This is a genomic window from Sphingomonas sp. SP4, from assembly GCF_058313375.1.
In genome coordinates this window covers 870,700-925,672 of the sequence record NZ_JBZFLE010000002.1, presented here as the reverse complement: position 1 = coordinate 925,672, position 54,973 = coordinate 870,700, and the positions used below count along the sequence as shown (strand labels likewise).

Sequence of the window (54,973 nt, the reverse complement as noted above, 5' to 3'; positions counted from 1 at the left end):
CGAAAAGGACGTGAGGCGGCTTCGGTTCATCCGCGCCGCTCAGACCGCGGGCTTCACCCTCAATGAGATCGGCGAATTGCTCGAAGTCAGCGCATCGGACGATCGCGCTCGTGCGCGCAAGCTGGCCGAAGATCGCGTCGCAGCCCTGGACGAAAAGATCGCCGAGCTGCAGGAAGCGCGTGATGCGCTCGCAGGGCTGGCCGATACCTGTGCGAAGAAGCGCGGCGGCCCCTGCCCCATCCTGAGCGCATTCGAGCCGCAATAGCGAAAACCGCCGCCTGGTTTCCCAAGCGGCGGCTTTGCCTTCCTCTCGCTGGAATGTGTTAGGCGAGCTCACGCTCCTGTTCTTCGACCATCGTCTCCGGCAGGCCGGCGTCCGGATCGACCGGCTCCGCCCTACCGGCCGCGACTTCACGCTCGCGCTTGTCGAAGAAGGCGGCGCGCTTCAGCCGGTTTCTCAGGGACGCAGAGGGGTTCGCCGGCGACGGGCCGCGATAGGCGCGGTCGACCCAGCTTTCACCAGGGCGGCGGTCGGAGCCATCGTCCTCATCCGCATGCTTCGCCACGGGCTGCGAATTGCCCCACGCGAAGGCCGACGGGCCGACGATGAGCGGCTGCTCCAGAACAACCGGGTCGTGCCTCGGCATCGGCGCAAGTTCAGCAGCCACTGCCACGGGTTCTGCAACCGGCTGGGGCTCAACGGTCTCAGCCATCTCAGGCTCGTACACCTCTTCGTGCATCACTTCGTCCTCGTGGCGACGACGACGCGCAACAGCGAATGCGCCAGCTCCAAGGGCGAGAAGCGCGAGGGCGCCACCGCCGATTTCCATCGCCGTCTCGTTATTGCTGCTACTGCTAGCCTTGGCCGGGGCAGGCGCAGCTTCCGCCGCCTGTGGCGACGTGTCGACGATGGGGGTGACGTGGTTGGTCTTCGGGGCCGCAGCCTCGGTCGGCGCCGCGCTGGCAGCCGGAACGGCAGGCGCCGGGGCAGATGCTCGCGTGGTTCGGCTTGCTACCGTGGGTGCGGCAACGGCAACTGGAGCCGCCTTGGCTGCGTGCACCGGCCGTTTTGGCTTCGCTGGGGCGGGCACAGTTGAAGTGTCTTCGGCGGGAACGGCCGTAGTGTCCGTCGCCTCAGGCGCCGGGGCGACCTCCGGTGTCACCACCGGCGGCGGGGGCGTAAGGACGGGGACCGGCTCCGAACTCTGCGGGACTTCCTGGCCAAGGGCCATGGTTGAAGAAAGCGCCAAGGCCGCGGCAATCGCGGTGGCGCCGGCTCGTGCGTAAAGCGTGCTGTTGGTCTTCATCATGCCGAAACAACGGCGCGAGCCCCGTTTCGGTGGCACAATTATCGCCGACTCGAAAGAGTCGGACGTCGAACAGATTCGCGTTTAACGCCCTGAAATTTATGCCAAACTGATGGAACTTCCGAGGAGAGGCTCGACGTCTTGACGTTAACTTCGCGCCTCGTTTCGCGACTCTCGGCTGTCGAATGCCTTTAGCGCTTGAGAAATCCCTCAAGTTGGTTGCGTAGATCATCGACGGAGAGGCGATTCCACGCCTCGTCCCAAGGCGACCCATCTTCTGCGTCATCTTGCAGATAGTCGGGCCGCAGCCAACGCGTTGGCGTGACGGTCGGCTTGGCGTCCGTAAGGCGCTGCATGTCGAACGGCTGGTCGAACTTCAAACCGACGTGGTCGCCGACGACCCAGCTGACACTCGCAAACAGAGCGCCAGCTTTGTCCAGCTCCAGAATCACTTCCGAGTCGGGGCGGAGCGCGCCCGGGCAATCGAGCAGCGCGCCGGTCGCCGAGATATTGCGCAGCCGTACATGCCAGCTGTTGGTTCCGTGATGAAGCTCGCCCGACCAGATCAATGGGTGGCGCTTTGCGTCCCGTAGATCTTCGAACTGCGGCTCCGGTGACTCGGTGGCGGCTTCAGCTGGGGCTTCGTTTGCGAATTTTTCGTCGGGGAAAGCACTCTGGATAACCCCGCGAAGGACGGCGGAGCGCTGGTCATCCGAGCATTGCAGACGGGTTTCATGCGCGAACTCGAGACCGAGGCGTCCGCCCTTGATCCAGCGCACGGCGCATTCGAGCGCCCCGCCCTCACCCAGATGTAAGTCGATGCACTCACCGATCTGCGGCAGCAGGGCGGCGGCGATCATCGCTCCTCCCCCAGAAAGGTTGACGACCTCTGCATCATAGTCCGCGCCGCGATAGGTCACGCGGAAGACCTTTCCGTTCAACCGGTAACGATCCTTGTTGCGGCTATTGCTGCGGCGGATTTCTTCACGGGTGATGGGAACAGCCGTGAGGCCCTCGGCGGCCTTCAGTTTCGGCTGCTTTTCCTTCAGCAAGCGCCTTTCGGCCCGGCCACCGCCAAAGATTTCCGCGCGAATACTCATTGCCCACCCATGACTGAGAAGCCCACGCACGGTTTAAACAACGAGGGTTACTGATTTGTTGAGTGAGCAGCTTTCGGGCGACGCGACCTGCTTAAACATTGTCGCCGATCGGGAAGCGGCCAAGACCGACATCGAGTAAATGGACCCTTCGGGCGGCCGTTTGCCCCTTTTCGGCCGTTGGAGGGGAGTACGCATCTGGCGGAGGTTCGCTTGCGAGAGAGCGAGCCTCCGCCATTCTCTTATGCGCGTGAGCTCCTCGGCTCCTCGCCCTCTATGTCTGGCCGCGCAGCCGCTTCGGTGAATAGCGCCTTGTAAGCGGCACCTCCAATCATTCCGCCAAGCAACGGCGCGACCCAGAACATCCACAATTGCTGCAGCGCTATTCCTCCGACGAACAATGCGGGTCCGGTGCTGCGCGCGGGATTCACAGACGTATTGGTCACCGGAATGCTGATCAGGTGGATCAGCGTAAGCGCAAGGCCGATCGCGATCGGCGCAAACCCCGCCGGAGCTCGAGTATCTGTCGAACCGAGGATCACGAGCAGGAACCCAGCGGTCAGAACGACTTCGCAGACGAACCCGGCCGCAAGCGAATATTGCCCGGGCGATGCTGGACCGTAGCCGTTGGTCGCCAGCCCATTGGTCGCAATGTCATAGACGGGACCACCGCTGGCGATAAACAGCAGGACTCCCGCAGCGACCACGGCGCCACCAACCTGAGCGATCCAATAAGGCACCACTTCCCTGACCGGAAAGCGGCCTCCAGCGCATAATCCCAGCGTCACCGCCGGATTGAAGTGAGCGCCGGAAATGTGGCCGACCGAATAAGCCATCGTCAGGACCGTGAGGCCGAACGCGAGCGACACGCCGACAAGGCCTATCCCGACCTCGGGAAATGTAGCGGCCAGTACCGCGCTTCCGCACCCACCAAACACGAGCCAGAACGTACCGATGAATTCAGCTGCCAGCTTTCTCATGATGCGGCCCTCACTCCGGGTTACAACCGAACTGCCGTAACTCAGCGTGCGGATGCCGCCATCAGGGCAAATCCGGAGCAGATTGCGCCACTGCGCCGAGCGGCAGTAATGTCGCCCGATGAAGCACTTCCTCCTCTTCTACGAAGGTGCGCCCGACTATCTCGAGCGACGCCCGCAGTTCCGAAATGAGCATCTGTCCTATGCTTGGGCGGCCTACGAACGCGGAGAACTCGTCGTCGCCGGCGCGCTCGCCGATCCGGTGGACGGCGCAGTGCTGATGTTTGCGGGCGAGGACAAGTCCGTCGCGGAAGACTTCGCGAGAGGCGACCCTTACGTGCGCAACGGCCTGGTCGCGGATTGGCGGGTACGAGAATGGACCACTGTCATCGGCGATCTCGCGTCTCAGCCGGTGCGCTCGGCTGACTGAAGCGCACAGGGCGTCCGCAGGTGCGGGCGCCCCACGCGGCGTGTGCTCTACGCCGTATTAAAGGGCGTTGGTCGAGCTATTCCCCGACATGTTGTTCGTCGAGTTCATGTCCATATTGCCGCCGGCATTCATGTCCATGTTGCCCGACGCATTCACGTCGGTTCCGGCGTTCATGTCGGTGGCATTCATGTCCGTCGTTGCGTTCAAATCGGTCATGCCCGCATTGAGATCGGCGTTCATATCAGCACTGTTGTTCGCACTATTGTTACCGCCGCACGCGGCAAGCGCCGCGAACGCACTCACGATCGCAAGCTTGCTGGTCATCTTCATCTGGCTTCCCTCCAAGGTCGCTGCGCCGGACGCAGAGCGATTGGGGAACCAAAGTGTTCCTACGGCTGATGACATGCTGACCGCCCCTCGGTAAGCGATCTGCACCGTTCCACTTGCCGGCATTTCATGCAGATCAATCCGAACCTAGACGTCGACGCCCTCGCCGCAGAACTCGCCCGCAACCGTCGCTTGCAGGTCAAGGACTTCCTCGCGCCGCAAGACGCTGAAGAGGTCCATGAGATTCTCGCCCGGCAGACGCCTTGGTGGCTGGTCTACAATGTCGGCGGCCGCGTCGAGCAGCTGTCGCCGGACACGCTTTCCCGAATGCCGCACGGACAGATCGAGCAGATCCTCGGCGAGGTGGTCGAGCGCGCGCAGAGGCAATATCAGTTCGTGTATGCGTCGTTCCCGATCATCGGGAATTACTTCACGCCCGGTGAGCCCAGGATGCCGATCACCAGGATGTTGGAATTCCTCAACGCTCCGCCGGTGCTCGCCTGGTTTCGTAGGCTCATCGGCCGCGACGATGTGCAGTGGATCGATGCGCAAGCGACGCTCTACCAGTCGGGGCATTTCCTGAAGTCGCACTCGGACCTCGATGACGCCAATACGCGCATAGCGGCTTACGTGCTCAACTTCACCAAACTGTGGGAGCGGGACTGGGGCGGATATCTGCAGTTCTTCAACGAGGACCACGACATCGAGCTGGCGCTTAGGCCGATCTTCAATGCAATGAACATCTTCCTCGTGCCGACCGACCATAGCGTCGGGATCGTATCGCCCTTCGCCTACGGCGACCGGTTCTCCGTGACAGGCTGGCTGCGGTCGGACTCGCCGCCCGGACCGATCAGCTCCCCGAAATAACCGCAGGAAAAAGGGCGCCCGAAACGCAGGCGCCCTTCCTTCCGCGTGCTCTCGCGTGACTATTTGGTCTTGCTGGTCTTGTTCTCGGTGGTGTTCGCGGCCGAGTTCTTGATAGCCTCCGCCTTGTTCTCACCGGCGTTCTTGATAGCCGCGGCTTCGTTGTTGGCCTCATTCTTCACGGCCGACGCCTTGTTCTCGGCGCTGTTCATGATGTTGGAAGCCTCGTTCTCGCCCGCAGCTGAGACGTTCTCAGCCTGATTCTCGGCGTTCGCCTGGACCTGCGACGCTTGATTGTCGACCGGGCTCTTCTTGTTGCAGGCCGTGAGCGCAACAATTCCGGCGGCAACCGCCATCACCTTCGCATTTTTCATATGCTTTCCCCTTAAGTCTTGTTGTGGCGCGCGAATCTAGCCGCGCCACCTATCCAGGACATGGCCGCAACATTAACGTGGCGCTTTGGTCAGCAGCCGAACGAGACTTGTGTCGAACCCTGCTTGACCAGGCGCACGGCATTCTTTGGCGTCCCCGGCACGAGCTGGACCTTGATGTTCTCGAGGTCAGGCTGACCCTGCTTGGTAAAGGTCGTCACGAAATGCCGATGCGATAGGAGCAGATGCTCGTCGAGCGGCTTGCAGCCCGTCGACTGGAGCGCGTGGATGCCGACGAGCATTCCGTCAGCATCGTAAAGCTCGGCATATCGGAACTCCGCGTCGATGCTGTCGTCCTTGAACTTGCCGGGACATTCCGCCCGCGCGGCGGCGCACACGACTTCCGTTTCCGGATCTTCCGCCCAGCGGGGGACCGGCGCATAATCGAAGCTCGAAGTCTGAGCGGTCGTACCGCCCGCCGCCATCACGAACGCTGCGATGATCGCCCCCCGCATGCGCGTTATTTCAGCGCTTTGACCGCAGCGAGGGTCTTCGAGACATGCTGGCTGAAGTCGAGGTCGTCGTGCACCATTGTGATCTTGCCGTTGCGAGCGATCACATAGGATGTTCGGGTCGTAACGCCGGGATGCTCGGCCCAAGCAACGTCATATTCCTTTTGTATGGCCGCCGTTGCAGTCGCGACCGGGAAGGCGCTGCGGCATTCCTTGACCGAGAAGTCCTTGAGCGTCGCAATATTATCGGCGGACATGCCGATCACCTGAGCACCGGCTTTCTTGAAGTCGCCGATCGCTTCGCTGAACGCGTGGGCTTCAGCAGTGCAGCCGCTCGTGAAGGCTTTCGGGAAGAAGTAGAGGACGACCGGCCCCTTCTTCAGCTGATCGGCGAGATGGAGCTTGAACTCCTTGCCGCCAACCGCCCCTTCGGTCGTGAAGTCGGGCGCCTGGCTTCCCGTCTTCAGCGCGGCAAACGCCGGCGCGACGAGGATGCTTGAAGCGACGAGTGCGAACAAAAGCTTGCGCATTGCGATCTCCCATCGGGTTTCGCGTTCGTGCGATGCTTAACGCTGTTCGTTCAAAAGGGCGAGCGTGTGCTCGTCGCGACCATCAAAGAAAGCGCTGAGCGCTTCCGCGAAGACGCCATTCGGTTCGACCGCGTCGAACAAGGTCAGGCAGGAACGCAGCTTCATCGCGTCGATGCCCCCGAGGATCTCGACCGCACCGCGCTCGCCTGCCCAGGGAAGCAGTTCCTCGATCGCCTGCCGAAGTCGCGGGCCAAGCACTGGATGGGTGAGATAAGAACGCGCCTCATCGAGCGACTCGATGCCGTAGAATATGGCTGTTTGGCTCCGGCCCAATCGAGCGAGCTGCGGAAAGATGAACCACATCCAGTGGCTCTGCTTGGATCCTGCGCGCAGCTCGGCAAGAGCCTGATCGAAGGTGCCCTGCTGGGCGTCGATGAATCTCTGAAGGTTGTGCGGGTCTGAAGCGGTCACGCCGGCATGATGCGCCCGGCGAAGGCAGCGGGGAAGCGGGGAAGCGGCTGGCGCCTATTGCCGCGGCGCCAGCAGCCCAGTCAGGACATAGAACAGGATCATCACAGGACCGGAGATCAAGGTCAGGGCAATGAAGCCGACCCGGATGATCGTCGGATCTACGCCGGTGTAGTCGGCGAGCCCCGATGCGACACCCATCACCTTGGCGTCGCTTTTGTTGAGAAGGAAACGTCCGTTCATTTTGGTTTCCAATAGCTCGAGTTGTTACGCGATCGGCAGCGAAGTGGCGGCCGAAACCAGCAGAAGCGCGGAGATGAACGCACCGGCGAAGAGGGTGGCAGTCTCACGGGCGGAAGCGAAAGAAGCGAACATTGGTAATCCCCTTATTGCGTTTGGCGACCCGACCATCGGGCCACGCAAGTATCAATGCATGGGGCGTGCCAATTTGAAATTGTCTTTGTTTTTCAGTGCAGCGGCTATGCTAGCGGTGAAATTCGCCAGCATCTTGCGCCGTGAGTTGGGAAATTTTCCCAATCAGCTCGAGGTCGTGTTGCCGCCGTCGGGGTGCAGGACCTGCCCCGCCATGTAGCTGGAGTCCTCGCAAGCCAGGAACAGGAAGCTCGGGGCCACTTCGTTGGGCTGGCCCGGCCTGCCCATCGGGGTGTCCTTGCCGAATTCAGGAATCTTCTCCGGCGGCTGACCGCCTGAGGGGTTGAGTGGGGTCCAGATCGGGCCGGGCGCGACGCCGTTCACACGAATGCCCTTCTTGATCAAATTCTTCGCCAGCGAGCGCGTGAAGCCCAAAATGGCGCCCTTGGTGGAGCTATAATCCAGCAGGCCCGGGGACCCCTTGTAGGTGGTTTCCGATGTACAGTTGATAATCGCGGAGCCTTCCTTGAGATGCGGCACGGCGGCCTGGGTCAGGAAGAACATCCCAAAGACATTGGTCTGGAAGGTCCGCTTCAGCTGATCTTCGCTGATGTTGGTGATGTCCTCGTCATAATGTTGCTCGCCTGCATTGTTGACGAGGATGTCGAGCCCGCCGAGCTCGTCGACCGTCTGCTTCACCGCGCCCTGGCAGAAGTTCTTGTCTCCGAGATCGCCGGCGATTGTGATCGCGCGCCGCCCCTCCTGCTCGACGATGTGCTTGGTCTTGGCCGCATCGTCATGTTCGCAAAGGTAGAGGATGGCGATATCCGCGCCTTCGCGCGCGAACAGTGCCGCTACTGCGCGTCCGATCCCGCTGTCCGCGCCGGTGATCAGCGCCACTTTGCCCTTCAGGCGATCCGAACCCTTGTAGCGAGGCTCCCAGTCCGGCTTCGGATTGAGCTGGCTTTCGTGACCGGGCTCCTGGTCCTCGTGAACCATCGGTTCCATGACTTCGGACATGACGCTTACTCCTTCGGCGCGACACCCATCCCCTTCTGTTCGAACTCATCGACGGTCGCTGGGGTTTCCTGTCCCGCCTTGGCCTGAGGTGCTTTCGTCTTTTCCTTGGTCTGTTTGGTCCTACGCGCCATACCTGTAGCCCCTTAGCTCGAAGGTTCACGCAAACAGGCCCGCGAAGGCCGGCATTATATACAGCGTTGGAATGCGTTTGGCTTCGGGATCAGCCGCGGCGTGCGCTCGCCGGGATAGGGCGCTGATGTCCGCTTTCGGCAGAGGCGCGGTTCGCGCCGGCCTGGCAACGGGCGAGCAAGGTCGGGAAATCGAAGTTGTTGTTGGCTTCGAGGGCGCCGGTCGTCGCTGCCGCACATTGCGCCGCACTCTCGTAACGCGTCTGAAGCGTTGCGACCTGCGTGCAGGAACTCCCGCCGTCGGCGCAGCCCATGATCGCAATGATGAAGTAGCCCGGTCCCATATTCTCACCTGTCGTTCGGCGAGTTCAAACCCGTGATTTAACGTGTGGTTCCAGACACTTTCGAGGGAACCGTTTGCCGCTGCGAGCGTGCGTTACTAACTAAGTGTCGATGGCAGAGACCGCAGCAGAAAAGACCAAGCCGAACGCAGGCTTCGCGGCGCTGTGGCGGTTCCTGCCAATGCTCTGGCCGAAGGGCGAGGCGGAGCTGAAGGCCCGCGTCGTCGGTGCAGTCGTCCTGGTGCTGCTCGGCAAGGCCGCCACCCTGCTCATGCCGTTCGCGTACAAGGCCATCGTCGACGGCATGTCGGCGCATCGCCAACCCTTCGGCGTCGTCGCGATGATGGTCGCCGGCTATGCGGTCGCCCGGTTCGCCGGAGTCCTGTCGGACAATCTGCGCAACGCTTTGTTCGAAAAAGTTGGCCAGGATGCCGCGCGGCGGCTTGCGGGCAAGGTGTTCCGCCACGTCCATGATCTGTCGCTGCGCTTCCACCTGGAGCGTCGAACCGGGTCGCTGACCAAGATCGTGGAGCGCGGGACCAAGAGTATCGACATGATGCTCTACTTCCTGCTGTTCAACATCGGCCCGACGCTGATCGAGCTCACCGCCGCCTGCATCATCTTCTTCGTAAAGTTCGGCTTCGGCCTGGTCGCGGCGACGCTGGCGATGATCGTCATCTACATCGGCTTCACGAGGCGAGTGACCGAGTGGCGTGCGCAGCTGCAGCGGCAGATGAACGACGTCGACAACAAGGCGATCGGTCGTGCGGTCGACAGCCTGCTCAACTACGAGACGGTCAAATATTTCGGCGCCGAAGAGCGCGAGGCGAAGCGCTACGACGAAGCCGTTGGCGCCTTCGCTCGTGCAACCGTGCGCAACGAGGTCTCGCTTGCATGGCTGAACATCGGTCAGGCGTTCATCACCAACACGATGCTGGCGGGCGCCATGATCTTCACTGTCTGGGGCTGGAGCCAAGGCCGCTTCACGCCGGGCGACGTCGTCTTCATCAATACTATGTTGATGCAGCTGTTCCGGCCGCTCGACTTGCTCGGTTGGGTCTATCGTTCGATCCGCCAGGGCCTGATCGACATGGAAGCCATGTGGGACCTGCTCGATACGCCGGCCGAGATCACCAACAAGCCAGGCGCCCAACCTCTCGCCGTGGCGACGGGGCACGTGCAATTCGACGATGTGCGGTTCGGTTATGAGTCCGACCGAGAGATCCTGCGCGGCCTGGATCTCGACATTCCGGCAGGCACGAGCTGCGCGATCGTCGGACCGTCGGGGGCTGGAAAGTCGACCATCGCCCGCTTGCTCTATCGCTTCTACGATCCAACCGCCGGCCGCATTTTGATCGATGGGCAGGAGATTGCCGACGTCGAGCAAGGAAGCCTGCGCGCGGCGATCGGCATCGTCCCGCAGGACACAGTGCTGTTCAACGACACCATCGGGTACAACATCGGCTACGGCCGCGACGGCGCGAGCCAGGAGCAGATCGAGGACGCCGCGCGAGGCGCAGCGATCGACCGCTTCATCGCCGCCCTTCCCGAGAAATACGATTCCATGGTTGGCGAGCGCGGGCTCAAGCTTTCAGGCGGCGAGAAGCAGCGAGTTGCGATCGCCCGCACTCTGCTCAAGAACCCGCCGATTCTGGTGCTCGACGAGGCCACGTCGGCACTCGACAGCCGAACCGAGCAGGCAATCCAGGAAACGCTCGACCGCGTCGCCCAAAGCCGCACCACGATCATGATCGCGCACCGCCTTTCGACCATCGTCGATGCGGACCAGATCGTCGTTCTCGACGAAGGCAGGGTCGCGGAGCGCGGTACGCATGAGGAGTTGTTGGAGGCTGGCGGACTCTACGCGGACTTGTGGCAGCGGCAGGCGGCGGAGCAGCTCGCCGAAGAAATTGCTGAAGCGGCCGAGTAATCAGCTCCGGCGCACGCCGCGCAGAATGTTGCCTTCAGTGCTGAGGTATAGTCGGCGATAATCGACGCGCGGCGTGTCGGCGAAGATCAGATAATAGTATTTCATCTGCTCCGACCACCAATAGCCGGGGCAGTGATCGCTCTGGACCTTCGGATTGGCAGTCACGTCGGCGAGATCCGCATAGCCGTAGCGCGCCTTGTTCCAGCGCTTCATCGCCAGATAGTGATCGCGAACGATGTGCCGCCATTCCTCGCGGCGATCGAGCAGCCAATGGTTGAAGGCGGCGTCGGCTAACTCCGGGCGAAGATCGTTAGTCTTGCTGAGCGCGCGCATGCCGGTGGAATCGATGCTTTCAGGAAGCACGCCGTAACGCGCCTGCACCTTGGCCCAGGTGCGCGTGTGCGCAGCGCCCACGGCGCGATCGCCGCCCTGGGCAAGCAAGCCTCCGTAGAAGGAGCCTAGTTCGTCCTGTTCCGTGTCGAGCGGCTTGCCGGTCTCGAAATCAACGTTCGAGAACCAGAGATTAGTACCGCGCCGCAGCGGCTGATATTTCAGGATCGCGGCGGTGCAGGTGCGGTACATCGCGAGGCAGTCGCGGTCGCCGAGCAGGTCCCAGCCGTCCCACAGATATTCGTAATAGCTGTCCGATGGCGGACCGATCGTTGCGCGTCGGCTTTTCCATTCTCCGGTCATGCAATCGATGCTGTCTGCGAGCAGGCCGATCTTCGAGCGTCGTTCGAACATCGACACGAGCGCGCGCTTGGCCGCAGCACGGTAACGGTCGTCGCCGGTCGCTCGGCTCAAAAAGCCGAATTCCGGGATGAAGGTGCCGGTCTCTGCCGGGTTCGTCACGGGTCCGCCAAGCGCGCCGGTGCGCAGGTTGATGTAGCGATGCGGAATGCCGAGCGGCGAAGCGTGAAAACTCGGAAGCAAGCGATCGGCGAGGTCCTTCGCCTTCGCCAGCAACGCCGGATCTCCGCATGCGTGATAGGCTGAGAGCAATCCGCCGACCAGCCGGATCGAGGTTTCGAACACTGAGACTTCGCCATCGACATCGAAGTCGAGGTTCGCCTTCACCCAATCGACGCCGTCCCGGAATTCCTCGTCGAGGCCCATCACCCACAAGGTGTCCAGCGCCTCGATCAGCGACAGGCCGAGGTGGTGGTTCTTGAGCGGGAAGCTTTCGAAGCCGCCGCTGATCGGCTTGATCTGGTCCTTGCCCCAGGCGTGCTCACGATAGTTGCGCCAAGCCCAGCGCATTTCGGAACGGACGTCCTCGCCGAGAGCGCGCCAGTCCTCGCTGCGCGCGAGCGAGGCGCTGGGTCTCAACAAAAGTGCGGCTGTGGTGGTGCCGAGCAGGCGACGGCGAGTGATTGGTGGCAACGACATCCGCCGACGCTAGCGGGTTGCCCGTTTGCAGAAAACATCATGCACGGCTGTAGCGCGCCACAACCGCCAGCATTAGCTAAGGCTGATATCCCACGGAGTTTCCTTGATGCGCTTTCGCTATTGGTCGGCCGCTGCCAGCCTGATTGTTGCCCTTCCCGCCGCGCTCGCAGCCCAGCCTGCTGCCAAGCCGCATTACGGCACGTGGGGCGTCGATCTTCGCGACATGGATACGAGCGTGAAGCCGGGAGACGACTTCTTCCGCTATGTCGAAGGGCATTGGCTGAAGACCAGTGAGATCGCAGCCGACAAATCGCGCGCGGGCTACAACTATGACCTGCCGGACGCGACCGAGATCGAGGTGCGCGACCTGGTTCAGCAGGCGGGGGCCAATCCGAGCGATCCGATCATGCGGCAAGTCGGCGATTTCTACGCCGCCTTCATGGACCAGGCGGGCATCGAAGCGCGCGGTCTCGCGCCGCTGCAGCCCTATCTCAAACGCATCTCCGACGTGAAGGACAAGCACCAGCTCGTCTCACTGATGGCCGAGCCGTCATACGCGTCGCCGATCGGTATCGGAATCATGCCCGACCAGAAGAACCCGACCCGCTACACGGTCGGCGCGGGGCAGGCGGGGCTCGGACTTCCGACGCGCGATTACTACCTGCTGAGCGGCGAGAAATACGAGAAGATCCGCAAGGCTTATCGCGCCTACATCGCGCAGATGCTTACGCTCGCGGGCATCCCGGATGGCGAGGCCAAAGCCGACAAGATCCTGGCGCTCGAAACCCGTCTGGCGAAGGACCAGTGGCCCCCGGAAAAGCAGCGCGATCCGCAGGCGACCTACAATCCGATGAGCCGGACGCAACTAATGCGCCTGGCACCGCAGTTCGAATGGGCGACCACGCTGAAGCATATCGGCCTCGGCGCCATGCCGACCGTGATCGTGAGCGAGCCGAGCGCAGTTGCAGCGGCGGGCAAGCGCATCGCGGATGTACCGCTATCGACCTGGAAGGACTGGATGACCTTCCAGTTTATCAGCGGCCACGCGGCCTATCTGCCAAAGGCGTTCGACCAAGCCAATTTCGCTTTCTACGGCCAGACGCTGCAGGGCGTGCCGAAGCAGGCGGAGCGGTGGAAGCGCGGCGTCCGCCTCCTCAACGACGTGCTCGGCGAGGCCGTGGGACAGCTTTATGTCCAGCGGCACTGGACTTCGGAGACCGAGCGTCAGGTCAACGAGCTCGTAGGGGACCTTCGTGCTTCCTACGGGGATCTCATTGCCCACGCGAGCTGGATGGACGAGCCGACGCGCAAGCAGGCCCTCGCGAAGCTCGCCGCGTTCGACCCGCGTGTCGGCCATCCGGTCAAGTACATCGATTATTCGAGCATGGTCGTCACTCGGACCGACCCGCTCGCCAACGATTACGCCGCCGACCGCTTCCAGTGGAACTTGGAGCTTTCGCGCCTCCGCAAGCCGGTCGATCGCACGTTGTGGGAAATGACGCCGCAGGAGGTGAACGCTTACTACGATCCGGTCATGAACCAGGTCACATTCCCGGCCGCGCAGCTGCAGCCGCCGTTCTTCGATGCCGCGGGCGATCCTGCGGTCAACTATGGCGAGACTGGCGCGACCATCGGCCACGAAATGGGGCACGGCTTCGACGACGAGGGCCGCCAGTTCGATGCGCAGGGTAAGCTGCGCGACTGGTGGACCAAGCGATCGGCGGACAAGTACAATGTTCACGCGAAGATGCTGGTGAAGCAGTTCAACGCTTATGAGCCGCTGCCGGGCGTGCACATCAAGGGCGAGTTGACGCTCGGCGAGAACCTGGCCGATCTCGGCGGATTGGAAGCGGCCTACGCCGCTTACCGTCGTTACGTCGCCCGGCACGGCGAGCCGCCCGTCATCGGGGGCTACACCGGGGACCAGCGCTTCTTCATCGCTTATGCAGCGAGTTGGCAGGGCAAGGCGCGTGATGACTCATTGCGCACGCAGCTGCTGGCCAATCCGCACAGCCCCGAGGAGTTTCGCGTCAACGGGATCGTCCGGAACGTCGACGCCTGGTACGCGGCGTTCAACGTCAAACCGGGCGACAAGCTGTATTTGCCGCCCGAACAACGCGTGCACGTCTGGATGAACTGACCGCGGTCAGCTAGCGCGGGTCGCGTGAGCGTACCGCACGATCTCCTCAAACGCATCTTCGGCTTCGATCACTTCCGCGGCGTGCAGGAAGACGTGATCGGCCGCGTTCTCTCTGGGCAACACACGCTCGCGGTGATGCCGACGGGTGCGGGCAAGTCGCTGTGCTACCAACTTCCGGCCCTTGCACGCGATGGGACGGCGCTGGTCGTTTCACCTCTCATCGCATTGATGCACGACCAAATCCGCAGTGCGAGCGCGATCGGTCTGCGCGCAGCCTCCCTGACGTCTGCCGATGCGGATCGCGAACAGACGGTGCAGCGCTTCAAAGCTGGTGAGCTGGACCTGCTCTATGTCGCGCCGGAGCGTGCAACGGGCGAAGCATTCCGGCGCCTGATCAGCCGTGTGAACCTGTCGCTGATCGCGATCGACGAGGCGCATTGCGTTAGCGAATGGGGCCACGATTTCCGGCCCGACTATCGCCAGCTCAGGCCGCTGCTCGACGACAATGCCGATGTGCCGCGTCTTGCGCTGACGGCGACGGCAGACCGACGTACGCGCGCCGACATTCTGACGCAGCTCGGCATTCCGGAAGAGGGGCTGGTGATCGCCGGCTTCGACCGCCCGAACATCCGCTACAACGTCCGTCCCCGTGACGGCATTTCCGCTCAGCTGAAAACGCTTCTTGCGCAGCAGTCGGGCGCTGGCATCGTCTATGCGCCGAGCCGCGACAAGGCCGAGCGCATCGCCGAGCAGCTTGCGTCCGGCGGGCGGCCCGCGCTGCCGTATCACGCGGGTCTCGAACCGCAGGTCCGCGCACGGAATCAGGCCGCGTTTGTCGAGTCCGAGGAGATGGTGATTGCTGCGACCGTCGCGTTCGGCATGGGCATCGACAAGCCGGACGTGCGCTTCGTTGCCCATGCCGGAATCCCGAAGTCGATCGAGGCCTACTACCAGGAAACGGGGCGGGCCGGCCGCGACGGCGAACCGGCTGAGGCATGGCTGTATTGGGGCGCCGAAGACTTCGCACGCGCTCGACAGCGCATCGAAACCGAGGTCGAAGAGCATCGTCGCGCCGGAGAGCGGGAGCGGCTGAACGCGCTTGCCGCATTCGTCGAGGCATCTAGCTGCCGCCGCGCAATCCTTCTGCGCCACTTCGGCGAGGATCCGCCTGAGCAATGCGGCAATTGCGACAATTGCCTCGATCCACCGGCGACCATCGACGCCACCGAGGTCGCGCGCAAATTGCTGTCCGCAGCGTTCCGCACCGAAATGCGCTTCGGCGTAGGTCATCTGGCCGACGTTCTCGCCGGAAACGACAATGAGAAAGTGCGCAGTTTCGGGCACGAACGTCTGTCCGTGTTCGGCATCGCGACGGCCGAGGAGTTGCCGCTCGTCCGTCCGGTGGCGCGTGCATTGATCGCGCGCGATGCGCTTCGTGCAGATGCCTATGGCGGGCTAAGCTTCGGCCCTGGCGCAAAGCCGATCCTGAAGGGTGAGCAGGAGCTGACCATCGCGGTTCCGCCACCGCGGAAACGGGCCAGCCGGCGCCAGTCCGATTATCCGCGCGATCCATTGTTCGACTTGCTGCGAGAGGCGCGCCGCAAGCTGGCTGCCGACTCTGGCGTTCCGCCCTACGTCATCTTCCACGATTCGACTTTGCGTGAGATCGCGTCTCGCAGGCCGCAAAGCCTCCGCGAACTGGGCGAAGTACAGGGCGTAGGCGCGGTAAAGCTCGGCCGCTACGGGCAGGCGATGCTCGATGCGCTTTCGACCAGCGACTGACGTTCAGACTTGCGCAATTGGCGACTCGGCTAGAGAGCGCGAACGACATTTGGGAATCCGGGGAGTCACATGATCCGTAAGCTTCTTCTTGCGACGGCGGCTGTCGCCGTTGCCAGTTCCGCCGCTGCGGCTCCTGCGCCGCGCAAGGCCAGTTCATCGGCGACGCTCCCTGCGTCGAACCCGTTCGCGCAGCCGAGCACCCTGCCGTTCCAAGCGCCCGACTTCTCGAAGATCAAGGACAGCGACTATCTGCCAGCGCTGTTGGCCGGAATGGCGCAGCAGAAGTCGGAAGTGATGGCGATCGCCAACCAGAAGGCGCCGCCGACATTCGGTAACACTGTCGTCGCCATGGAGCGCTCCGGTCAGCTGCTCGAACGCGCCAATCTCGCCTTCTCGGCCGTCAACGGCGCGAATACCAACGATACGCTCCAGGCGACGGACACGAAGACGTCTCCGCTGTTCGCCGCGCACAACGACTTCATGTACCTCAACGCGAAGCTATTCGGACGCTTCAAATATTTGCACGAGCATCAGGCCGGCCTGAACCTCACGCCGGAGCAGGCCAAGCTGCTCGACGTCTATTACAAGCAATTCATCCACGCAGGTGCGGAGCTTCCGGCGGACAAGCAGACGCAGCTCAAATCGCTGAACAAGCAGCTGAGCATGCTGCAGACCTCGTTCAACCAGAAGCTGCTTGCTGCAGCCAAGGCCGGAGCCCTCCAGGTCAGCGACCCTGCTTCGCTCGCTGGACTTTCTGCCGAGCAGCTCGCTGCCGCGCAGCAAGCCGCAAAGGACCGCAAGGTGTCCGGCTATGTGCTGCCGCTACAGAACACGACTCAGCAGCCGTCGCTTGAATCGCTGACCAGCCACGACACGCGCCAGAAGCTCTACGAAGCGAGCCTCAATCGCGCCGAGAAAGGCGATTCGAACGACACGCGCTCGACGATCCAGAAGATCGCGAAGCTGCGGGCGGAAAAGGCGGCGCTGTTCGGCAATGCGAATTGGGCCGACTACGTGCTGTACGATCAAATGGCCAAGGACCGTGCGACGGCTGTGGGCTTCCTCGATCGGCTCGCTCCAGCCGTCTCCGCGAAGCAGAAGCGCGAAGCGGCGGACATCCGCGCGCTAGCCAAATCCCAAGGCGCGAACTTTGAGGTCACGCCCGCCGACTGGAACTTCTACGCCGAGCAGATCCGCAAGCAGCGCTATGCGATCGATAGCGACCAGCTGAAGCAATATTTCGAGTTCAACAAGGTGCTCGAAGACGGCGTCTTCTACGCCGCGAACCAGCTGTACGGGATTAGCTTCAAGGAGCGGAAGGACATCCCGACCTGGAACGCCGACATGCGCGTGTTCGACGTGATCGACGCCAACGGCAAGCCGCTGGCCCTGTTCTACATCGACCCGTGGAAGCGCGACAACAAGAACGGCGGCGCGTGGATGGACAATCTAGTGAAGCAGTCCACGCTGCGCGGCACCAAGCCGGTCGTGTACAATGTCGAGAACTTCACCAAGCCTGCGCCCGGCCAGCCCGCGCTGATCAGCTGGGACGACGTGACGACGATGTTCCACGAGTTCGGCCACGCGCTGCACGGCATGTTCGCCGCGCAGACTTATCCGAAGATCTCGGGATCGGACACGGCGCGCGACTTCGTCGAGTTCCCCTCGCAGTTCAACGAGAATTGGGCGCTCGATCCGAAGGTGCTTCCGCACTACGCGGTCAACTACAAAACGGGCCAGCCGATTCCGCAGGATTTGGTCCAGAAGGTCATCGCTGCTCGCACTTTCAACCAGGGCTATGAAGTCGGCGAACTGCTCGAAGCCGCCCGTCTGGACCTGGATTGGCATTCACTTTCTGCCGACGCTCCGCTGCAGGATGTAGACAAGTTCGAGGCGGATGCGCTCGCCAAGAGCGGGTTCGACGTCGCGGATGTTCCGCCGCGCTATCGCTCGAGCTATTTCCTTCATATCTGGAGCAATGGCTATTCGGCAGGCTATTATGCCTACCCATGGACCAGGATGCTTGGACAGGATGCCTTCGCATGGTTCCAGCAGCACGGCGGCCTGACTCGGGAGAATGGGCAGCGCTTCCGAGACATGGTCCTGTCGCGCGGCAACACGCTCGACTATGCCGAGATGTACCGTGCGTTCACCGGTCACGACCCGAGCATTCAGCCCTATCTAGACTATTATGGGCTGACCTCCGGATCGGACGCAGCAGCAAAGTAGGCAGCCTATGATCCGCCAGCTCGACGAGAAAACCTGGGTAAGCGGCCAGATCGGTCCGGATCAGGTCGCTGAGCTGGCAGCTCAGGGGGTGACCGTGCTCATCAACAATCGGCCGGACGGCGAGGAAGAAGGTCAGCCGTTGGCGGTGGAGATCGAAGATGCTGCTGCGGCCGCAGGCATCACCTACCATTTCGTGCCGATCATCCGCGGCATCGGGCCTGCCGACGTGGAAGAAATGCAGAAAGCGCTGCGCGAGGCCGAAGGCGGAAAGCTGCTCGCCTTCTGCCGATCCGGCAATCGATCGGCCTTGGTCTGCGCGGTGGCGCAGCGGCAGGACGGCGCGTCACGCGATGATGTCGAACAGAAGTTGACCGGCGCCGGCTTCGACACCGGCCCGATCTCACACCTGCTCTAAGGCTTGTAATCGCGCAGCACTCGCGCCGCTTCCGCCAGATCCTCGTCGAGCACCATCAGGCGGACGCCGACCAACGCTCCATCGGAGTAGAGGCTGCTTTGCGCGTCGAAGACCACGGCTTCGATCCCGTGGCTTTCAAGGAATGTCCTCGCGAGTTCGGCCTGGTACGCCCAGTTGAACCGCGCCGCTTCGACCAAAGAGCTCAAAAGGGCGTCGCATTTCCCGCGGCGGTCTCGTCTGGGCGAGGCGAGCGGCCTAGGATCGCGTTGCGGTGCGGAAATCGTCCGAAGCGCGAGATTATGTCGTAATGCTTCTTCGCATACTTCAGCTGCTCGGTGTCTCCGAGTTCGGTGAAGAGCAGCATCGAACGCTGCTGATCGGCCATGCTCTCGCTGTGCTGGAACGGTATGTAGAGAAAGCCGCGTTCGTTCGAAGGAAGCTGCTCGTCTAGTCCTTCGTCGATCGCGATCTTCGCGATGGCCAGTGCCATGTGATCCGTCGCGTAGACGTCCGCTTGACCGCGAAACATGTTGCGCGGGAATTGATCGAACAGAATCACAGCCGCCAGCGCGTCGAGCGGATCGGCCAGGAATGCATCAACGGGAAGCTCTCGCTTCTCGGCCCAAAGCTTCAGGAACTGCTGGCGGATGCGATGGTCGAGTTCGGGGTCGGACTTCCACCATTGGTCCGGTTGCAAGCCGAACCAGAACTTCAGGACGTCTGCGCGCCAGTCGCCGCTCAAGCGGCCGTGCCTCCGACGGTGAGACCCTCGATGAGCAACGTGGGCTGACCCACGCCCGCGGGGACGCTCTGCCCCCCCTTACCGCAGACTCCGATTCCCTCATCTAGCGCAAGGTCGTTTCCGATCCCTTTGACCCGCGTGAGCACGGTCGGGCCATCGCCGATCAGCGTTGCGCCCTTGATCGGTTCTGCAATCTTGCCGCCACGGATGCGGTACGCCTCGGTGCAGGAGAAGACGAACTTGCCGCTGGTAATGTCGACCTGCCCGCCGCCGAAGCTCTTGGCGTAGATGCCGTCACTGACCCTCTCGACCAGCTCCGCCGGATCATCTTTGCCCGCGAGCATGAAGGTGTTGGTCATGCGCGGCATTGGAGCGTGAGCGAAGCTTTCGCGCCGGCCGTTGCCGGTCGGCTCGACCCCCATCAGCCGGGCGTTGAGACGGTCCTGGATGTAACCCTTGAGGATGCCGTCCTCGATCAGCACGTTGCGGCGCGTCGGCGTGCCTTCGTCATCAATCGTGAGCGAACCGCGGCGCTGCTCCATCGCACCATCGTCGATCACCGTGACGCCCGGCGCCGCCACACGCTCGCCAATGCGGCCGGAGAAGGCCGAAGTACCCTTGCGGTTGAAGTCGCCTTCCAGCCCGTGGCCGACCGCTTCATGCAATAGAACGCCGGGCCAGCCGGGTCCCAGCACGACAGGCATCTCGCCAGCAGGAGCTGCGACCGAGTCGAGATTCGTCACTGCTTGAGCAAGCGCTATGTCGATAGCGCGCTCCCACTGCGCATCCTCGAATAGGCGGCCGTAAAGATAGCGCCCGCCAAGGCCATGAAAGCCGGTCTCGCGACGGCCGTTCTGCTCGGCGACGATCTGAATTCCGAGGCGGACCAGCGGACGGACGTCATGGGCCACGAATCCATCGCCGCGAACGATGTCGATCACGCTCCAGCTTGCAGACAAAGTGACGCTGACCTGCGCGACGCGGGGGTCGCGTGTCCGGGCCGCAGCATCGATCTTCTGGCAAAGCGCGACCTTGTCGGCGAACGGCACGAGGCTCAGCGGATCGTCAGCGCCATACATCGCCTGGTTGGTGCGATGCGGCGGCGGCGCCGGGATAGCCGTGACGGGGTCGAGCAGCTTTAGCGTCGAGGCGGCACGCTCGATCGCGGCCTCGCTGATTTCGTTGGCATGAGCGAAGGCGGTGGTCTCGCCTGTCACGCCACGAAGGCCGAAACCGGAGGAGCTGTGATAATCGGCAGTCTTCAGTCGTCCGTCGTCGAAACCGAAAGACTCGCTGGCGGCATATTGCAGGTAAAGCTCGCCATCGTCGTGGCCGGTCAGATGCTTGGCCGCCAGGTGCCGGGCGCCATCCGGATCGAGGCTCCGATAAAGGAACCGGCGGGGATCGGGAGCGGTCATGCCGCTTCGGTGTCCGCAGGTCCCCCGATGTAGACAAAGCGGCGGTCGCAATAGCCGCACTCGACAAAGCCCGTGTCCGGCTCGATCCTCAGGAACACGCGCGGATGACCGAGCGCGGGCGAGATGTCGCCCGATCCGTCGCAGGCGACCTGGACGGTCGAAACCCGGATGATTTCAGGGGGCTGGATGGCTTTCATCGTGGGCGAAGTAGCAATCGCGCTGCTTCGGTTCAATGCGGGCGACCCGTCAAATCAATTGTAGGTGATGGTGACGTCGAAGGTGCCGAGATAGACGCCTTCCGCCTGGTTGGCGTTGACGTGCAGGGTCCCGCCAACCCTAAATTCGAAGGTCTCGTGGGCGACGACATTGCGGGTCGTCGTGCCGTTGATCGACCAGGTATCCACGGTCATTGTCTCCGTGCCGCCCACACGGGTCAGCGTCACGGCCTTCTTCGGCAAGCCGATTTTGACGACGTTCCTGGAAGGCGAAACGGCCTCGAAACGCGCTGCGTGCGGCGTCCCGCCAACAAGGAGCACGCCGCCGGTTGTGGTCACTGCGTCCGTGCTCGAATCGATGACGGCGGTTCCGGCCGTCGTCACACTCAGCTTGCCGAAATCGAGATCGCGAAGGTTGGTGAGAGCTCCCGGAAGCAGCAGCTGCGCTTTCCCCTGCGCCGGCGTGGGCGCAGCAACAGGCGCAGCGTGCCCGACGGCCGGACACGACAAAGCGAACAGCGCCAAAACGCGTCGTAGGAAAACTGCCCCCATCTGGGAATTGGCATAGGTGGTTAACGTCAAGATCACTCTGACGGTTAGGGTAAAGTCTGCATTTACCCTTTCTATTGTCCGGTAAGCGGGCGGCTCCTATTCCGCCTCACATGGACGAACCCGCAATCCGCATTGAATCCCTGTCGAAGACCTATGCGGGGGGAAAGCGCGCACTCAACGAGGTGAGCTTCGACGTTCCGCGCGGGCAGATCTTCGGGCTGCTCGGACCGAACGGCGCGGGGAAGTCGACCCTGATTAACATCCTTGCGGGCCTGGTGGTGAAGACCAGCGGCAAGGTATCGATCTGGGGTTTCGACATCGACGAGCATCCGCGCAACGCGAAACGCTCCATCGGCGTGGTTCCGCAGGAGATCATCTTCGATCCCTTCTTCACGCCGCGCGAGACGTTGGAGATCCAGGCCGGCCTGTACGGAATTCCGGCCGGCGAACGGAAATCGGACGAGCTGCTCGCGGCGATGCACCTGACCGACAAGGCCAACGCTTATTCGCGTACGCTCTCCGGAGGCATGAAGCGGCGGCTGCTAGTCGCGAAGGCGATGGTCCATTCGCCGCCGATCCTGGTGCTCGACGAGCCGACGGCGGGGGTAGACGTCGAGCTTCGCCGCCAGCTGTGGGATTATGTTCGCAAGCTCCACGCGCAAGGCGTGACCATCGTCCTCACGACCCACTATCTCGAGGAGGCCGAGGAGCTCTGCGATCGCATCGCGATCATCAACCACGGCCGCGTCATCGCCAATGAACCGACTCGCGAGCTGGTTTCGAAAGCGCAGGAGAAAGCCGTGGTTGTCACGTTCGACCGCGACATCGCCAACGTGCCGACCAATGCATGTTTCGAGAATATCAGTCTGATCGACGAGCGGACGCTCGAAATCACCTACCGCAAGGACAAGGTGAATGCGGGGCAGGTGCTGAGCGCGCTAACTTCGGACGGACTTGCGATCGTCGACGTCTCGACGCGTGATCCGGATCTCGAGGATGTGTTCCTCAGCCTGACCTCCGCTGCAGCCCAGGAAGCGGCGTGAGCCTCGACACTGACGTCCTCATTGTCGGCTCCGGCGCAGCGGGGCTGACGGCTGCGCTCAACCTTGCCGAAACGCGCAAGGTTGCAGTGATCGCCAAGGGCGGGCTCGGCGAGGGGGCCACCAGCTGGGCACAAGGCGGAATCGCGGCGGTGCTAGAGGAAGGCGACAGCTTCGAAGCGCACGTCAACGATACGATGATCGCCGGCGCCGGTCTGAACGACCTCAAGGTCGTCGAGCATGTGGTCGAAGCCGCGCCCCGCGCCATCCAGCATCTGATCGACGTCGGCGTTCCCTTCGCGACGGAGGGTAACGCGCTCCACCTGACCCGCGAAGGCGGACACAGCCATCGCCGCATCGTCCACGTGGCGGATGCGACAGGCTATGCGGTGCAGCAGGCGCTCGAGGGTGCGGCCGCCAAGCATCCGAACATCACTTTGGTCCCGGACATGGTCGCGATCGATCTCGCCACGGGCCGGCATGCGAAGAACTTCTCGACCAGCGGCGCTGTGCACGGCCTTTATGCCTGGAACCGCAAGACCAAACGCGTCGAGACCCTGACCGGACGGGCAACGATCCTTGCCACCGGAGGCGCCGGACGCGCCTACCTCTATTCGACCGCCCCGCGCGGAGCGACGGGTGATGGCATCGCCATGGCGTGGCGGGCAGGCTGCCGTGTCTCCAACATGGAGATGATGCAGTTTCACCCGACCTGCCTCTACAATCTTCAGGTCAAGAACTTCCTGATCACTGAAGCCGTACGCGGCGAGGGAGGGCAGCTGAAGCTACCGCCCAGCGCGAAGGGCGGGGGCACGCGCTTCATGCCCAAGTTCGACAAGCGGGCCGAGCTTGCGCCGCGCGATATCGTCGCCCGAGCGATCGACCATGAGATCAAGCGGCTCGGTCTCGATTACGTCCACCTCGACATCTCGCACCGCGATCCGGATTTCGTGAAGGCGCATTTCCCGAACATCTATGAGAAGCTGCTGGGCCTCGGCATCGACATTACTGCGGAGCCGATCCCCGTCGTCCCGGCACAGCATTACACCTGCGGCGGCGTGCTCGTGGACCTGGACGGACGTACCGATGCGCCCGGACTCTATGCTGCGGGCGAGGTCACGCAGTCTGGGCTCCACGGAGCCAATCGCCTGGCGTCGAACAGCCTGCTCGAATGCCTAGTGTTCGGTGAGGCGGCCGCCAGGCATATCGATGCCAACTGGGACTCGCTGCCGGACGTGCCGGAGATCGCCGCCTGGGACGAAAGCCGCGTCACCGACAGTGACGAGGAAGTCGTGATCGCCCAGACATGGGGCGAGATCCGGCGCTTCATGTGGAATTATGTCGGCATCGTCCGCACCACCAAGCGGCTGGAGCGAGCCAAGCACCGGATCGACATGCTGAGGCAGGAGGTACGCGATTATTACGCCCACTTCCGCGTGACCCCTGACCTGATCGAACTGCGCAATTTGGTCGAAGTTGCCGATCTTATCATCCGCTCCGCGCTCGCGCGGCACGAGAGCCGCGGGCTGCATTACACGCTGGATTATCCGGAGCTGCTGCCGGAAGCGAAGGACACTGTGCTCGTTCCCTAGGAAAGCAGCTCGCCCAACGCCTGCCTGAACCGCGCGATTGCCTCGGCGTCGATTTTCGGATCGGCCGTTCGTTGAGCGAGCGGCAAATGCTCCGCCGGATCGCCGTGCTCCTCGAAAATCCAGTGATCGTACATATTCTTCCAAGCTTTGCGATGCTCCCTCGGCATGTTCCGGAAAAGTTCGTACGTCGCACGAAGAAGTGCGCCGTATGGATGCGCAGCGGCGACGTCGTCCCGGTACCACCAGAAGTTCACAAGCATATTGAACGGCTCAAGGGATTCCACGCCGTGCCACCAGAGATACGGGATATAGATGGCGTCCCCCGGCTCAAGCTCGGCTACTTGCGCAGCTCGCAAAGCACTTCGAAACCGCGGATAGCGCTGAAGGTCTGGGTCATCGTGAGCGACCATACTGATCGGCAACCCTGCTGGCGTGACGTCGAACGGGCCAATGTACAGGTTCGAAACCTGATCCGGCGGAAACAGGGTGAAGCGACGCTTCCCAGCAACCACAACGGCAAGATTGTCAGCGGAATCGAAGTGCGGCGATACGGTGACCGCATTGCCGATCCAAACTCGTCCGGATGTACCAGTCGGCACGAGATCGGTGTGGTTCTGCTCGTCCAGCGTTGGAAGATGGTGAGATGCGCTCAGGCCCATGTAGATGGCCGGCGGATCTGGCGCTTCTGCTAATTTGAGCAATCCTTTCAGTACATTGGGCAGACGCTCATCCGAGATGCGCTGATGAAGCTCCTTTGTTCCCTCTCGGTATATCATTCGTCCGCGTGCGGCAGGCGGGACGATCGTCGTCATTACAAGCTCACCGCTGTCCAGACCGATCAGATAGTCGACCAAGGACTCACGTGACTCCCGGCAGTGCTTCACCAAGGGCCATTTGTTTGCAACGCCGCGAAGCACGGCCGGCTGGCCAAGAGGTACGATCTCCTCTTGAAATTGGCGTGATCCTACGTCGGTCCACTCGCGGATGGGCGAGGGCAGGACTTCGGTTTCGGTCAGTTCGGTCACGAGCCAAAGCTGCCCGACCAAAAGCCTTTCGGCAATGGAAGTTTAGAAGGTGACCCACATGGTGAGCATCGCAGCCCAAAGGACGGTCGAGACGCCGATGATTACTCGAAGCCTGACCCCGAGCGAGTATCGATCATCTTCAACTTCCACGTCGTCGACGTCATCGATGAATTCGACAGACTCCCGGGCTATCGGCTCCTCGAACGGACTGCGCAACTGCGCGGCGCTGATGGCAGCCTGTGGGATCGGACGATGGAACTCGCAGCCAAAATATTGGCCGCTGTTCCACATGACCGTTGCGACCACATGGCCTGCCTCGGGCAAATCCAGCTGCAGTTGCTCGAATGTCGCCAAGTCCGCCGTCGTTTCGATCAAGATGCCGGTGGCAGAAAGATCATGGATGACGGCGTCGTCACCGGTCTCGGACAATGTCGCGACGAGCTTCAGCCGGCGACGTGGCGCAGTGCGCCGGTTGCGGTTTTGTAGACGTTCGAACCGCGCGAGTGCCTGCATCGAAGACCCTTTCACGTGCCAACGTTAAAGGGTTTGGGTAAATGGAAGGTTGAAAGTCGAACCGTTTCAATGCGGTTTCAGAACTGCCGTCGAGACACCATATAGACGGTGGCCCCGTGCCGCTTTCCCTATCCCGCCACCCTGCTAAACCGCTCCGCTCATGCCAGACGCCGCAACACCCGAAGCTCGCCCGCACCTCTATCTTGTCGACGGGTCCAGCTACATCTTTCGCGCTTACCACCGGCTGCCGCCGCTCACGAACCGGCACGGCCGGCCGGCGGGTGCTGTCTATGGCTATACGACCATGCTGTGGAAGCTGGCTGATGGGCTGAGCAAGGCCGAAGGGCCGACGCACATGGCGGTGATCCTCGACGCGTCAGAGCAGACGCACCGCAACAAGATGTACGACCAGTACAAGGCGCATCGTCCGCCGCCGCCTGAAGACCTAGTTCCCCAGTTTCCGCTCATTCGAGTAGCGACGCGGGCCTTCTCGATCCCCTGCATCGAGGAAGACGGGCTCGAAGCCGACGACATTATCGCCTGCTACGTGACGGCAGCGAAGGCCGCGGGTTGGCGCGTCACGATCGTCAGTTCCGACAAGGATTTGATGCAGCTGATCGACGAGGACGCCGGCATCGACATGCTCGACACGATGAACGACCGGCGCATCGGTCGTGAGCAGGTGCTGGAGAAGTTTGGCGTGCCTCCGGAGAAAGTCGGGGACGTGCTGGCGCTGATGGGCGACAGTGTCGATAATGTGCCCGGCGTCCCAGGGATCGGACCGAAGACGGCGTCGCAGTTGATCCAGACTTACGGCGACCTGGAAACAGTGCTCGCGTCAACGGACGAGATCTCAAAACCCAAGCTCAAGCAGTCACTGATCGAGCACGCGGATGCCGCGCGGCTTTCGCGCGAGCTGGTGCGGCTGGTGTGCGACGCTAACTTGCCAGAGCCGCTCGATGCTTTGGCGATGAAAAACATTCCGCCGGAGCCGCTTAAGGAATTCCTTGAAGATCAAGGATTTAAGTCACTCCTCAACCGATTGCTAAGTGGCGGGACAGGCGCTCAGCAGAAGGGCGCGACCGTCCGGAATGACGTCATGGCGGCGATGGAGCCGGCGCGCTCGACCGCTCCAGAACCGGAGAAGATCGAAGTCGACCGTTCGAAATATGAGACGGTGACGGACGAAGCGTCGCTCGATCGGTGGATCGCCGAGGCGACAGCGCAGGGCTATGTCGCGATCGACACCGAGACCGACTGCATCGACTGCATCATCGCAAAGCTGGCCGGCGTCAGCATGGCCACAGCGCCGAACCGCGCCTGCTACATTCCGGTCGGGCACAGCGGCGGCGACCTGCTGTCTGAGGCGCCCAACCAGCTGCCGCTCGACTTGGTGCTGGGCAAGCTGAAGCCGCTGCTGGAGGACCCATCGGTTCTCAAGATCGGGCACAATCTGAAATACGACTGGGTGATGTTCGACAAGGCGGGCATCAAGGTCGCGCCGATCGACGACACGATGGTGATGAGCTTCGACCTCGATGCGGGGCGGTCGTTCGGGCACGGACTGGAAGAACTCGCCAAACTGCACTTCGAGCACGAGTGCATCCCATTCAAGCAGTTGTGCGGCACGGGCTCGAAGCAGATCACTTTCGATAAGGTGCCGCTCGATGCGGCTACCGAATATGCCGGCGAGGACGCCGACATCGCGCTGCGCTTGTGGCTCAGGCTGAAGCCGCGGCTGGCGGCGGAAGGATCGAGCCGCGTCTATGAGCGCGTCGATCGGCCGCTCGTGCCGGTGCTCGCGCGAATGGAGCAGCGCGGGATCAAGGTTGACCGGGACTATCTGGCGCGACTCTCCAGCGAGTTTGGCCGCGACATTCAGTCGCTGGAAGAGCGGATCTATGAAGCTGCCTGCGGCCCATTCACGATCGGATCGCCGCAGCAATTGGGCCAAGTGCTTTACGAGCGGCTAGGGCTGAAGGGCGGCCGCAAGGGCAAGAGCGGGCAATATTCGACCGACGTGAACGAACTGGAGCGCCTCGCGGCGGAAGGTGTGACTTGCGCGTCGCTAGTGCTCGAATGGCGTCAGCTGACAAAGCTCAAGAATACCTACACCGATGCGCTGCAGGCGCAGATCAATCCGGCGACAGGCCGGGTTCACACCAGCTACTCCATGACGGGTGCCCAGACGGGTCGGCTGTCGTCGAACGACCCGAACCTGCAGAACATCCCGATCCGTACCGAGATCGGCCGCAAGATCCGCGACGCCTTCGTGGCCGATACGGGCTACAAGCTGCTCAGTGCTGACTACAGCCAGATCGAGCTGCGGCTGGCGGCTCACATGGCCGATGTTCCACAGCTGAAAGAAGCATTCCGGAGCGGCGTGGATATTCACAGCCTGACGGCCGAGGAGCTGTTCGGGGAGGTCACTCGTGACACCCGCAACCAGGCGAAGACGATCAACTTCGCGATCCTTTACGGCAGCTCGGCTTGGGGCATTGCCGGTCGCCTTGGCCTGCCGAAAGACGAAGGCAAGGCGATCATCGATCGATACTACGAGCGTTTCCCAGGCATTCGCGCCTTCACGCACGCGACGCTGGCATTCGCTCGCGAGCGCGGCTTCACCCAGACTTTGTTCGGCCGAAAGACCCACTTCGAGCCGAATATCCGCTCGCCTAACCCCTCTATCCGGGCCGGCGCCGAGCGGGCAGCGATCAACGCGCCGATCCAAGGCACGAGTGCCGACCTCATCAAACGAGCCATGGCGCGCATGGACGACGCTCTGTCCGAAGCGGGGCTCGATGATGTGCGGATGCTCCTTCAGGTGCACGACGAACTCGTGTTCGAGGTGCCCGAGGGCCAGGAAGAGCAAGCCGCGGAAGTCATTCGGCGCGTGATGGCAACGGCCGCGGAGCCCGCCGTCAAGCTGGACGTGCCGCTCGACGTCGAAGTCGGCTGGGGCGCGCACTGGGGCGAAGCGCATTGACGGACGCGAAGCCCGGGGGAGCTTTAGCGGACGCAGCGAACAGCGGGGCACCAGACGCCGACATGGCGACGCTGGCCCGTGGCGGCCGGCTGAACATATTCGGCTTCGCCTTGCGACTCGCAGGAATGGTGCCGTTCCTGTTCATCGGCGGCCGTATTTACGGATCCGCCGCGCTCGGCCGGTTTGCATACGCCGTGCTCGTCGTTGAATTTGCGGCGCAGATCGCGGCTCTCGGCTTGCGGCGCGGCCTTGCTCAGCTGCTCGCCGATGCGAAAAAGCCTCAGGCTTGCGTCATTGCCGATGCGCTTCTCGTCGCGGCCCTTGGGGCGGCCCTCGGCATGGCGATCCTGATCGTGTTTCCCAAGGCGATGTATCCGACGACGCCTGTGGGCGGCCTCGATCGGCTTCTTGCGATCACGGTAATTGCCATTGCCTGGACCGATATCGCGCTGGCGGGTTTGGCCTACCACAACGACGTCGCGTCGACGGTCAGGGCGCGCTCCATCGTCCAACCATGGGTCATCAGCATCGCCGCATTCGTGCTGTCGTTCGTTCCGATCATGGTAAGCCGCGGCGACGGTCTGATCATCGCCTACGTCCTGTCGATGGTCGCAGCGCTGATCGTCGCAATGATCCCGCTCTTCCGCCAATACGGACTGCCTCACGGCTGGATGCCTGATCTGAGGCTCTCCTGGCGAACGGCCGTCCACAACGCTCCGCTCGCGGCAGCGGACACGGTAGAATGGGCATCGCGGCGCATCGATCTCGCCGTACTCGGAGCGTTCCTTCCGGCAAGCTTCGTCGGCATTTATTACGCTGCGCAACAGGTCGCGACCCTGCCCGCAAAGCTCAAGACCAGCTTCGAACCGGTTCTCGGCCCGGCGATCGTGCGTCGCCTCGCAGTCGATGACCGCGCGGGAATTGCGAAACAGGTACGCCAAGTCACCTACTGGATCATCGCCGCCCAGGCCGGCATTGCGCTTTCGCTTGGCATCCCCGGCCGCGCAGTCATGGGGTTGGTCGGGTCGGAGTTCACCGGCGGTACCGCAATGGTCGGATTCCTGCTCACGGCGGAGGTCATCGCCGCCACCGCTGTGGTGAGCGAAGCGGCGCTGATCTACATCGCACGATCGCAGAACATGATCATTAGTTTGATCATGCTCGCTCTCGAGGCAGGCCTGGCAGCAGCGCTGATCCTCATCATGAGAGACGAGGGATTCCCTGTCGCTTATCAGGCAACCGGTCCGGCGATCGCTCTGTGTGTCGCGCTTGGCTTCGCCTCGATCGCAAAGTCCTGGCTTCTGAAAAAGAAGCTCGGACAGCCAGTGTCAGGATGGCGCTGGAGCGTCGCTTGGGCCGCAGCGGCCGCCGTCGTGGTCGGCGTGCCAGTGCGCCTGTTCCTGTCGGAGTGGTTGCAACTAATCATCGGCATTCCCGCGATCCTCGGGGCGTTCGGCGTCGTGCTCTGGACGAAGGGCTTCGGGCCCGAAGACCGCGAGTTGTTCCGTATGCGCAAGGCAGACGTCGAGGAACTGCGCGAATCCGAAGCTCGCGACCAGATCGAGGACTCGATCGTCTAGCTCCGCCTAGTGGCGGAAATGCCTCATCCCGGTGAACAGCATGGCGAGGCCCGCCTCGTCCGCTGCCGCGATCACTTCCTCATCCCGAATCGAGCCGCCTGGTTGGATCACTGCGGTTGCGCCAGCCTCGACCGCAGCCAGCAGGCCATCGGCGAAGGGAAAGAAGGCGTCCGATGCTACGGCTGAACCGATGGTGCGCGACTCGTCCCACCCATTGGCTTCTGCAGCTTCCCGAGCCCGGATGGCCGCAATGCGTGCGCTGTCGCGGCGATTCATTTGCCCTGCCCCGATGCCCGCGGTCACTCCGTCCCGGGCGTAAACGATCGCGTTCGACTTCACGTGCTTCGCGACAGTCCAGGCGAACAGGCAATCGGCGATCTCCTGATCGGTCGGCTGGCGCTTGGTGACGCACTTCAGCTGTTCGCGCGTGACAATGCCGTTGTCGCGATCCTGCACGAGGATGCCGCCGGCGATCACCGCAACGGTCTGCCCAGGGCGCGACGGGTCGGGCAGCCCACCTGTCAGCAGCAGACGCAGGTTCTTCTTGCGAGCGAAGATCGCCTTGGCTCCTTCATCCGCATCGGGCGCAACCACGACCTCGGTGAAGATGTCAGTGATTGCTTCCGCGGTTGCCGCATCGAGCGGGCGGTTGGTGGCGACGATTCCACCGAACGCCGACACGCTGTCGCAGGCCAGCGCTTCCTTCCATGCCTCTAGTAGCGTCCCACGCATCGCCACGCCGCACGGATTGGCGTGCTTGACGATGACGACCGTCGGCTCGCCGTCACGGAATTCGCTAACCAGCTCAAGCGCCGCATTGGCGTCGTTGAGGTTGTTGTAGCTGAGTTCCTTGCCCTGCACCTGCTCGGCCTGCGCGACACCTTTCGAGTGCGGCCCGGCTGGCTCGTAGAGTGCCGCATTCTGGTGCGGATTCTCGCCGTAGCGCAGCGGCATCTTCAGCCTCCTCGCCTGCGTTACGGTCGCAGGGAAACGTTCCGGCTGATCGGCGTGAGCGAACCATTGCGAAATCGTCGCATCGTAGGACGCCGTCAGCGCGAATGCCTTCGCGGCGAGCTTCTTGCGAAGGTCGAGCGACGTGCCCCCGCCGAATGAGTCGAGCTCGGCCAGCAGCGCGACATAGTCGGCGGGATCCGTTACGATCGCGACGTGGGCATGGTTCTTGGCGGCCGAGCGCACCATCGATGGGCCGCCGATGTCGATATTCTCGATGATTGTGTCCCGGTCGGCGCCGCTCATCACGGTGTTGAGGAACGGGTAGAGGTTCACCACGACGAGATCGATCGGCGCAATATCGTGCTCGGCCATGGCCGCGGCATGCTCGGGATTGTCGCGAACGCCGAGCAGGCCACCGTGCACCTTCGGGTGAAGCGTCTTCACCCGCCCGTCCATCATTTCGGGAAAGCCCGTAAGATCGCTGATGTCGCGTACGTCGGCGCCCGACTCGCGAAGCTTCGCCGCAGTGCCCCCGGTCGAAACGATCTCGACGCCATGCTTGGCGAGGCCTGCCGCAAGCTCATCGAGGCCGCTCTTGTCGGAAAGGGAGATGAGAGCCCGGCGGACGGGTACGAGGTCGGTCATTGAAATCTTCCCTGATTAGCTAGTGCGGCGGAACTGCCAGCCGATTTCACCGCCGAGCGAGGAGACCTCGCCGACGATCACGAGTTGGGTGGTGCGCTGCGGCTGGCCGTGGCCGTCGATCCAGATGCTTTCCTCAGTGGTCAGCATCCCGCCGCGGCAGCGGAAATTCCAAGGAGGAGCGCCCTTGGAGCGAAGGATTGCGCCCATGCCATCGGCTGTCGCGGTCGCTTCCACACCGGGAGCCAGATGGAAGCGCACCGCATATCCGACGGACTCGCGGATCTTCTTACGGCCCTTGGCAATGAGCTGATCGGCGCCGCGGAGCTCTTTGCCGTCGTTGCCGAGCATGACACTGCGTTTATGGACCAAGCCAAAGGCGCGGACGTAGCCGTCGTGGCTGGCCTCGAGTCGGCTCGCGTCATTGTCTTCGCTGCGGTCGATGGTGACGTCCTCGACGCCTTTGCCGAGCGATCCGTCAGCGAGAATGTTGGTGGAATTGGTGTCGGCCAGGACCAGCGTGCTGTGCGCCGCAGTACTGCGAAGGGCCTCGACCAGCTCGTCTGACATTTCCGTCGGGATTGGCCCGGGCCCACCGCAATTGACCACGAGACGCTGAGGGCCGTCGGCCAGTTCCAGCGCGAGCGTCGATGCACATCCCCGCTCAGCCATCTTCGCCGGGGGAGGCGGGGCAGCGTCGAGCACCAGAATGGTGCCGAGGGCCGACAGCCTTTGGTAACCCCAGCCCCGAGCATTGCGCAGCGGACGTGCACGCAACCCGCAGCCGTCAATCAGCGATGTGAGACGCGCCGCCTCACCGGGATTGCATCCCTGCCAGCTCGACAGTGCGCCGTCGCCCAAAGTGACGCCATGAAGCGCGGCAAGCGCGGCGGCGGACGCCGCTTCGATGCCATCGGGGATCGTCTGCTTAGCGGCGAGATAGCAGGCACGAAGCAAGCCGAGGCGGTCGACCAGCAGCGCCTGCTCGAACGGCGAGCGGCTGATCAGCCCGCCGTCGTCGAACTGCGCCGCGGTCAGCGCGCGAGCGAGGCCTGCTTCGCCGCGCGCGACTCTCGGCACCCCCCCTTGGACCAACAAGCCAGCAGCAATCAGGCCACACCAAGCCGTGATCCGGTCGAGACCGGCTGGCGCCTTTTCAGCATTGGCATCGAGGTGGCGGGCTCCACGGGCCAGCGTGTTGAGGAGGGCGGACCGGTAGCCGCCATCGCCGCTCGAAAGGATGTATGGCGCGTAGGCAGTCCAGAAGAGGATCCGCTCGCCCCAAAGATGCGGCGCCCACGCATCGTCCACCTTGGTGCCATGCGCGATTAGCCAGCGACCGGCGACGGCTTCAGCGAGCCTTGCTCCATTCTCGCGCGAGGCGGCTGCCGCGAGATCGCGCAGCCAGGAGAAGCCCTGCAGCTGTTCGGCCAGCGCGCCGGTCGTCCCAATCGTCGCGAAATCGAAATCGCCCAGTGAAATCGCATCGCTTCCGACCGCGAACCGGCCGGACAGGATCGCGGAGCCACGGGCGCGGTCTCCCTGCACATGATCGCGGGGAACGGCCGCGAGCTTGAGCGGCTGGCGCGAGGTCTTCAGCCGCGACAGCAGCGAGCCTTTGGCAAGCTTGCGGACGACGTCGCTTTCGGCCGCCGAACTGCGAGCCTTCATGCCTTGCCCCTGAGCGCCTCGATGTTGGCAGCATAGGCCGAAGGTCCGCCGCGGAAAGCGGCGGTGCCGGCAACGAGCACATTCGCGCCGGCGCTGATTGCCTCCGGTGCGGTGGTCGCGTCGATACCGCCATCTACCTCAAGGCGGACGTCGAGATTCTCCTTGGCGATGCGGTTCGCGATCGCTTCAATCTTGCGGAGCTGGCTGGAGATGAACTTCTGACCGCCAAAACCCGGGTTCACGCTCATGACCAGGACGAGGTCGATCTCCTCGAGCACATAGTCGAGTGCTTTTGCGGGCGTAGCGGGGTTGAGCGAGACGCCAGCGTGCTTGCCGAGCGCCTTTATCCGCTGAATCGTCCGGTGCAGGTGCGGGCCTGCTTCCGGATGCACGGTGATGATGTCCGCCCCCGCTTCGGCGAAAGCATCGAGGAACGAATCCACCGGCGAGATCATCAAGTGAACGTCGAACGGCTTCTTCGTATGCGGCCGAAGTGCTTTCACTACGCCCGGACCGATCGTGATGTTGGGCACGAAATGGCCATCCATCACGTCGATGTGGATCCAGTCGGCGCCGGCTTCGCCGATCGCGCGCACTTCCTCGCCGAGCTTCGCGAAATCGGCGGACAGGATGGAAGGAGCAATCAGCACGTCGGGCATAGCGCCCGATTAGACGTTAACCGTTGCCGCGGACAAGCCGCGCCATGAAGAAGCCGTCGAGGCCGCCTTGTTCTTCAAGCACGCCCGGCAAAATCCGGACCCATCCTTCGGGCAATGGCGTCACGAAGTCAGGCAGTTCGCCAGGCTTAGCCGGATCAATCGAGAAGGACGGGTTGGAGTTGAGGAAGGCTACGATCACGTCCTCGCCCTCCTGCGGCTCTAGGGAACAGACCGCGTAAACCAATGCACCGCCAGGCTTGAGCCACTGCGCCGCACGCCCGAGCAATTTGACCTGAAGCTCGGCGCTCGAGGCGATGATCGCGGGCCGGGCTCGGTAAAGCACTTCGGGATGCCGCCGGAATGTGCCCGTGGCGGAGCAAGGCGCGTCGAGCAGGATTGCGTCGAATCGCTGGCTCGTCTCCCAGGTGAGAGCATCGGCTACGACCAACTCTGCCTTGAGGTGGGTGCGATCTAGGTTCTCGCGCAGTCGTCCGAGACGACTTTCGGACGCATCCACGCCAGTAACCTCATGGCCGGCCGCGGCGAGCTGCATCGTCTTGCCGCCGGGGGCCGCGCAAAGATCCAACACCTGGTGAGCGTCGCTCGGAATGAGGCGTGCCGGTAGGGACGCGGCGAGGTCCTGAACCCACCAGCGCCCGTCACCGAATCCCGCCAGGTCCGTGACGGACGAGCTTTGCAGCCGCACATGCTCCGCCGCGAGCGAAACACCATCGTGCGCGGCGGCGTAGGCTTGGGCCTCTCCGTCCTCCGCAAACGTGAGATCGAGCGCCGGACGCTTGGCGATCTGGCGCCGAGCTGCCTCGACAGCTGCCTTGCCCCAGACGTCCATCCATCTTTGCTCAACTTGCTCCGGAAGCCTCGGGGCGTTCGAAACGGGCACCCCTCGTCTCAACAGAGTGCCAAGCACACCGTGAACCAGCCGGCGAGGTCCACCGTCGACGAGCGGAAGGGCAGTCGCGACGATGGCGTGATCCGGCGTCCCGAGGCCGATCTTCTGGGCGAGCGCCAGCCGCAATGCCGTCCTCGCCTTCGAATCATCCGGAAGTCGTTGACGCGTGGCACTGTCGATCAGCACGTCAAGATCCGGCAACCGGCGCAGCGTTTCGCCGGCGATGGCAAGCGCGAGTGCCCGGTCGGGCGCAGGCAAGTCCCGCGCGGAAGAGGCAGCGCTATCGAGCGTCTGCCCCTTGCGCAGCACAGCATCGAGCATGCGCAGCGCGGCTTTACGGGCTCCAAGACCCTCAGTGCTTGGCATAAGCGCTCTGCATCCTCATTTTGGCGTCATGAAACGCCCAAAGCATCTCGATCCTCCGAAGCATCTGAGTGCGTCGCCTCCAGTGCCGGAGCCGCAGCCACTCAACGCACCTAGTCCGCCGGAGGGCGAAGAAAAGAGACTCGATCCCACGCGCTACGGCGACTGGGAGAAGAAGGGCATTGCGGTCGATTTCTAGACCGCCTCAGCTTTTGGCGGCCGCGACAGGAGCGCGCCGAGCACCTCATCGACGTTGGCCTCGCCGGCGATTAGCGCGTCCACGGCTTCGACGATCGGCATGTCGATCCCGCGTTCCCTCGCCAAACGAGCAAGCACGGGGGCGGTGAACGCGCCCTCGGCGACCGTCCTCCGGTCGCAGAGCAATTCGGCGGCTGATTGCCCCTGGCCGATCCCCTTGCCGAGCGAATAATTGCGGGAGCTGGTCGAGGAGCAGGTCAGCACCAGGTCGCCGAGGCCCGACAGACCCGCAAGCGTCTCACGCTGCGCACCGAGCGCCAGGCCGAAACGCGTCATCTCGGCGAAACCGCGCGCGATCAGCGCTGCCCGAGCGTTTTGACCTAGCCCTTTTCCTTCCACCACGCCGCACGCGATCGCGAGCACGTTCTTGACCGCACCGCCAATCTCGGCGCCCGCGACATCATCGGAAAGATAGATGCGGAAGGTGGGCTGAGCGATGCGATCGCGAAGCTGTTCCGCCAACGAATGATCCGTCGCGGCTAGCGTCACCGCCGTCGGCAAGCTCTTCGCGACTTCATGCGCGAAGGTGGGCCCGGAGAGCACGGCGACCTGAGCTTTCGGGCATGTCTGACTAGCAACATGATGCAGCAGCTCGCCGCTATTCTCCTCGATGCCCTTCGAACAGAGCACGAGCGGGATCGCGACTTCATCAGCCTGTTGGAGCACCGAGCGCATGTGCTGGGCCGGCGTGACGACGAGCCAAACGTCGCAGCTGCGCAGCTCGCAGAGATCGGATGTGGCCCGAATTGCTGCGCTGAGGGCCACACCGGGCAGGAACACCACATTCTCGTTCCGCTCGTTGATTGACTGAACCACCTCGGGCTCTAACGCCCAAAGGAGCGTTTCCCGCTCACCAGTCGCTGCGACCTGCGCAAGCGCCGTACCCCACGCGCCGCCGCCAATGACTCCGATCTTCATGCCTTCACGCCCGCCCCACGCACCTTCTCAGCGCCCTCGTCCAGCGGCCACCGCGCACGTGCCGGAGCATCGAGGTCATCCGTCATCCCCGCAGCAAAGCGCTCTGCGCCCGCCCAGGCAATCATCGCGGCATTGTCGGTGCACAGCCAGCCCGGCGGTACGCTGAATTGACGGCCTTCGCGCCTGGCGAGATCCGCCAGCGCCTTGCGAATGGCCTGGTTGGCTGCGACGCCGCCGGCGACCACGAGCGCTGGCGCGTCCGTCTTGCCCAGGGCGCGGGCCGTTCGGTCCACAAGGCAGTCCACCACTGCCTGTTGAAAGCTCGCGGCGATGTCCTCGGGCTTGTATTCGCCCGAAGCTACCGCGCGTTGCACGGCGCTCTTCAGTCCCGCGAATGAGAAGTGCGGTTCGCCCGAACCTACGAGCGGCCGCGGCAGCGGCACCGCCTTCGGATTGCCGCTCCTGGCTAGCTCTTCGATTGCGGGGCCGCCCGGATAGGAGAGGCCGAGGAGCTTCGCAGCTTTGTCGAACGCCTCGCCGGCCGCGTCGTCGATTGTCGTCGCCAACCGGCGGTAGTCCCCGATGCCGCGAACTTCGAGCAGCTGGCAGTGACCACCGGACACGAGGAGCAACAGATACGGAAAGCCGAGATCCGAATCGACAAGGCGCGGGCTGAGCGCGTGCCCTTCCAAATGATTGATCGCCACCAACGGCTTGCCGGCAGCGAGCGCCAAGCCCTTTCCGGCGAGGAGCGCCACCATCACGCCGCCGATGAGCCCGGGACCCGCAGTCGCCGCCACCGCATCCACGTCGTGGATCGACAGCTTGGCGTCATTCAATACTTTTGAAATCAGGTCGGGCAGGATCTCGACATGTGCCCTCGCCGCAATCTCGGGGACCACACCACCATAAGGCTGGTGCGCCGCATTCTGGCCCACCACCGCCTGCGCAAGGATGCGCCGATCGGTCGTGACCAGCGCCGCCGCGCTATCGTCGCACGAGGATTCGAGACCGAGGATTATCGACATTTCAATATCATTCCGCGACCGGCCCTTTGCCTGATCATCGGCAGATGCACTAGGGGTGGGGCATGCAAGGGCTTCGTCTTGGGACTCGCGGATCGCCACTGGCGCTGGCGCAGGCGCGCAAAGTAGCGGCGGCAATAGAGACGGCGCAGCGCTGGCCCGACGGATGGGTGCAGATCGTCGAAATCACGACCACGGGCGACAAGGTGCAAGACCGGCCGCTTTCCGAGATTGGCGGCAAGGGGCTGTGGACCAAGGAGCTTGATCGCGCACTAATAGAGGAGGAGGTCGATTTCTGCGTCCATTCCATGAAGGACGTGGAAAGCATTCGGCCGAACGAGATTCACATCGCTGCCGTCCGTCCGCGCGGCGACGTGCGTGACCGGATCGTCGGTGCGGAGTCGATCGAAAAGCTTCCTGAAGGTGCGACGGTCGGCACGTCCTCTCCGCGACGCAAGGCGCAGCTGCTGCGGCTCCGGCCCGACCTCAACATCCTGCCGATCCGCGGCAATGTCGAAACGCGCTTGCGAAAGGTCGAATCCGGCGAGTTCGATGCGACGTTGCTGGCAGCTGCGGGCCTTAAGCGGCTGGAGATCAGTGTCGGTACTGCGATTCCGACGGAGATCATCCTGCCCGCGCCGGGCCAAGCCGTCATCGCAATGGAATGCCGCACCAACGACACCCGGACGCAGAGCGTTCTCAGCACCGTCAACAATCAGATCACCTATGACTGCGTGATGGCCGAACGCGCATTCACCCGCGCTCTCGGCGGAGACTGCGCCTCGCCGGTCGCGGCATTCTGTGTGCTTGAAGATGGCGACCTCCGCATGCGTGCGCAGCTGTTCAGCGAGGACGGCAGCGAGATGATCGAGGATCGCGCCGTGTTCGATTGCGGCGATTCGGAGACGCCTGAAGGCCTTGCGGGAAGGTTGCTTGGCGCGGCGCCGGAATCCATTCGGAGGCTGTTCGCCGCGCGATGACCCGGGTGCTGGTCCTGCGTCCGGAACCGGGCGCGAGCGCAACCGTCCACCGAGCAAAACACCGCGGCCTGGATGCCGTCGCAATTCCACTGTTCGAAGTTGAGCCTGTCGCGTGGGAAGTTCCGGAAGCAGCCGGGTTTGACGGGCTCTTGCTGACCAGCGCCAACGCCGTCCGGCACGGCGGCGAAGGACTAAAGGAGCTGCGCGGCCTGCCGGTCTACGCAGTTGGACCCGCTTCAGCGGATGCGGCGCGAGAGGCCGGGTTCGACGTCGCAAGTGCCGGCGATGCCGGCATCGAGCGTCTACTCGGCTCAATCGAACCCGATCTCAGATTGCTTCATCTCGCGGGTGAGGATCGTCAGAATGTCGATGATGCTCCTCAGGCTCTCCGTTCGGTCACCGTTTATCGCTCACGACCCAAAGCGAGAGTGCCTTTGGAGGGCGTCGAAGGCAGCGTAGCGCTGATTCATTCGCCTCGAGCTGGCAGACGCTTTGCCGAGGTCGCTGAGCAAGCCGGGGTGAACAAGGGTTCGATTGCTGTTGCCGCAATCAGTTCGGAGGCGGCCACGGCTGCCGGTGAGGGCTGGGCCTCGGTCGAATCGGCTGATTCTCCTACCGACGACGCTCTGCTGGCCCTTGCGGAAAGGCTGTGCAACAACGCGCCCCGGCGATGAACGGAACGAGCTATCGGCGCAGCACAGGTTGGGGAGGTAAGCTCCTCGTTGGACTCGTCTTGATTCTGATCGGCGCAGGCGCAGCAACTTGGGGACTTGCGCACTATCGTCCGGCCGCCCGCGTTCTGGGCGTGGCTCCCGCAAGTGATGCGGCGCCAATCACTCCCAAGCCAGTCGCCATTGCGGCTATCCCTCCGGTTCCGGCCACTGCACCCGTTCCCACCAATGCGCAGATTGCCGACCTCCAGGCGCGCGTCGAACGCGTGGAGAATGCAACGCAGCGTGCGGAAGGTTTTGCCGGACGCGCCGATGCGCTTGTTGTCGCCTTTGCGGCAAGACGCGCGATCGATCGAGCCGTCGCGCTAGGCTACCTCGAGCCCTTGCTCGTCGATCGGTTTGGGCAACAGCATCAGCAGGCGGTCGCGACGATCATCACGGGATCGCGCGAGCCGGTGCGGCTCAACGATCTGATCGCGCAATTCGATACTCGGGGTCCCGACCTCCGCCGAGGAGGACCTCAGGACAGTTGGTGGAGCAATTTCCAGCGCGAGCTCGGTAGCCTCATCGAAGTCCATCCGGCGAAACGGCCCGCGATGAACCCTGATGCGCGATACGAACGTGCCCGTCAGCGGCTGGCAGCGGGTGACGTGGATCAGGCGCTCGTCGAAACGATGCGCATGCCAGGCGCATCAAATGCCCAGGATTGGATCGCGAAGGCCCGCCGCTATGTCGCCGTGCACCGCGCGCTCGATGAAATCGAGTCTGCGGCTCTGCTCGGCGCTCCAGCGCCACAACCCGCCGCAGCACCCGCTCGCTAAACGGTTGGCAAGCGACTCGCACAATGCGAGTCTTCGCTCGTGCGCGAACAGCGGGGGTTCAGCCGGTTTGCGCTAAATGCTTGTGAAAACGAGTGAGTTTTGGGGGAGCGTGAAGTCATGATGTCACATCGGAAGCACATTGGGCGGCTTTTGGGGCTCGTGGCCGTGACGCTTGCATCCACTCAGGTGACCGCATCCGCGGCCACGCAGCCAGCTGCTCCGCGGTCGACCTACCGCCCCGCTCCGGTCGTTCAGCCGCCGCGTGCAATTCCGGCGCCTCAGTACATCCGCGACCGCGTGAACGCGCTGGGCAGCAACTTCAATGGCCGTGTCGGCATTGCAGTCCGCTCCGTCGACGACGGCTGGAGCACCGGGTGGAAGGCCGACGAGCTCTACCCGCAACAAAGCGTCAGCAAGCTCTGGGTGTCGATTACCGCGCTCGATGCGGTCGACAAGGGCCGCGTACGGCTCGACGACAAGGTCACGCTAACCCGCGACGATCTCACACTATTCCACCAACCTGTGGCCGCGAAGATCCTCGGTGGCGGCTACACCACGACGCTCGACGATCTCATGTTCAAGGCGATCACCACGAGTGACAACACTTGCAATGACAAGTTGATGCGTTCGGTCGGCGGACCGCAAGCGGTGCGCAACATGATCGGCGCCAAGCACCTCGGCGCGATCCGTTTCTACAATGGCGAGCGAGCGCTGCAGAGCAAGATCGCGGGCCTGATCTGGACTCCCAGCTATTCCATCGGGAACGCCTTCTACCAGGCACGCGACGCACTCCCGCTTCGTGTTCGCCAGGCGGCCTTCAATCGCTACGTGGAAGACCCCTTCGACGGCGCGGCGCCAAGCGCGATCGCTGCGGCGCTTGCTCGCCTGAAGCGCGGCGAGTTGCTGTCGCCTGAATCCACGCGTCGCCTCCTGTGGATCATGGGCAATACGAAGACCGGCGCCAATCGCCTCAAAGGCGGTCTCGAGCCGGGCTGGACGCTGAGTCACAAGACTGGAACCGGGCAGGTGCTCGGTGCCTACCAGGCCGGCTATAACGACATCGGCATCCTAACCGCTCCGGACGGACGCAGCTATTCCGTCGCGGTGATGATCAAGAAGACATCCGTGCCGCTGCCCGTCCGAATGACGCTGATGAATAATGTCGTTCGTGCAGTGATCACTCAGCACCAGATGCTGCGTGGCAGCGCGTACGCCGCTCAGGGACAGTCCGGGCGAAAGTAGCCCCTATTCGGTTCGGGTCGTGCCGCCCTCGCCGACGGGCTTCACGTGCACCGTCTTGATGTTGACGAACTCACGAATGCCGTAAGCAGAGCACTCGCGGCCGTAGCCGGAATGCTTCACACCACCGAACGGCGTGCGCGGATCCGACCGGACGTTCTCATTTACGAAGCTCATGCCGGCTTCGAGCTCCTCGGCGGCAATGCGCCGACCGCGGTCGAGGTTCGACGTCAGCACTCCTGAGCCAAGTCCGAACTCGCTTGCATTGGCGATTCGAATTGCGTCCGCTTCGTCGTTCGCGGCGATGATTGCCGCCACGGGACCGAACACTTCCTCGTCATGCGCAGGCTGCCCGGGCAAGACGTTGGTGAGAACCGTGGGCGGGTACCACGCACCAGGACGGTCAGGCACTTTCCCACCGAGCAATAACCGTGCGCCCTTGCGCACGCTCTCAGTCACTTGGCGATGGATCTCGTCTCGAGCCTCGACGCTTTGCATCGGGCCGAGCTTCGTTCCTTCCTTTGTCGGGTCCCCCATCTCGTAGCCGCGCATGGCGTCGACCATTGCCTTTTCGAACGGTTCGAGGATCGAACGAACGACGATGAAGCGCTTGCCGGCGATGCAGCTCTGGCCGCCATTCACCATGCGCGCGGTCGAAGCTACCTTGGCGGCAGCTGCAACGTCCGCGTCTTCCAAGACCAAATAAGCATCGGCCCCGCCCAGCTCGAGCACGCACTTCTTAAGCACGCCGCCAGCCGCAGTCGCGACGCTTTTGCCTGCACCGACGCTGCCGGTCAGGGTTACGGCAGCGACGTTGTTGTCCTCGATCAACGCCTTCACATCGCCGCTGTGGATCAGCAGCGTGCGGAACAGATCGTGCGGTACGCCAGCCTGGTGCAACACTTCCTCGATCGCGAGCGCGCAGCCGGGAACGTTGCTCGCGTGTTTCAAGAGCATGCCATTCCCCGCCATGAGTGCGGGAGCAGCGGCCCGGAAGACCTGCCAGAAAGGGAAATTCCAAGGCATGACCGCGAGCACCACGCCAATGGGATTGAAGGTTACGAACGCTTCTCCGCCGCCGATGTCGGCTGGTTCATTGGCGAGATAGGCCTCCGCGTGGTCTGCAAACCACTCGCAGTGGAAGGCGCATTTTTCGATCTCCGCACGGCCTTCATCATGGGTCTTGCCCATCTCGGTCGTCATCAGCCAAGCGAATTCGTCTTCCCGTTGGCGGAGAATTTCGGCTGCCTTGCGAATGATCGCCGAACGGTCCGCAAATGATGTCCGGCGCCAGTCTTGCTGCGCCCGGCGCGCCGCGGCGGCGGCTTCATGGGCTTCATCGATCGAATTGCCGGGATAGGTTTGCGCGGGTTCGCCGTTCGCGGGATTGATGGTTTTGAACTCGCGCGCGGGCTGGTCCTGACCTGGCGTCGAATCGCGCTTCAATTCGGCGAGCTCGCCGGATTCACTCGGATCAGTCATCCGTCACTCCTTCGAACCCTCATGCGCCCATAAGGTCCCAATGGCCGTCGGGACTCGAACGGTCGTTGGACACGATGGCGCCATACGCCTTTCTACAAAGCTTGCAGAGCCGACACTTGTTCAATTTGGGGTTGGAAGTCGCAATCGGAAATACCGGCTGGAGCGGGCGAAGGGATTCGAACCCTCGACCCCAACCTTGGCAAGGTTGTGCTCTACCCCTGAGCTACGCCCGCTCGGCCGGAAATGCGCGTGTCTCGCGCTAGACGCGGGCCGCTAACAGGGGCCTCGCGGGTTTGCAAGCCTTCGCGGTACAAGACCCACGCATCGCCCGTCAGGTCCGTCGTACGACTCCATGCGATCGCATGCATCTGGCGCCCACAATAGGTGATTACCGGCTTGGTCGACATCGTGCGCGCCGAAATCAGATATTGGGCGGGGCTGCACGTAGGGGCCTGGGCCAGCGGGTAGCTTGCCCTCTGGGCTGCGGTCATCATCGGCGCGAACAACCGCTCGGTGCCGATCGCGATTTTTGCGCCTTTAGGTGCTTGCTGCGCCATGATGCTCACAGCGCGGTCGGGCTCACCGCGCTTCAGCTCGATGATCTGACCATCACGCCAGATGGCCGTTGCCAGGAACAAGGCGCAGGCAGCGCCGCAGAGGACGCGCTGTGCACCCGGCTTCGTGAAAGCCTGCCCGATCCAGTCAGCGCCAAGCAGGAGGAGGCCGACCGCACTACACAGATAGTAGCGAGAGAACAAAGCGTTGCCAGTGCGCTCGACCAGGATCACCAGCGGCACGCCCAGGATCAGGATGCCGTACAGCCGTGCGCGATGGCCCATCGAGGCGGGCGGCCGGACAATCATCGCGCCGCCGATGCCCAGCAGCGCAACGATGGCGATCCAGCGGATGCTAAACGTCAGGCCTGCCGTCCAGGCCGTCAGGTTCGACAGCGCAATCGTGTAGTCCTCGAAGGTGAAGGGCATGTAGCCGCCCACCTGCAGTCCAGTCGGACTTACGAACGCCATGCCAAGAACGAGCGCCAGGACAGCGGCGCAGGCCGCAATGGCCGGTCCCATGATGCGAAGCGTTTCAGGAATTGCGGCGGCCGAACCGGATGACGAGCGCTTTTCGAGGTAGATCCAAGCGGTCACCAGCGCGACTGGCGCGAGCATCGTTAGATTTGAGAGCATGCCCAGCGTTGCGGCCAAAGCGATCCACCAGGAGGTGGAGCGTTTCACCCCATTCTCCACCGCATCGATGGCGAGCCGAAGCATCGCCAGCACGGCGAGCACCATCAATGCATAGCCGCGCGCTTCGGAGCCGTAGGTTACCATGATCGGTGAGATTGCGAACAACGCGGCCGCGCCAATCGCAGCAACAGCCGAGTGACGAGCGAACAGCAACGCCGCGACCGGAATCGCGAGCGTGCCTGCGAGAATCGCTGGAGCGCGGGTCAGCATCGGCGGGGCATGAACTCCCACCACCTGCATCCACAGCGAGATGAGGTGATGATTGTTGTCGTGATTGATCCGCAGGAACACGCCAAGCGGATCCGCGGCCTTTTGCGCGTAGATCATCGACCAGGCTTCGTCGGTCCAAAGGCCGCCCTGCGCAGCTGCGATCCGAAGTGCCAAGCCTACGAGGGTCAGCACGGCAACAGCCGGCCACCAGCCCATCGTGTTGGTCTTGCCCTCCGCGGTCATGGGGCCGGCGTAGCCCAAAGGCGTTAAGAGGCTATTATCCACATCTGCCTCGCGCTTGTGGCTGAGGCGGCTGCGGCCCATATGCGCGCGAGTATCAGCAATCGGGAGGATTCGGACGGCGTGGCGACTCTGGGTTTGAGCGAAGCCGAACGTGAATCGATCGAGCGGTTCGAGCAGGAGGTGATCAACCCCTCCATGACCGCGCTCGTCATCCTCGATTTCTGGGCGGAATGGTGCGGGCCTTGTAAGCAGCTCTCTCCGGTCCTCGACAAGATCGCGGCGGACTATGCCGATAAGGGCGTGAAGCTCGCGAAGATCGACGTCGACAAGGACAAGCTGCTCGCCTCTCAATTCCGCATCCAGTCGATCCCGACCGTCTACGCGCTCTACCAGGGCCAGCCGGTTGCGGACCTGACCAACTATCGCAGCGAATCGCAGCTAAAGCGCGTGCTGGATGAGCTGCTCAAGCAGCTGAAGATCGAGCCGGAAGGCCAAACGCCGCAGGCGGAGATCGAGCCGTTGCTGGCGATGGGCGAACAGATACTCGCCGACGGCGATGCGCCGCGGGCAGTTTCAATCTTCCGCCAGATTACGGAGCTGGCTCCGGAGAATGCTGACGCGATCGGCGGCCTCGCGCGCAGCTTGATTGCCGCCAACGAAACGGATGAGGCACGGAGAATCGTAGACAGCGTCCGTGCCGAACTCGCGAGCAAGCCTGAGATCTCCCGGGCCAAGGCAGCCCTCGAGGTTGCCTCCGCGGCACCCGCTGCGGACACGAGCGCCTTCGAAAAACGACTTGCCTCCAATCCGGACGACCACGAGGCCCGATTCGAGCTTGCCTCAGCCAAGATGGCCTCAGGCGATCGCGACGCGGCCGCCGATGCGCTGCTCGAAATCGTCAGCCGAGACCGTGAATGGAACGAGGGCGCAGCGCGGAAGCGCTTTCTTCAGTTGCTTGAGGCACAAGGCCTCGAAGACCCCTGGTCGAGCGCCCAGCGCCGCCGTCTGTCGGCGGTGCTGTTTACGTGACCCGCAAGATCCGGATTCCTATCTTTCCACTTCCCGGCGCAATCCTCTTTCCGCGCTCGCAATTGCCGCTGCACATTTTCGAACCGCGCTATCGTGAGATGGTCCGCGATGCGATCGACGGTGCCGGCCGCATCGGCATGATCCAGCCGCACCGCCTCGACGACGACAATCAGGCGCCCCTCTATGGTGTCGGATGCGTCGGTGAAGTCGTTGGCATCGAGGAGCTGGAAGATGGCCGCTTCAACATCGTGCTGCTCGGGATCAATCGCTTCCGGTACATCCAGGACCTTGAAACCGACGCGACTTATCGCTGCGCCGAGGTCAATATCGAAGCCTTCGACGACGAGGAACCGGCGGCGCTTTCAATCGTCCAGCGCGCCGAAGTCGAGCGTGAGGCGCGGCGTCTCGGTGATGCCATGGGCCTCGCCGTGGACTGGGATGCGGTAAGCCGCCTCGACGACGAGATGCTGGTCAACGCCATCGCCCAGGTCGCGCCCTTCGACGTCGGCGCGAAGCAGGCGTTACTGGAGCAAGCGACCCTGGAAGAGCGAGCCGATCTGCTCGTGCAATTGATGCAATTCCACCGCGTCGCCGTGAACGGCGGGTCGGAAATCGAACCGACAATCCAGTAATTAGATCGACAACCCCCGGAGCAGCAGCGGGAGCTCGCCGCTCGTTCCGCGCGCTTCGTTCATCAGGCGGTCCTTGATCGGCGAGACACGCTCAATCACGCTCATGCCGAAACGGCGCACAGCCGAGGCCGTCTTGCCTCGAACGCCATAGACTCGCGTCAGGCTGTCGGTGGCGAAGGCAACAGAAAGCGCGTCGATCGAACGCCAGCGCTGATACCGGTCGAGCAATTGACGGTCGCCAATGTCGAGACCAAGCCGGCTGCCTTCGACAAGCACCTGCGTGAGCGCTGCGACGTCACGGAATCCAAGGTTCAGCCCCTGCCCCGCGATGGGGTGTATCGCATGCGCTGCATCCCCGACTAGCGCGAGCCGCTTCTCGGTGATCTGCGCGGCGTGATGGAAGCCGAGCGGGTACGAGGATCGGGGCGCGAGCAGTTCGATCTTGCCAAGGAAGCCGCCCATGGCCGCCTCCGCTTCAGCCGCGAAATGATCGTCGCTCAGCGACAGCCAGCCTGCGGCATCGTCTCGCGGTACCGACCAGACGATCGCCGAACGATGGCCGCCGGCATCGTCAGTCATCGGCAAAAGGGCAAACGGTCCGGTTGGATAGAAGATTTCGTAAGCAACCTGGTCGTGTGGCCGCTCATGTCGAAGAACCGAAACGATCGCCTGATGATCGTAACGCCAGCGCGCAACGCGGATGCCCGCCGCTTCACGCGTTGCTGAGTTCCGCCCATCGGCCGCCACCAGAAGCGGCGCCTGAAGCCGCCGCCCGTCCCCAAGCGACACGACGACGCCGTAATCCCCTCGATCGACCTCGGTGACGCGTGATTTCCACAAAAGCCAGATGCTCCGCCCCGCCTCCGCACGGGCCTGCAGCGCTGCGCGAAGGTTGCGGTTTTCATGCATCCAGCCGAGCGGCTCATCGTCCTCGGCCTCGAAATGCAGTCCGCCCGGCTTCAGCCCATCCGCGACGGCAATCGTCCGGATCGGACCGCCTGGCTCTGGGAAATGAGCCGCTACGCCGATGGTTTCGAGCATCCGCATCGAGCTGGATGAGACGGCGCTGGTGCGCCCGTCGAAGCTGGCCTCCTTACGCGGCGCTGGATCGGCGGGATCGACCACGATCGCAGAAAGACCGCTCGAATCCAGGGCGGATGCGAGCGCCAAGCCGATCAATCCGCCCCCGAAGATGATCACGTCCGAACGGTCCATCGGCGGGGCACTAGCCCGTTCGTCGCATTGACGCCACGACTTCGCTTGACCGCAGAGTCCGCGTGGGGGATTTTACGAGTGGGATTAGTACCGGGGGTTGGGAATGGCGACCGTAGCTGCGCGCGCGCCGAAGCGTGAATTAGCGCCTCATTGGCGAGACGCTCTGCGTGCCGCCGTGCATCGGCTTGCGATCCGCACATGGGGCGCGTTCCTGATCGGCGTCAGCGCTGCGGGCGCAGTCGCGCTTGCGACGCACAGCCCCACCGATCCGTCGCTCAGTACCGCTGCCGGCGGGCCACCAACCAACTGGTTGGGAAGCACGGGCGCTTATTTCAGCGACGCGCTACTCCTGCTGTTCGGTCTTGGCGCCGTCCTCCTTCTCCCCGTCATCGCGCTTGCCGGCCTTCGAATGCTCCGCCTACAGCCGGCCGGGCGGATCGGTCGGGCCCTTCTGCTCGCCGCCGTTGGGGCGATTTTGCTCGGCGTAGCCCTCGGCCTGACAAGCGCGTCGGCAGTCTCCGGGCTTCCTGCTGGATGGGGCGGCGCGCTCGGTCTCGGAATCGCGCATGGCGTGGATTGGACGATCGGTCTGATCCCCAATCCGATGATCTCCGGCCCAACTCGTCTGACCGTGCTTCTACTGTTCGGCCTCGCCGGCTTGGCTGTGGGCTATTTCGCGCTCGGTCTAAACGATGATGAGAAGGGTTGGGTCGGCGGTTTGTGGCGGCGTGCACCTCGCGAGCGGCGTGCAGCTCCGCGCAAGACTGAGATTGCCGAGGAGCGTGCCGTAGCCGCTACGCCACCGAAGGCGAAGCCAGCGGTCGCGGTCGCCGAATCACATCGTCCGGTGATTGCTGCGGGCCGCGACAAGGTTCGGAAGCCCTCGTCACAACCCAGCCTCGCCCTCGGCGATAGCTATCAGCTGCCGACAATCGACCTTTTGGCAGCGCCACCGACCGAGAAAGGCAAACAGCAAATCGACCGTGTGGGCCTCGAGCGAAACGCACGCCTTCTCGAAACCGTGCTCGAGGACTTCAACGTGCGCGGGGACATCGTCGAGGTTCGCCCGGGCCCAGTCGTCACTATGTACGAGCTCGAACCGGCCAGTGGCATCAAGGCGAGCCGCGTCATTGCTCTGGCCGACGACATCGCCCGGAACATGTCGGCTCTCTCGGCCCGTGTGGCCACCATCCCGGGCCGCAGCGTCATCGGCATCGAGCTTCCCAACCCGAAGCGCGAAACCGTAAGCCTGTCGGAGCTAATCGGAAGCCAGGCCTTCGAAGATCAGAACATGGCCCTGCCGCTGATTCTCGGAAAGAACATCTCCGGCGATCCCGTCATCGCGGACCTCGCGCCAATGCCGCACTTGCTCGTGGCGGGCACGACAGGATCGGGCAAATCGGTCGGTCTCAACTGTATGATCCTGTCGCTCCTGTATCGGTATGGGCCCGATCAGGTGAAGATGATCATGATCGATCCGAAGATGCTGGAACTCAGCATCTACGACGACATTCCGCATCTTCTCGCTCCGGTCGTGACCGAGCCGCCCAAGGCGATCCGCGCGCTCAAATGGGCGGTAGAGCAGATGGAGGAGCGCTATCGCATGATGGCAAACCTCGGCGTCCGTGCACTTCCGAGCTTCAACGCCAAGGTGCGCGAGGCGAAAGCCAAGGGCTCCAAGCTCGGACGGCGAGTCCAGACTGGCTACGATGCCGACACGGGCCAGCCGCTCTACGAAGTCGAAGAGCTGGAGTACGAAGTCCTGCCGCAGATCGTCGTCGTTGTAGACGAGCTCGCGGACCTGATGATGACCGCCGGCAAGGAGGTCGAGTTCCTGATCCAGCGGCTTGCCCAGAAAGCGCGTGCGGCCGGCATCCACCTGATCATGGCGACGCAGCGGCCGTCGGTCGACGTCATCACCGGCGTCATCAAGGCGAACTTGCCGACCCGCATCAGCTTTCAGGTCACGAGCAAGATCGACAGCCGCACGATCCTCGGCGAACAGGGGGCGGAGCAGCTGCTGGGCAAGGGCGACATGCTCTACATGCCAGGCGGCAAGCAGATCATCCGCGTCCACGGGCCATTCGTCAGCGACGAGGAAGTCCGCGCAGTTGCCGAGCATTGGCGGCGGCAGGGCGCGCCTGAATATGTCCAGGCCGTCACGGAGGAGCCCGAAGACGGCGGATACCTGTTCGACGGACAGCCGACCGGCGAAGACGATCCCGACACGCAGCTGTTCCGCAAGGCGGTTCAGATCGTTGCCGAAAGCCAGAAGGCGTCGACCTCCTACCTGCAGCGGCAGCTGCGCGTCGGCTACAACAGCGCTGCTCGGCTGATTGAACGGATGGAGAAGGAGGGACTCGTGGGTCAGCCGGACCATGTCGGCCGGCGCGAGGTGCTGATCGATCCTGACGGACACCCAATCTGAGGCTGAATGGAACGGAACCGCAAGGTTCAGTCCGCATTCAAAGCGCAAACGCCAGTTCGAGGCGCAAGATTTCCGGGAGCTTTGAAATGAACGTCACGACGAGCATTGTGCGCGCCTTCACGGTCGCGGCCATCGTCGCCGCTGCACCGGTCGCCGCCGCCGATTCGCCTGATCTCGCCAAGTTGAAGTCGCACATCGGCGCCGTCCAGACGATGACCGCCAATTTCGTGCAGACCGACGCGCGGGGCCGTTCAGCGGCCGGTACTATGCAACTCAAGCGTCCCGGCAAGGTGCGCTTCCAATACGGCAGCGGCGATCTCCTGCTCGTCGCTGACGGGCGCAACCTCAACTTCATGGACTATCAGGTCGGGCAGAAGTCGAGCTGGCCGCTCAACAAGACACCCCTCGGCGCGCTTCTGTCGAGTTCACCCGACTTCAATGGCAAGGCGCAGGTGCTGCCGAGCGACAATCCGCGCGTGGTGGTCGCTCGCGCGAAGAACAGCAGCTACGGCCAGCTCACGCTCGCCTTCCTGCGCAGCCCCTCGGCGCCGGGTGGCCTTCAGCTCTACGGCTGGACCGCAATCGACCCGCAGGGCAAGCGCACGACGGTCAAGCTCTCCGACGTTCGCTACAATGTCGCTGTGCCCGAAAGCGCGTTCACCTACGCCCAGCCGAAGAAGCGCTAGGATGAAAAAAGTTTCACTTTGCGACGCGTTCATAGAAACGACAGGCATCAAGTCCTAAATAGGCTTTCGATTCTGCAACTTGCCCTGGGTTTCCCCCTGTTACCGGGGTCTGCAGGATCCCTTGCGTGACGAACGCTAGGCGGCCCTCGCTCCAAGCCCCCGGAGCGGGGGCCTTTTTCATATCCGTGCGGGCAGGCTAAGCGGCGTTCGTGGAAAAACGCCTGAAGATTGCATCCTGGAACATCAACTCGGTTCGGGCTCGGACCGGATTAGTCGAACGTCTAATCCAAGAGCAGCAGCCGGACATCGTGTGCCTTCAGGAAACGAAGGTGCTCGACAGCATTTTCCCAGCCGACCTGTTCGAGCGCCACGGATACAAGCACCGCCTCCTCAACGGTCAGCGCATGCATCACGGCGTTGCGATCCTGAGCCGCGTCCCGCTCAAGGATCATGGCAAGCACGATTGGCAGGACAATGGCGAGGCCCGGCACGTCGGAGCGCGTCTCGAATGCGGAATTCGCATCGAAAACGTCTACGTCCCGGCCGGCGGCGACATTCCCGATCGCGAGCAAAATCCGAAGTTCGGTCAGAAGCTCGATTTCATCGGTCGCATGACGAAATGGTCGGAGGGCTTGCAAGAGCCCACGATCATCGTCGGCGACTTCAACGTCGCGCCACTGGAGTGCGACGTCTGGAGTCATAAGGCGCTGCTGACCGTCGTCAGCCACACGCCCATCGAGGTCGAGGCGCTCACACGTCTTCGCGATGCGCACGACTGGATCGACATCGGGCGCAAGTTTGTGCCCGCCCCGGCGCGCAACTTCACCTGGTGGAGCTATCGCTCGCCCGACTGGACCAAGAACGACCGCGGCAGGCGGCTGGACCATATGTGGGCTTCGCCCGAGCTCGTGAGTCACCTAGCGAGCCACACCGTCCTCGAACCTTGCCGCGCGTGGGAACGGCCATCGGACCACGTTCCCCTCATCTGCGAGATCGACGTTTGACCGCTGAGCCTTCCATCCGCCGAGCGATCGCTGCCCTTCGCGGCGGTCGGCCGGTGCGGATCGAGGGCGCACAGCCGATCGCAGTGCTGGCAGTGGAGACCGCTACACCGGAGTTGCTCGACATTGTCGACCCGAAGCACGAGGCGCAGCTGCTGATCAGCGGCGAGCGAGCAGCCGCGCTTTCGCTCGCCAACCTTCGAGATGCGGCAGACCCGGTCGAGCCAGTGCTAATCGAACGGACGGAGTGGCTCGACGCCGAGTCAGCGCTCGCTCTTGCAGATCCCGGCCGCGATCTCGATCGCGGACCGATTGGCCCGCTTCACCCGGTCCCGCTCGACTGTTCGCAGGCGGCCCGCGGCGCTCTGACATTGGCCCGATCGGCGGGCTTGCTGCCGGCCCTTTGGATCGTCCCTGCCGACAGCGTAGCCGTTAGCGTCTCCGCCGGCCAGATCACCCGCGAAGACCGCAGGCCGGAAGTCGAGATTGTCGCCCGGGCCAAGCTTCCGCTCGAGGATCTCCCCGCGACCCAGATCGTCGCCTTTCGCGCTTCGGATGATGGCCAGGAGCATGTCGCGCTGCTCATCGGTGCGCCCGGCGGTAAGCCGCCGCTCGTCCGCCTTCACAGCGAATGCCTCACCGGAGACGTCTTCGGCTCGCTCAAATGCGACTGTGGTCCCCAACTGAAGGAGGCGCTCCGGATCATCGGCGCATCTGGCGGCGGAGTCCTCCTTTATCTGCGGCAGGAAGGTCGCGGTATCGGCCTAGCCAACAAGCTGCGCGCCTACGCCCTGCAGGACCGAGGGCTCGACACCGTCGACGCGAATCGCCGCTTGGGCTTTGGCGACGACGAACGCGACTACGGCCACGCCGCAGCGATGCTTCGTACGCTTGGCATCGATGAGGTTCGGCTGCTCACGAACAACCCGAACAAGGTCGCAGGCCTTGAAACCGCGGGTATTCGCGTCACTGAACGCGTGCCCCACCACATGCCCGCCAATCCGCACAACGCCGACTATCTCGCGACCAAGCGCAAGAAGAGCGGTCACCTAGACTAAGCTCAACAGCCGCCTGACATCATCGAAGTCGTAGGCGATCTCCTGGACGCCAAGGTCGCGAAGCATTTCGCCATGATCGTCGAGGCAGTGCGAGCCGGCCGCCAAACCGATCACCCGCGCGCCTGACCTCAGGGCCCCGACCACTCCGACCGGCGAATCCTCGATGATCACGCAGCGGTCGATAGGAACCTCGAGTTGCTTGGCGGCATAGAGATAGATGTCCGGCTCGGGCTTGCCGCGCTCGACATGCTCGTGGCCGCTGTAGACGTGCGACCCGAAAGCGTCGGTCAGCCCGAGATGATCAAGGTGGCCGTAAAGCCATCGCGTCGAGCTGGAGGACGCAACCGCCTTGGGCAGGTTTGCCGGCAATGCCCGGACGAAATCGACCGCGCCGACCACGGCCTCAATTCCCTCGCGCAGAGCCTCGCGGCTTTTTTCCTTCATCTGGTTGTGGAATTCCTGTGGCAGCGTCGCGCCGATCCGCTGCTCGATTGCCGCGATGAAGTCCTTGCCTGCGAGCCCGACATAGTTGCGCAGCGTATCCTCGACGCTGTGGCGATGCCCAAGGTCCGTAAGAAGCGTCGCAAGCTGGCGGTTACCCTCGAACTCGCTTTCGAGAAGGACGCCATCGAAGTCGAAGATGAGTGCGTTGGGCCTAGGCATCTTCGAACAACGCCGTTCCGACCCGCACCGCGGTCGCGCCAAGCATTACCGCCTGCTTGAAATCTGCTGACATTCCCATGCTGTAGCCCGTGCCGTCATGGCGTCGCCCAAGCTTGACGAGGAGTGCAAAATAGGGAGCGGGCTCGACGCCGATTGGCGGAATGCACATCAGCCCTGCAAGCGGCAGTGGTGACTGACGGACTGCACCGACCAAGTCGCCGACTTCCGAAATTGCACATCCGCCTTTCTGCGCCTCCTCGCCGATATTTACCTGCACGTAGACGGCAGGAAATCGCCTCGCCTTCTCGGCCTCGGCGACCAGCGTCTCGAGCAGCGACCGGCGATCGAGCGAGTGGATCACATCGAACAGCCGGACGGCCTCCGGCGCCTTGTTCGACTGCAGCCGGCCGATTCCGTGAAGCCGCACTTCGGGACGTCGCGCGAGGAGCTCGGGCCATTTAGTCAGCGCCTCTTGCACTCGGCTTTCGCCAAAGTCGCGCTGACCAGCCTCGATCAACGGGAGGATCTCGTCGACGGTGCGACCTTTGCTGACAGCGATGAGCTGCACGTCGGCGGGACCACGCCTCGCCACTTTGGCAGCGGCGGCGATCTCCTCGAGAATCATGTGGCGTCGCTCGGCACCGGTCATCGCGCGCGGCTATAGGAAGCAGCATGACTGGCCGCCAGAGACCTTGGCCACGTGAGTGGCTGATGACCGACGAACGCATGGATGATCGCCTGTGGAGCGCGATCGATCGCCTCACCGACAAGCATGCCGGCATCGTTTTCCGCCATTACTCGCTGCCGCCAGAGTCGCGGGAAATGCTTGCGTGCCGGGTGTCGGACATCGCCCGGCAGCGTGGTTTCACGCTGGCAGTCGCGGGCGACGCAGATCTGGCGGTGCGCTTGGGTGCGGTCCTGGTCCACAATCCGGCAGAGATTCCTTGCCCACTGCCCTTCTCAAGATCGGTGCACAGCATCGACGAAGCCGAGATCGCTCGCGCCGATGGAGCGGTCCTGGTTTTCGTCTCCCCCGTCCATCGCACGAGTTCGCATCCTGGGCAGAAGGCGCTTGGGAAACCGCTGGCGGTCAGAATTGCGAAAGCTGCCGGAGTGCCGGCAATCGCACTCGGCGGAATGGACGCGCGAAGATTTGCGGGCCTGAGTGGCGAAGGCTTCTACGGTTGGGCTGGAATAGACGCCTGGCTTTGAGCGTCAGAACTTGAAGGCAGTTCCGACGTAGACGGCCTGGCTGTCGCGGCGCGCGTCGGACAAGGCGGATACCCGATCCTTCTCGACGTTGTAGCGAACCCCACCGGTCACCGCGATCCGGCGGGTGAGGTCATAGGAAGCGCCAGCATCGACCGAGTAATTGTCACCCTTGCGAAGACCGGCAAGCGCATGGCCATCGGCACGGTCCGCACCCACGGCGACGCGGGTCGTCAGGCGCTTGTTGAGATTGTAGCTGACGCCGACCACCGCGGTCTCGCGCCCACCGAGCGCGCTGTTCGCCGATTCGACCTTCGCGACATCGCCGGAAACGGCGAAACGCTTCCAGCCCACGGCAACGCCGAGGTTATAGCTGGTCGGCTTCAGCGCATCGATCGCCTGGGTCGTGTTCGCTGCGCTTGCGAGGCTCACTGCAGCCGGAGCAGCAGTCCGGGCACGAATCG

56 protein-coding genes and 1 tRNA gene (2 of these 57 running past the window's edge) are annotated in these 54,973 nt (G+C 63.2%); 24 read left to right on the top strand and 33 right to left on the bottom strand.

Translation table 11 applies throughout. The features are described 5' to 3' along the window. A protein-coding gene (locus tag AC4GYV_RS14020) for a MerR family transcriptional regulator (protein WP_491101615.1) crosses the window boundary here: on the top strand, positions 1 to 265 show its 3' portion. 146 nt of this gene lie to the left of the window's left edge; the window shows 265 of its 411 coding nt (coding positions 147-411); the start codon falls outside the window, past its left edge; the stop codon is at positions 263 to 265. Positions 266 to 323: 58 nt separating this feature from the next. Here the strand turns inward: AC4GYV_RS14020 and AC4GYV_RS14015 are convergent, their stop codons facing one another. The 3 genes from AC4GYV_RS14015 to aqpZ all read right to left on the bottom strand — a co-directional run bounded on the left by AC4GYV_RS14015 (position 324) and on the right by aqpZ (position 3,384). Then, positions 324 to 1,310 carry a hypothetical protein gene (locus AC4GYV_RS14015; protein ID WP_491101313.1) on the bottom strand — a complete coding sequence of 329 codons (987 nt, stop codon included), beginning with the start codon at positions 1,308 to 1,310 and terminating at the stop codon, positions 324 to 326. A 188-nt stretch (positions 1,311 to 1,498) separates the two neighbouring features. After that, on the bottom strand, positions 1,499 to 2,407 hold the full coding sequence (locus AC4GYV_RS14010; protein WP_491101312.1) for a PilZ domain-containing protein: 909 nt from the start codon (positions 2,405 to 2,407) through the stop codon (positions 1,499 to 1,501). A 239-nt stretch (positions 2,408 to 2,646) separates the two neighbouring features. Continuing rightward, positions 2,647 to 3,384 (bottom strand): aquaporin Z, encoded by a 738-nt coding sequence (gene aqpZ / locus AC4GYV_RS14005; protein WP_491101311.1) that lies wholly within the window; start codon positions 3,382 to 3,384, stop codon positions 2,647 to 2,649. Positions 3,385 to 3,502: 118 nt separating this feature from the next. Between aqpZ and AC4GYV_RS14000 the strand changes: the two genes are divergently transcribed. Continuing rightward, positions 3,503 to 3,811 carry a YciI-like protein gene (locus AC4GYV_RS14000; RefSeq protein ID WP_491101310.1) on the top strand — a complete coding sequence of 103 codons (309 nt, stop codon included), beginning with the start codon at positions 3,503 to 3,505 and terminating at the stop codon, positions 3,809 to 3,811. Positions 3,812 to 3,868: 57 nt separating this feature from the next. Here the strand turns inward: AC4GYV_RS14000 and AC4GYV_RS13995 are convergent, their stop codons facing one another. Continuing rightward, positions 3,869 to 4,216 (bottom strand): hypothetical protein, encoded by a 348-nt coding sequence (locus tag AC4GYV_RS13995; RefSeq protein ID WP_491101309.1) that lies wholly within the window; start codon positions 4,214 to 4,216, stop codon positions 3,869 to 3,871. A 51-nt stretch (positions 4,217 to 4,267) separates the two neighbouring features. Between AC4GYV_RS13995 and AC4GYV_RS13990 the strand changes: the two genes are divergently transcribed. Further along, positions 4,268 to 5,005 carry a 2OG-Fe(II) oxygenase gene (locus AC4GYV_RS13990; RefSeq protein WP_491101308.1) on the top strand — a complete coding sequence of 246 codons (738 nt, stop codon included), beginning with the start codon at positions 4,268 to 4,270 and terminating at the stop codon, positions 5,003 to 5,005. Between the two features lie 59 nt (positions 5,006 to 5,064). Here the strand turns inward: AC4GYV_RS13990 and AC4GYV_RS13985 are convergent, their stop codons facing one another. From AC4GYV_RS13985 to AC4GYV_RS13950, 8 genes are all read right to left on the bottom strand, one after another. After that, on the bottom strand, positions 5,065 to 5,376 hold the full coding sequence (locus tag AC4GYV_RS13985; protein WP_491101307.1) for a hypothetical protein: 312 nt from the start codon (positions 5,374 to 5,376) through the stop codon (positions 5,065 to 5,067). An 89-nt stretch (positions 5,377 to 5,465) separates the two neighbouring features. Further along, complete coding sequence (locus AC4GYV_RS13980) at positions 5,466 to 5,888, bottom strand: hypothetical protein (RefSeq protein WP_491101306.1); 423 nt, start codon at positions 5,886 to 5,888, stop codon at positions 5,466 to 5,468. 5 nt (positions 5,889 to 5,893) lie between these two features. Beyond that, positions 5,894 to 6,415 carry a peroxiredoxin gene (locus AC4GYV_RS13975; protein ID WP_491101305.1) on the bottom strand — a complete coding sequence of 174 codons (522 nt, stop codon included), beginning with the start codon at positions 6,413 to 6,415 and terminating at the stop codon, positions 5,894 to 5,896. 36 nt (positions 6,416 to 6,451) lie between these two features. After that, positions 6,452 to 6,886: a DUF1810 domain-containing protein gene (locus tag AC4GYV_RS13970; RefSeq protein WP_491101304.1), complete on the bottom strand. Its 435-nt coding sequence runs from the start codon at positions 6,884 to 6,886 to the stop codon at positions 6,452 to 6,454. Positions 6,887 to 6,940: 54 nt separating this feature from the next. Beyond that, on the bottom strand, positions 6,941 to 7,126 hold the full coding sequence (locus tag AC4GYV_RS13965) for a PspC domain-containing protein (RefSeq protein ID WP_491101303.1): 186 nt from the start codon (positions 7,124 to 7,126) through the stop codon (positions 6,941 to 6,943). A 294-nt stretch (positions 7,127 to 7,420) separates the two neighbouring features. Next, positions 7,421 to 8,275 carry an SDR family oxidoreductase gene (locus AC4GYV_RS13960; RefSeq protein ID WP_491101302.1) on the bottom strand — a complete coding sequence of 285 codons (855 nt, stop codon included), beginning with the start codon at positions 8,273 to 8,275 and terminating at the stop codon, positions 7,421 to 7,423. 5 nt (positions 8,276 to 8,280) lie between these two features. Then, positions 8,281 to 8,406, bottom strand: coding sequence for a hypothetical protein (locus AC4GYV_RS13955; protein WP_491101301.1), 126 nt, complete (start codon positions 8,404 to 8,406; stop codon positions 8,281 to 8,283). Between the two features lie 89 nt (positions 8,407 to 8,495). Next, entirely contained in the window at positions 8,496 to 8,747 is a 252-nt protein-coding gene (locus AC4GYV_RS13950; protein WP_491101300.1) for a hypothetical protein, read from the bottom strand. A 109-nt stretch (positions 8,748 to 8,856) separates the two neighbouring features. Between AC4GYV_RS13950 and AC4GYV_RS13945 the strand changes: the two genes are divergently transcribed. Continuing rightward, positions 8,857 to 10,674, top strand: coding sequence for an ABCB family ABC transporter ATP-binding protein/permease (locus tag AC4GYV_RS13945; RefSeq protein WP_491101299.1), 1,818 nt, complete (start codon positions 8,857 to 8,859; stop codon positions 10,672 to 10,674). Here AC4GYV_RS13945 and AC4GYV_RS13940 read toward each other — a convergent pair whose 3' ends face one another. Continuing rightward, positions 10,675 to 12,063, bottom strand: coding sequence for a glycoside hydrolase family 47 protein (locus AC4GYV_RS13940; RefSeq protein ID WP_491101298.1), 1,389 nt, complete (start codon positions 12,061 to 12,063; stop codon positions 10,675 to 10,677). Between the two features lie 106 nt (positions 12,064 to 12,169). Here AC4GYV_RS13940 and AC4GYV_RS13935 point away from each other — a divergent pair, with 106 nt between their 5' ends. The 4 genes from AC4GYV_RS13935 to AC4GYV_RS13920 all read left to right on the top strand — a co-directional run bounded on the left by AC4GYV_RS13935 (position 12,170) and on the right by AC4GYV_RS13920 (position 18,629). Then, positions 12,170 to 14,203, top strand: a complete 2,034-nt coding sequence (locus AC4GYV_RS13935; protein ID WP_491101297.1) for a M13 family metallopeptidase — start codon at positions 12,170 to 12,172, stop codon at positions 14,201 to 14,203. Between the two features lie 24 nt (positions 14,204 to 14,227). Continuing rightward, positions 14,228 to 15,985 (top strand): DNA helicase RecQ, encoded by a 1,758-nt coding sequence (recQ, locus tag AC4GYV_RS13930; protein ID WP_491101296.1) that lies wholly within the window; start codon positions 14,228 to 14,230, stop codon positions 15,983 to 15,985. Between the two features lie 69 nt (positions 15,986 to 16,054). Further along, a complete protein-coding gene (locus tag AC4GYV_RS13925; RefSeq protein ID WP_491101295.1) occupies positions 16,055 to 18,214 on the top strand; it encodes a M3 family metallopeptidase in 2,160 nt (719 codons plus the stop codon). Between the two features lie 7 nt (positions 18,215 to 18,221). Then, positions 18,222 to 18,629 carry a protein tyrosine phosphatase family protein gene (locus AC4GYV_RS13920; protein ID WP_491101294.1) on the top strand — a complete coding sequence of 136 codons (408 nt, stop codon included), beginning with the start codon at positions 18,222 to 18,224 and terminating at the stop codon, positions 18,627 to 18,629. Here the strand turns inward: AC4GYV_RS13920 and AC4GYV_RS13915 are convergent. From AC4GYV_RS13915 to AC4GYV_RS13895, 5 genes are read right to left on the bottom strand one after another with little or no spacing between them, the layout of a single operon-like run. Continuing rightward, positions 18,626 to 18,835, bottom strand: a complete 210-nt coding sequence (locus AC4GYV_RS13915) for a putative signal transducing protein (protein WP_491101293.1) — start codon at positions 18,833 to 18,835, stop codon at positions 18,626 to 18,628. The two genes, AC4GYV_RS13920 and AC4GYV_RS13915, sit on opposite strands and share 4 nt — an antisense overlap. After that, positions 18,832 to 19,371, bottom strand: a complete 540-nt coding sequence (locus tag AC4GYV_RS13910) for a DUF924 family protein (RefSeq protein WP_491101292.1) — start codon at positions 19,369 to 19,371, stop codon at positions 18,832 to 18,834. Before AC4GYV_RS13910 ends, AC4GYV_RS13915 begins: the two co-directional genes overlap by 4 nt. Further along, positions 19,368 to 20,789, bottom strand: a complete 1,422-nt coding sequence (gene tldD / locus AC4GYV_RS13905; protein WP_491101291.1) for a metalloprotease TldD — start codon at positions 20,787 to 20,789, stop codon at positions 19,368 to 19,370. Before tldD ends, AC4GYV_RS13910 begins: the two co-directional genes overlap by 4 nt. Further along, positions 20,786 to 20,986, bottom strand: a complete 201-nt coding sequence (locus AC4GYV_RS13900) for a zinc-finger domain-containing protein (RefSeq protein WP_491101290.1) — start codon at positions 20,984 to 20,986, stop codon at positions 20,786 to 20,788. The genes tldD and AC4GYV_RS13900 overlap by 4 nt, the downstream gene beginning before the upstream one ends. A gap of 54 nt (positions 20,987 to 21,040) precedes the next feature. After that, positions 21,041 to 21,556, bottom strand: coding sequence for a DUF4402 domain-containing protein (locus tag AC4GYV_RS13895; protein WP_491101289.1), 516 nt, complete (start codon positions 21,554 to 21,556; stop codon positions 21,041 to 21,043). A 110-nt stretch (positions 21,557 to 21,666) separates the two neighbouring features. Between AC4GYV_RS13895 and AC4GYV_RS13890 the strand changes: the two genes are divergently transcribed. Together AC4GYV_RS13890 and nadB are read left to right on the top strand one after the other, a co-directional pair. After that, complete coding sequence (locus AC4GYV_RS13890) at positions 21,667 to 22,599, top strand: ABC transporter ATP-binding protein (RefSeq protein ID WP_491101288.1); 933 nt, start codon at positions 21,667 to 21,669, stop codon at positions 22,597 to 22,599. Beyond that, complete coding sequence (nadB, locus tag AC4GYV_RS13885; RefSeq protein ID WP_491101287.1) at positions 22,596 to 24,188, top strand: L-aspartate oxidase; 1,593 nt, start codon at positions 22,596 to 22,598, stop codon at positions 24,186 to 24,188. The genes AC4GYV_RS13890 and nadB overlap by 4 nt, the downstream gene beginning before the upstream one ends. Here the strand turns inward: nadB and AC4GYV_RS13880 are convergent. Continuing rightward, positions 24,185 to 25,213 (bottom strand): cupin-like domain-containing protein, encoded by a 1,029-nt coding sequence (locus AC4GYV_RS13880; RefSeq protein WP_491101286.1) that lies wholly within the window; start codon positions 25,211 to 25,213, stop codon positions 24,185 to 24,187. The genes nadB and AC4GYV_RS13880 overlap by 4 nt on opposite strands. Positions 25,214 to 25,255: 42 nt before the next feature. Continuing rightward, positions 25,256 to 25,726 carry a PilZ domain-containing protein gene (locus AC4GYV_RS13875; RefSeq protein ID WP_491101285.1) on the bottom strand — a complete coding sequence of 157 codons (471 nt, stop codon included), beginning with the start codon at positions 25,724 to 25,726 and terminating at the stop codon, positions 25,256 to 25,258. A 160-nt stretch (positions 25,727 to 25,886) separates the two neighbouring features. On the opposite strand from AC4GYV_RS13875, the gene polA reads away from it, so the two are divergent. Both polA and AC4GYV_RS13865 read left to right on the top strand, forming a co-directional pair. Further along, the gene (gene polA / locus AC4GYV_RS13870) at positions 25,887 to 28,712 is read left to right on the top strand and encodes a DNA polymerase I (RefSeq protein WP_491101284.1); all 2,826 of its coding nucleotides are present in this window, start codon (positions 25,887 to 25,889) and stop codon (positions 28,710 to 28,712) included. Between the two features lie 62 nt (positions 28,713 to 28,774). Further along, positions 28,775 to 30,292, top strand: coding sequence for a lipopolysaccharide biosynthesis protein (locus AC4GYV_RS13865; RefSeq protein WP_491101614.1), 1,518 nt, complete (start codon positions 28,775 to 28,777; stop codon positions 30,290 to 30,292). 6 nt (positions 30,293 to 30,298) lie between these two features. Here AC4GYV_RS13865 and purH read toward each other — a convergent pair whose 3' ends face one another. The 4 genes from purH to AC4GYV_RS13845 are packed head-to-tail and all read right to left on the bottom strand — an operon-like array spanning position 30,299 to position 35,494. Further along, entirely contained in the window at positions 30,299 to 31,891 is a 1,593-nt protein-coding gene (gene purH, locus AC4GYV_RS13860; protein WP_491101283.1) for a bifunctional phosphoribosylaminoimidazolecarboxamide formyltransferase/IMP cyclohydrolase, read from the bottom strand. 15 nt (positions 31,892 to 31,906) lie between these two features. Next, positions 31,907 to 33,559: a heparinase II/III family protein gene (locus AC4GYV_RS13855; protein ID WP_491101282.1), complete on the bottom strand. Its 1,653-nt coding sequence runs from the start codon at positions 33,557 to 33,559 to the stop codon at positions 31,907 to 31,909. Further along, on the bottom strand, positions 33,556 to 34,218 hold the full coding sequence (gene rpe, locus AC4GYV_RS13850) for a ribulose-phosphate 3-epimerase (protein WP_491101281.1): 663 nt from the start codon (positions 34,216 to 34,218) through the stop codon (positions 33,556 to 33,558). The genes AC4GYV_RS13855 and rpe overlap by 4 nt, the downstream gene beginning before the upstream one ends. A 16-nt stretch (positions 34,219 to 34,234) precedes the next feature. Beyond that, entirely contained in the window at positions 34,235 to 35,494 is a 1,260-nt protein-coding gene (locus tag AC4GYV_RS13845) for an RsmB/NOP family class I SAM-dependent RNA methyltransferase (protein ID WP_491101280.1), read from the bottom strand. Positions 35,495 to 35,522: 28 nt separating this feature from the next. Here AC4GYV_RS13845 and AC4GYV_RS13840 point away from each other — a divergent pair, with 28 nt between their 5' ends. Continuing rightward, the gene (locus tag AC4GYV_RS13840; protein WP_491101279.1) at positions 35,523 to 35,690 is read left to right on the top strand and encodes a DUF1674 domain-containing protein; all 168 of its coding nucleotides are present in this window, start codon (positions 35,523 to 35,525) and stop codon (positions 35,688 to 35,690) included. Here the strand turns inward: AC4GYV_RS13840 and AC4GYV_RS13835 are convergent. Beyond that, positions 35,687 to 36,667: an NAD(P)H-dependent glycerol-3-phosphate dehydrogenase gene (locus AC4GYV_RS13835; protein ID WP_491101278.1), complete on the bottom strand. Its 981-nt coding sequence runs from the start codon at positions 36,665 to 36,667 to the stop codon at positions 35,687 to 35,689. The genes AC4GYV_RS13840 and AC4GYV_RS13835 overlap by 4 nt on opposite strands. Then, entirely contained in the window at positions 36,664 to 37,695 is a 1,032-nt protein-coding gene (gene tsaD, locus AC4GYV_RS13830) for a tRNA (adenosine(37)-N6)-threonylcarbamoyltransferase complex transferase subunit TsaD (protein ID WP_491101277.1), read from the bottom strand. The genes AC4GYV_RS13835 and tsaD overlap by 4 nt, the downstream gene beginning before the upstream one ends. A 62-nt stretch (positions 37,696 to 37,757) precedes the next feature. Here tsaD and hemC point away from each other — a divergent pair, with 62 nt between their 5' ends. The 4 genes from hemC (at position 37,758) to AC4GYV_RS13810 (ending at position 41,406) form a co-directional block, all read left to right on the top strand. Then, the gene (gene hemC / locus AC4GYV_RS13825) at positions 37,758 to 38,672 is read left to right on the top strand and encodes a hydroxymethylbilane synthase (RefSeq protein WP_491101276.1); all 915 of its coding nucleotides are present in this window, start codon (positions 37,758 to 37,760) and stop codon (positions 38,670 to 38,672) included. After that, positions 38,669 to 39,346: a uroporphyrinogen-III synthase gene (locus AC4GYV_RS13820; protein ID WP_491101275.1), complete on the top strand. Its 678-nt coding sequence runs from the start codon at positions 38,669 to 38,671 to the stop codon at positions 39,344 to 39,346. The genes hemC and AC4GYV_RS13820 overlap by 4 nt, the downstream gene beginning before the upstream one ends. Further along, on the top strand, positions 39,343 to 40,164 hold the full coding sequence (locus AC4GYV_RS13815) for a hypothetical protein (protein WP_491101274.1): 822 nt from the start codon (positions 39,343 to 39,345) through the stop codon (positions 40,162 to 40,164). The genes AC4GYV_RS13820 and AC4GYV_RS13815 overlap by 4 nt, the downstream gene beginning before the upstream one ends. Before the next feature lie 117 nt (positions 40,165 to 40,281). Beyond that, entirely contained in the window at positions 40,282 to 41,406 is a 1,125-nt protein-coding gene (locus AC4GYV_RS13810) for a serine hydrolase (RefSeq protein ID WP_491101273.1), read from the top strand. A gap of 3 nt (positions 41,407 to 41,409) precedes the next feature. Here the strand turns inward: AC4GYV_RS13810 and AC4GYV_RS13805 are convergent, their stop codons facing one another. The 3 genes from AC4GYV_RS13805 to AC4GYV_RS13795 form a co-directional block, all read right to left on the bottom strand. Further along, positions 41,410 to 42,885: an NAD-dependent succinate-semialdehyde dehydrogenase gene (locus AC4GYV_RS13805; protein ID WP_491101272.1), complete on the bottom strand. Its 1,476-nt coding sequence runs from the start codon at positions 42,883 to 42,885 to the stop codon at positions 41,410 to 41,412. 158 nt (positions 42,886 to 43,043) lie between these two features. Next, positions 43,044 to 43,118, bottom strand: a tRNA-Gly gene (locus AC4GYV_RS13800). Next, positions 43,098 to 44,669 (bottom strand): hypothetical protein, encoded by a 1,572-nt coding sequence (locus AC4GYV_RS13795; protein ID WP_491101271.1) that lies wholly within the window; start codon positions 44,667 to 44,669, stop codon positions 43,098 to 43,100. The genes AC4GYV_RS13800 and AC4GYV_RS13795 overlap by 21 nt, the downstream gene beginning before the upstream one ends. Before the next feature lie 39 nt (positions 44,670 to 44,708). Here AC4GYV_RS13795 and AC4GYV_RS13790 point away from each other — a divergent pair, with 39 nt between their 5' ends. Beyond that, complete coding sequence (locus AC4GYV_RS13790; protein ID WP_491101613.1) at positions 44,709 to 45,617, top strand: tetratricopeptide repeat protein; 909 nt, start codon at positions 44,709 to 44,711, stop codon at positions 45,615 to 45,617. Beyond that, positions 45,614 to 46,249 (top strand): LON peptidase substrate-binding domain-containing protein, encoded by a 636-nt coding sequence (locus tag AC4GYV_RS13785; RefSeq protein ID WP_491101270.1) that lies wholly within the window; start codon positions 45,614 to 45,616, stop codon positions 46,247 to 46,249. Before AC4GYV_RS13790 ends, AC4GYV_RS13785 begins: the two co-directional genes overlap by 4 nt. Here the strand turns inward: AC4GYV_RS13785 and AC4GYV_RS13780 are convergent, their stop codons facing one another. Next, complete coding sequence (locus AC4GYV_RS13780; RefSeq protein ID WP_491101269.1) at positions 46,250 to 47,464, bottom strand: UbiH/UbiF/VisC/COQ6 family ubiquinone biosynthesis hydroxylase; 1,215 nt, start codon at positions 47,462 to 47,464, stop codon at positions 46,250 to 46,252. A gap of 103 nt (positions 47,465 to 47,567) precedes the next feature. Here AC4GYV_RS13780 and AC4GYV_RS13775 point away from each other — a divergent pair, with 103 nt between their 5' ends. From AC4GYV_RS13775 to ribA, 4 genes are all read left to right on the top strand, one after another. Continuing rightward, entirely contained in the window at positions 47,568 to 49,892 is a 2,325-nt protein-coding gene (locus AC4GYV_RS13775) for an FtsK/SpoIIIE family DNA translocase (RefSeq protein ID WP_491101268.1), read from the top strand. Between the two features lie 86 nt (positions 49,893 to 49,978). Further along, entirely contained in the window at positions 49,979 to 50,578 is a 600-nt protein-coding gene (locus tag AC4GYV_RS13770; RefSeq protein WP_491101267.1) for a LolA family protein, read from the top strand. A gap of 209 nt (positions 50,579 to 50,787) precedes the next feature. Next, entirely contained in the window at positions 50,788 to 51,582 is a 795-nt protein-coding gene (locus AC4GYV_RS13765) for an exodeoxyribonuclease III (protein ID WP_491101266.1), read from the top strand. After that, positions 51,579 to 52,637: a GTP cyclohydrolase II gene (gene ribA / locus AC4GYV_RS13760; protein ID WP_491101265.1), complete on the top strand. Its 1,059-nt coding sequence runs from the start codon at positions 51,579 to 51,581 to the stop codon at positions 52,635 to 52,637. The genes AC4GYV_RS13765 and ribA overlap by 4 nt, the downstream gene beginning before the upstream one ends. On the opposite strand, the gene AC4GYV_RS13755 is transcribed toward ribA, so the two are convergent. Both AC4GYV_RS13755 and AC4GYV_RS13750 read right to left on the bottom strand, forming a co-directional pair. Then, positions 52,629 to 53,300, bottom strand: a complete 672-nt coding sequence (locus AC4GYV_RS13755; protein ID WP_491101264.1) for an HAD family hydrolase — start codon at positions 53,298 to 53,300, stop codon at positions 52,629 to 52,631. The two genes, ribA and AC4GYV_RS13755, sit on opposite strands and share 9 nt — an antisense overlap. Beyond that, complete coding sequence (locus tag AC4GYV_RS13750) at positions 53,293 to 53,949, bottom strand: YggS family pyridoxal phosphate-dependent enzyme (protein ID WP_491101263.1); 657 nt, start codon at positions 53,947 to 53,949, stop codon at positions 53,293 to 53,295. The genes AC4GYV_RS13755 and AC4GYV_RS13750 overlap by 8 nt, the downstream gene beginning before the upstream one ends. A gap of 62 nt (positions 53,950 to 54,011) precedes the next feature. Between AC4GYV_RS13750 and AC4GYV_RS13745 the strand changes: the two genes are divergently transcribed. Beyond that, positions 54,012 to 54,512 carry a thiamine phosphate synthase gene (locus AC4GYV_RS13745; protein ID WP_491101262.1) on the top strand — a complete coding sequence of 167 codons (501 nt, stop codon included), beginning with the start codon at positions 54,012 to 54,014 and terminating at the stop codon, positions 54,510 to 54,512. Between the two features lie 3 nt (positions 54,513 to 54,515). On the opposite strand, the gene AC4GYV_RS13740 is transcribed toward AC4GYV_RS13745, so the two are convergent. Continuing rightward, on the bottom strand, positions 54,516 to 54,973 hold the 3' portion of the coding sequence (locus AC4GYV_RS13740; RefSeq protein ID WP_491101261.1) for a porin. Its footprint extends 274 nt past the window's final position; 458 of the gene's 732 nt are visible here — the last part of the coding sequence; its start codon lies beyond the right edge, outside the window; it ends in the stop codon at positions 54,516 to 54,518.

Excerpts from the sequence above, each read along its gene's own strand:
- AC4GYV_RS14015 (WP_491101313.1), bottom strand. The coding sequence starts at position 1,310 with ATGATGAAGACCAACAGCACGCTTTACGCACGAGCCGGCGCCACCGCG.
- AC4GYV_RS14010 (WP_491101312.1), bottom strand. The coding sequence starts at position 2,407 with ATGAGTATTCGCGCGGAAATCTTTGGCGGTGGCCGGGCCGAAAGGCGC.
- aqpZ (WP_491101311.1), bottom strand. The coding sequence starts at position 3,384 with ATGAGAAAGCTGGCAGCTGAATTCATCGGTACGTTCTGGCTCGTGTTT.
- AC4GYV_RS14000 (WP_491101310.1), top strand. The coding sequence starts at position 3,503 with ATGAAGCACTTCCTCCTCTTCTACGAAGGTGCGCCCGACTATCTCGAG.
- AC4GYV_RS13995 (WP_491101309.1), bottom strand. The coding sequence starts at position 4,216 with ATGTCATCAGCCGTAGGAACACTTTGGTTCCCCAATCGCTCTGCGTCC.
- AC4GYV_RS13990 (WP_491101308.1), top strand. The coding sequence starts at position 4,268 with ATGCAGATCAATCCGAACCTAGACGTCGACGCCCTCGCCGCAGAACTC.
- AC4GYV_RS13985 (WP_491101307.1), bottom strand. The coding sequence starts at position 5,376 with ATGAAAAATGCGAAGGTGATGGCGGTTGCCGCCGGAATTGTTGCGCTC.
- AC4GYV_RS13980 (WP_491101306.1), bottom strand. The coding sequence starts at position 5,888 with ATGCGGGGGGCGATCATCGCAGCGTTCGTGATGGCGGCGGGCGGTACG.
- AC4GYV_RS13975 (WP_491101305.1), bottom strand. The coding sequence starts at position 6,415 with ATGCGCAAGCTTTTGTTCGCACTCGTCGCTTCAAGCATCCTCGTCGCG.
- AC4GYV_RS13965 (WP_491101303.1), bottom strand. The coding sequence starts at position 7,126 with ATGAACGGACGTTTCCTTCTCAACAAAAGCGACGCCAAGGTGATGGGT.
- AC4GYV_RS13960 (WP_491101302.1), bottom strand. The coding sequence starts at position 8,275 with ATGTCCGAAGTCATGGAACCGATGGTTCACGAGGACCAGGAGCCCGGT.
- AC4GYV_RS13955 (WP_491101301.1), bottom strand. The coding sequence starts at position 8,406 with ATGGCGCGTAGGACCAAACAGACCAAGGAAAAGACGAAAGCACCTCAG.
- AC4GYV_RS13950 (WP_491101300.1), bottom strand. The coding sequence starts at position 8,747 with ATGGGACCGGGCTACTTCATCATTGCGATCATGGGCTGCGCCGACGGC.
- AC4GYV_RS13945 (WP_491101299.1), top strand. The coding sequence starts at position 8,857 with ATGGCAGAGACCGCAGCAGAAAAGACCAAGCCGAACGCAGGCTTCGCG.
- AC4GYV_RS13940 (WP_491101298.1), bottom strand. The coding sequence starts at position 12,063 with ATGTCGTTGCCACCAATCACTCGCCGTCGCCTGCTCGGCACCACCACA.
- AC4GYV_RS13935 (WP_491101297.1), top strand. The coding sequence starts at position 12,170 with ATGCGCTTTCGCTATTGGTCGGCCGCTGCCAGCCTGATTGTTGCCCTT.
- AC4GYV_RS13925 (WP_491101295.1), top strand. The coding sequence starts at position 16,055 with ATGATCCGTAAGCTTCTTCTTGCGACGGCGGCTGTCGCCGTTGCCAGT.
- AC4GYV_RS13920 (WP_491101294.1), top strand. The coding sequence starts at position 18,222 with ATGATCCGCCAGCTCGACGAGAAAACCTGGGTAAGCGGCCAGATCGGT.
- tldD (WP_491101291.1), bottom strand. The coding sequence starts at position 20,789 with ATGACCGCTCCCGATCCCCGCCGGTTCCTTTATCGGAGCCTCGATCCG.
- AC4GYV_RS13900 (WP_491101290.1), bottom strand. The coding sequence starts at position 20,986 with ATGAAAGCCATCCAGCCCCCTGAAATCATCCGGGTTTCGACCGTCCAG.
- AC4GYV_RS13895 (WP_491101289.1), bottom strand. The coding sequence starts at position 21,556 with ATGGGGGCAGTTTTCCTACGACGCGTTTTGGCGCTGTTCGCTTTGTCG.
- AC4GYV_RS13890 (WP_491101288.1), top strand. The coding sequence starts at position 21,667 with ATGGACGAACCCGCAATCCGCATTGAATCCCTGTCGAAGACCTATGCG.
- AC4GYV_RS13875 (WP_491101285.1), bottom strand. The coding sequence starts at position 25,726 with ATGCAGGCACTCGCGCGGTTCGAACGTCTACAAAACCGCAACCGGCGC.
- polA (WP_491101284.1), top strand. The coding sequence starts at position 25,887 with ATGCCAGACGCCGCAACACCCGAAGCTCGCCCGCACCTCTATCTTGTC.
- AC4GYV_RS13865 (WP_491101614.1), top strand. The coding sequence starts at position 28,775 with ATGGCGACGCTGGCCCGTGGCGGCCGGCTGAACATATTCGGCTTCGCC.
- purH (WP_491101283.1), bottom strand. The coding sequence starts at position 31,891 with ATGACCGACCTCGTACCCGTCCGCCGGGCTCTCATCTCCCTTTCCGAC.
- AC4GYV_RS13855 (WP_491101282.1), bottom strand. The coding sequence starts at position 33,559 with ATGAAGGCTCGCAGTTCGGCGGCCGAAAGCGACGTCGTCCGCAAGCTT.
- rpe (WP_491101281.1), bottom strand. The coding sequence starts at position 34,218 with ATGCCCGACGTGCTGATTGCTCCTTCCATCCTGTCCGCCGATTTCGCG.
- AC4GYV_RS13845 (WP_491101280.1), bottom strand. The coding sequence starts at position 35,494 with ATGCCAAGCACTGAGGGTCTTGGAGCCCGTAAAGCCGCGCTGCGCATG.
- AC4GYV_RS13840 (WP_491101279.1), top strand. The coding sequence starts at position 35,523 with ATGAAACGCCCAAAGCATCTCGATCCTCCGAAGCATCTGAGTGCGTCG.
- AC4GYV_RS13835 (WP_491101278.1), bottom strand. The coding sequence starts at position 36,667 with ATGAAGATCGGAGTCATTGGCGGCGGCGCGTGGGGTACGGCGCTTGCG.
- tsaD (WP_491101277.1), bottom strand. The coding sequence starts at position 37,695 with ATGTCGATAATCCTCGGTCTCGAATCCTCGTGCGACGATAGCGCGGCG.
- hemC (WP_491101276.1), top strand. The coding sequence starts at position 37,758 with ATGCAAGGGCTTCGTCTTGGGACTCGCGGATCGCCACTGGCGCTGGCG.
- AC4GYV_RS13820 (WP_491101275.1), top strand. The coding sequence starts at position 38,669 with ATGACCCGGGTGCTGGTCCTGCGTCCGGAACCGGGCGCGAGCGCAACC.
- AC4GYV_RS13815 (WP_491101274.1), top strand. The coding sequence starts at position 39,343 with ATGAACGGAACGAGCTATCGGCGCAGCACAGGTTGGGGAGGTAAGCTC.
- AC4GYV_RS13810 (WP_491101273.1), top strand. The coding sequence starts at position 40,282 with ATGATGTCACATCGGAAGCACATTGGGCGGCTTTTGGGGCTCGTGGCC.
- AC4GYV_RS13805 (WP_491101272.1), bottom strand. The coding sequence starts at position 42,885 with ATGACTGATCCGAGTGAATCCGGCGAGCTCGCCGAATTGAAGCGCGAT.
- AC4GYV_RS13795 (WP_491101271.1), bottom strand. The coding sequence starts at position 44,669 with ATGGGCCGCAGCCGCCTCAGCCACAAGCGCGAGGCAGATGTGGATAAT.
- AC4GYV_RS13780 (WP_491101269.1), bottom strand. The coding sequence starts at position 47,464 with ATGGACCGTTCGGACGTGATCATCTTCGGGGGCGGATTGATCGGCTTG.
- AC4GYV_RS13775 (WP_491101268.1), top strand. The coding sequence starts at position 47,568 with ATGGCGACCGTAGCTGCGCGCGCGCCGAAGCGTGAATTAGCGCCTCAT.
- AC4GYV_RS13770 (WP_491101267.1), top strand. The coding sequence starts at position 49,979 with ATGAACGTCACGACGAGCATTGTGCGCGCCTTCACGGTCGCGGCCATC.
- AC4GYV_RS13755 (WP_491101264.1), bottom strand. The coding sequence starts at position 53,300 with ATGCCTAGGCCCAACGCACTCATCTTCGACTTCGATGGCGTCCTTCTC.
- AC4GYV_RS13750 (WP_491101263.1), bottom strand. The coding sequence starts at position 53,949 with ATGACCGGTGCCGAGCGACGCCACATGATTCTCGAGGAGATCGCCGCC.
- AC4GYV_RS13745 (WP_491101262.1), top strand. The coding sequence starts at position 54,012 with ATGACCGACGAACGCATGGATGATCGCCTGTGGAGCGCGATCGATCGC.